Origin of the sequence: Pseudomonas graminis (assembly GCF_900111735.1) — a bacterium.
GTDB classification, from domain to species: domain Bacteria; phylum Pseudomonadota; class Gammaproteobacteria; order Pseudomonadales; family Pseudomonadaceae; genus Aquipseudomonas; species Aquipseudomonas graminis.
Window position 1 is genome coordinate 1 of sequence record NZ_FOHW01000026.1, and the last position, 57,671, is coordinate 57,671.

48 protein-coding genes and 1 pseudogene (1 of these 49 running past the window's edge) are annotated in these 57,671 nt (G+C 55.9%); 37 read left to right on the plus strand and 12 right to left on the minus strand.

Features of this window, described 5'->3' with window-relative positions; all coding sequences use genetic code 11:
* Positions 1-199 precede the first annotated feature (199 nt).
* Genes BMY98_RS18235 through BMY98_RS18285 form a run of 11 tightly spaced genes read left to right on the plus strand, consistent with a single transcriptional unit; the run spans position 200 to position 9,068 of the window.
* Positions 200-1,060 carry a ParA family protein gene (locus tag BMY98_RS18235; protein ID WP_074891471.1) on the plus strand — a complete coding sequence of 287 codons (861 nt, stop codon included), beginning with the start codon at positions 200-202 and terminating at the stop codon, positions 1,058-1,060.
* Position 1,061: 1 nt separating this feature from the next.
* Positions 1,062-1,805 carry a hypothetical protein gene (locus BMY98_RS18240; RefSeq protein WP_074891473.1) on the plus strand — a complete coding sequence of 248 codons (744 nt, stop codon included), beginning with the start codon at positions 1,062-1,064 and terminating at the stop codon, positions 1,803-1,805.
* Positions 1,805-2,503: a DUF2786 domain-containing protein gene (locus tag BMY98_RS18245; RefSeq protein WP_074891475.1), complete on the plus strand. Its 699-nt coding sequence runs from the start codon at positions 1,805-1,807 to the stop codon at positions 2,501-2,503. Before BMY98_RS18240 ends, BMY98_RS18245 begins: the two co-directional genes overlap by 1 nt.
* Complete coding sequence (dnaB, locus tag BMY98_RS18250) at positions 2,500-3,846, plus strand: replicative DNA helicase (protein ID WP_074891477.1); 1,347 nt, start codon at positions 2,500-2,502, stop codon at positions 3,844-3,846. The genes BMY98_RS18245 and dnaB overlap by 4 nt, the downstream gene beginning before the upstream one ends.
* Positions 3,843-4,175: a hypothetical protein gene (locus BMY98_RS18255; protein ID WP_074891479.1), complete on the plus strand. Its 333-nt coding sequence runs from the start codon at positions 3,843-3,845 to the stop codon at positions 4,173-4,175. Before dnaB ends, BMY98_RS18255 begins: the two co-directional genes overlap by 4 nt.
* Positions 4,172-4,420: a type II toxin-antitoxin system HicA family toxin gene (locus BMY98_RS27680; RefSeq protein ID WP_074891480.1), complete on the plus strand. Its 249-nt coding sequence runs from the start codon at positions 4,172-4,174 to the stop codon at positions 4,418-4,420. The genes BMY98_RS18255 and BMY98_RS27680 overlap by 4 nt, the downstream gene beginning before the upstream one ends.
* Entirely contained in the window at positions 4,407-5,039 is a 633-nt protein-coding gene (locus tag BMY98_RS18265; protein ID WP_074891482.1) for a nucleoid-associated protein, read from the plus strand. Before BMY98_RS27680 ends, BMY98_RS18265 begins: the two co-directional genes overlap by 14 nt.
* Positions 5,032-5,268, plus strand: coding sequence for an Arc family DNA-binding protein (locus BMY98_RS18270; protein ID WP_074891483.1), 237 nt, complete (start codon positions 5,032-5,034; stop codon positions 5,266-5,268). The genes BMY98_RS18265 and BMY98_RS18270 overlap by 8 nt, the downstream gene beginning before the upstream one ends.
* Positions 5,265-7,004, plus strand: coding sequence for a ParB family protein (locus tag BMY98_RS18275; RefSeq protein WP_074891484.1), 1,740 nt, complete (start codon positions 5,265-5,267; stop codon positions 7,002-7,004). Before BMY98_RS18270 ends, BMY98_RS18275 begins: the two co-directional genes overlap by 4 nt.
* Positions 7,005-7,032: 28 nt before the next feature.
* The gene (locus BMY98_RS18280) at positions 7,033-7,737 is read left to right on the plus strand and encodes a DUF2857 domain-containing protein (protein WP_074891486.1); all 705 of its coding nucleotides are present in this window, start codon (positions 7,033-7,035) and stop codon (positions 7,735-7,737) included.
* Positions 7,734-9,068, plus strand: coding sequence for an STY4528 family pathogenicity island replication protein (locus tag BMY98_RS18285; RefSeq protein ID WP_074891488.1), 1,335 nt, complete (start codon positions 7,734-7,736; stop codon positions 9,066-9,068). Before BMY98_RS18280 ends, BMY98_RS18285 begins: the two co-directional genes overlap by 4 nt.
* Before the next feature lie 371 nt (positions 9,069-9,439).
* Here the strand turns inward: BMY98_RS18285 and BMY98_RS18290 are convergent, their stop codons facing one another.
* Both BMY98_RS18290 and BMY98_RS18300 read right to left on the minus strand, forming a co-directional pair.
* Entirely contained in the window at positions 9,440-10,465 is a 1,026-nt protein-coding gene (locus tag BMY98_RS18290) for a hypothetical protein (RefSeq protein ID WP_074891490.1), read from the minus strand.
* A gap of 1,012 nt (positions 10,466-11,477) precedes the next feature.
* Positions 11,478-12,143: a hypothetical protein gene (locus BMY98_RS18300; RefSeq protein ID WP_074891493.1), complete on the minus strand. Its 666-nt coding sequence runs from the start codon at positions 12,141-12,143 to the stop codon at positions 11,478-11,480.
* 497 nt (positions 12,144-12,640) lie between these two features.
* Here BMY98_RS18300 and BMY98_RS18305 point away from each other — a divergent pair, with 497 nt between their 5' ends.
* The 8 genes and pseudogenes from BMY98_RS18305 (at position 12,641) to BMY98_RS18345 (ending at position 23,683) form a co-directional block, all read left to right on the plus strand.
* Complete coding sequence (locus BMY98_RS18305; protein ID WP_074891495.1) at positions 12,641-13,366, plus strand: PFL_4669 family integrating conjugative element protein; 726 nt, start codon at positions 12,641-12,643, stop codon at positions 13,364-13,366.
* A 5-nt stretch (positions 13,367-13,371) separates the two neighbouring features.
* On the plus strand, positions 13,372-13,932 hold the full coding sequence (locus tag BMY98_RS18310; RefSeq protein WP_074891596.1) for a DUF3158 family protein: 561 nt from the start codon (positions 13,372-13,374) through the stop codon (positions 13,930-13,932).
* Entirely contained in the window at positions 13,929-14,393 is a 465-nt protein-coding gene (locus BMY98_RS18315; RefSeq protein WP_074891496.1) for a single-stranded DNA-binding protein, read from the plus strand. The genes BMY98_RS18310 and BMY98_RS18315 overlap by 4 nt, the downstream gene beginning before the upstream one ends.
* A 429-nt stretch (positions 14,394-14,822) precedes the next feature.
* Complete coding sequence (topA, locus tag BMY98_RS18325; protein WP_074891500.1) at positions 14,823-16,742, plus strand: type I DNA topoisomerase; 1,920 nt, start codon at positions 14,823-14,825, stop codon at positions 16,740-16,742.
* A gap of 195 nt (positions 16,743-16,937) precedes the next feature.
* Positions 16,938-18,926: a DEAD/DEAH box helicase gene (locus BMY98_RS18330; RefSeq protein WP_074891501.1), complete on the plus strand. Its 1,989-nt coding sequence runs from the start codon at positions 16,938-16,940 to the stop codon at positions 18,924-18,926.
* Between the two features lie 130 nt (positions 18,927-19,056).
* Positions 19,057-19,557, plus strand: a pseudogene (gene pilL2 / locus BMY98_RS18335) (PFGI-1 class ICE element type IV pilus protein PilL2); the annotation flags it as partial.
* A gap of 1,389 nt (positions 19,558-20,946) precedes the next feature.
* The gene (locus BMY98_RS18340) at positions 20,947-22,653 is read left to right on the plus strand and encodes a hypothetical protein (protein ID WP_083398828.1); all 1,707 of its coding nucleotides are present in this window, start codon (positions 20,947-20,949) and stop codon (positions 22,651-22,653) included.
* Between the two features lie 55 nt (positions 22,654-22,708).
* A complete protein-coding gene (locus BMY98_RS18345; RefSeq protein ID WP_074891504.1) occupies positions 22,709-23,683 on the plus strand; it encodes a hypothetical protein in 975 nt (324 codons plus the stop codon).
* Between the two features lie 291 nt (positions 23,684-23,974).
* Here BMY98_RS18345 and BMY98_RS18350 read toward each other — a convergent pair whose 3' ends face one another.
* The 4 genes from BMY98_RS18350 to BMY98_RS18365 all read right to left on the minus strand — a co-directional run bounded on the left by BMY98_RS18350 (position 23,975) and on the right by BMY98_RS18365 (position 26,865).
* A complete protein-coding gene (locus BMY98_RS18350; RefSeq protein WP_139214532.1) occupies positions 23,975-25,240 on the minus strand; it encodes a phospholipase D-like domain-containing protein in 1,266 nt (421 codons plus the stop codon).
* A gap of 276 nt (positions 25,241-25,516) precedes the next feature.
* On the minus strand, positions 25,517-25,849 hold the full coding sequence (locus tag BMY98_RS18355; RefSeq protein WP_074891507.1) for a hypothetical protein: 333 nt from the start codon (positions 25,847-25,849) through the stop codon (positions 25,517-25,519).
* 142 nt (positions 25,850-25,991) lie between these two features.
* The gene (locus BMY98_RS18360) at positions 25,992-26,351 is read right to left on the minus strand and encodes a hypothetical protein (RefSeq protein WP_074891509.1); all 360 of its coding nucleotides are present in this window, start codon (positions 26,349-26,351) and stop codon (positions 25,992-25,994) included.
* 217 nt (positions 26,352-26,568) lie between these two features.
* Entirely contained in the window at positions 26,569-26,865 is a 297-nt protein-coding gene (locus BMY98_RS18365; protein WP_074891511.1) for a hypothetical protein, read from the minus strand.
* A gap of 368 nt (positions 26,866-27,233) precedes the next feature.
* On the opposite strand from BMY98_RS18365, the gene BMY98_RS18370 reads away from it, so the two are divergent.
* The 12 genes from BMY98_RS18370 (at position 27,234) to BMY98_RS18430 (ending at position 38,061) form a co-directional block, all read left to right on the plus strand.
* Positions 27,234-27,920 carry a hypothetical protein gene (locus BMY98_RS18370; protein ID WP_074891513.1) on the plus strand — a complete coding sequence of 229 codons (687 nt, stop codon included), beginning with the start codon at positions 27,234-27,236 and terminating at the stop codon, positions 27,918-27,920.
* A 51-nt stretch (positions 27,921-27,971) separates the two neighbouring features.
* Positions 27,972-28,754 (plus strand): hypothetical protein, encoded by a 783-nt coding sequence (locus BMY98_RS18375; RefSeq protein WP_074891515.1) that lies wholly within the window; start codon positions 27,972-27,974, stop codon positions 28,752-28,754.
* 1,019 nt (positions 28,755-29,773) lie between these two features.
* Positions 29,774-30,115, plus strand: coding sequence for a hypothetical protein (locus BMY98_RS18385; protein WP_074891520.1), 342 nt, complete (start codon positions 29,774-29,776; stop codon positions 30,113-30,115).
* Positions 30,116-30,405: 290 nt separating this feature from the next.
* Entirely contained in the window at positions 30,406-30,669 is a 264-nt protein-coding gene (locus BMY98_RS18390; RefSeq protein ID WP_074891521.1) for a hypothetical protein, read from the plus strand.
* 97 nt (positions 30,670-30,766) lie between these two features.
* Entirely contained in the window at positions 30,767-31,228 is a 462-nt protein-coding gene (locus tag BMY98_RS18395; RefSeq protein ID WP_074891523.1) for an STY4534 family ICE replication protein, read from the plus strand.
* A gap of 142 nt (positions 31,229-31,370) precedes the next feature.
* On the plus strand, positions 31,371-31,703 hold the full coding sequence (locus tag BMY98_RS18400; RefSeq protein WP_074891525.1) for a hypothetical protein: 333 nt from the start codon (positions 31,371-31,373) through the stop codon (positions 31,701-31,703).
* 104 nt (positions 31,704-31,807) lie between these two features.
* Positions 31,808-32,419, plus strand: a complete 612-nt coding sequence (locus tag BMY98_RS18405) for a DUF3275 family protein (RefSeq protein ID WP_074891527.1) — start codon at positions 31,808-31,810, stop codon at positions 32,417-32,419.
* Between the two features lie 80 nt (positions 32,420-32,499).
* Positions 32,500-33,018, plus strand: a complete 519-nt coding sequence (locus tag BMY98_RS18410) for a hypothetical protein (RefSeq protein ID WP_074891529.1) — start codon at positions 32,500-32,502, stop codon at positions 33,016-33,018.
* A gap of 69 nt (positions 33,019-33,087) precedes the next feature.
* Positions 33,088-33,678, plus strand: a complete 591-nt coding sequence (locus tag BMY98_RS18415) for a hypothetical protein (RefSeq protein ID WP_074891531.1) — start codon at positions 33,088-33,090, stop codon at positions 33,676-33,678.
* Between the two features lie 44 nt (positions 33,679-33,722).
* The gene (locus tag BMY98_RS18420; RefSeq protein ID WP_074891533.1) at positions 33,723-35,180 is read left to right on the plus strand and encodes a DUF6094 domain-containing protein; all 1,458 of its coding nucleotides are present in this window, start codon (positions 33,723-33,725) and stop codon (positions 35,178-35,180) included.
* Between the two features lie 104 nt (positions 35,181-35,284).
* Positions 35,285-37,531 carry a DEAD/DEAH box helicase gene (locus BMY98_RS18425; protein WP_074891535.1) on the plus strand — a complete coding sequence of 749 codons (2,247 nt, stop codon included), beginning with the start codon at positions 35,285-35,287 and terminating at the stop codon, positions 37,529-37,531.
* A gap of 173 nt (positions 37,532-37,704) precedes the next feature.
* Positions 37,705-38,061 carry a hypothetical protein gene (locus tag BMY98_RS18430; RefSeq protein ID WP_074891537.1) on the plus strand — a complete coding sequence of 119 codons (357 nt, stop codon included), beginning with the start codon at positions 37,705-37,707 and terminating at the stop codon, positions 38,059-38,061.
* Positions 38,062-38,446: 385 nt separating this feature from the next.
* Here the strand turns inward: BMY98_RS18430 and BMY98_RS18435 are convergent, their stop codons facing one another.
* Genes BMY98_RS18435 through BMY98_RS18455 form a run of 5 tightly spaced genes read right to left on the minus strand, consistent with a single transcriptional unit; the run spans position 38,447 to position 49,821 of the window.
* Entirely contained in the window at positions 38,447-43,966 is a 5,520-nt protein-coding gene (locus BMY98_RS18435) for a DEAD/DEAH box helicase (protein WP_245760091.1), read from the minus strand.
* 14 nt (positions 43,967-43,980) lie between these two features.
* On the minus strand, positions 43,981-45,015 hold the full coding sequence (locus tag BMY98_RS18440; RefSeq protein WP_074891541.1) for a hypothetical protein: 1,035 nt from the start codon (positions 45,013-45,015) through the stop codon (positions 43,981-43,983).
* Positions 45,016-46,908, minus strand: coding sequence for a hypothetical protein (locus tag BMY98_RS18445; RefSeq protein ID WP_074891543.1), 1,893 nt, complete (start codon positions 46,906-46,908; stop codon positions 45,016-45,018).
* Entirely contained in the window at positions 46,905-48,569 is a 1,665-nt protein-coding gene (locus BMY98_RS18450; RefSeq protein ID WP_074891546.1) for a competence protein CoiA family protein, read from the minus strand. Before BMY98_RS18450 ends, BMY98_RS18445 begins: the two co-directional genes overlap by 4 nt.
* A gap of 19 nt (positions 48,570-48,588) precedes the next feature.
* Entirely contained in the window at positions 48,589-49,821 is a 1,233-nt protein-coding gene (locus BMY98_RS18455) for a Druantia anti-phage system protein DruA (RefSeq protein ID WP_074891548.1), read from the minus strand.
* An 894-nt stretch (positions 49,822-50,715) separates the two neighbouring features.
* Between BMY98_RS18455 and BMY98_RS18460 the strand changes: the two genes are divergently transcribed.
* From BMY98_RS18460 to BMY98_RS18485, 6 genes are read left to right on the plus strand one after another with little or no spacing between them, the layout of a single operon-like run.
* On the plus strand, positions 50,716-51,417 hold the full coding sequence (locus BMY98_RS18460; RefSeq protein WP_074891550.1) for a hypothetical protein: 702 nt from the start codon (positions 50,716-50,718) through the stop codon (positions 51,415-51,417).
* A gap of 9 nt (positions 51,418-51,426) precedes the next feature.
* Positions 51,427-52,200 carry a TIGR03759 family integrating conjugative element protein gene (locus BMY98_RS18465; RefSeq protein WP_139214533.1) on the plus strand — a complete coding sequence of 258 codons (774 nt, stop codon included), beginning with the start codon at positions 51,427-51,429 and terminating at the stop codon, positions 52,198-52,200.
* Complete coding sequence (locus BMY98_RS18470) at positions 52,185-52,742, plus strand: lysozyme family protein (protein ID WP_074891552.1); 558 nt, start codon at positions 52,185-52,187, stop codon at positions 52,740-52,742. Before BMY98_RS18465 ends, BMY98_RS18470 begins: the two co-directional genes overlap by 16 nt.
* Positions 52,739-53,242 (plus strand): integrating conjugative element protein, encoded by a 504-nt coding sequence (locus tag BMY98_RS18475; RefSeq protein WP_074891554.1) that lies wholly within the window; start codon positions 52,739-52,741, stop codon positions 53,240-53,242. Before BMY98_RS18470 ends, BMY98_RS18475 begins: the two co-directional genes overlap by 4 nt.
* Positions 53,243-53,253: 11 nt before the next feature.
* The gene (gene traD / locus BMY98_RS18480; protein WP_074891556.1) at positions 53,254-55,464 is read left to right on the plus strand and encodes a type IV conjugative transfer system coupling protein TraD; all 2,211 of its coding nucleotides are present in this window, start codon (positions 53,254-53,256) and stop codon (positions 55,462-55,464) included.
* A gap of 26 nt (positions 55,465-55,490) precedes the next feature.
* Positions 55,491-56,243: a TIGR03747 family integrating conjugative element membrane protein gene (locus tag BMY98_RS18485; RefSeq protein WP_074891558.1), complete on the plus strand. Its 753-nt coding sequence runs from the start codon at positions 55,491-55,493 to the stop codon at positions 56,241-56,243.
* A 195-nt stretch (positions 56,244-56,438) separates the two neighbouring features.
* On the opposite strand, the gene BMY98_RS18490 is transcribed toward BMY98_RS18485, so the two are convergent.
* On the minus strand, positions 56,439-57,671 hold the 3' portion of the coding sequence (locus tag BMY98_RS18490; protein WP_083398830.1) for an RNA-directed DNA polymerase. Its footprint extends 315 nt past the window's final position; 1,233 of the gene's 1,548 nt are visible here — the last part of the coding sequence; its start codon lies beyond the right edge, outside the window; it ends in the stop codon at positions 56,439-56,441.

A 57,671-nucleotide genomic window follows, 5' to 3' on the forward strand; every position in this document is an offset into this window, starting at 1 on the left:
AAAAAAAATCTGGAAATCCGCATTTTCATGGGCCTTCCAGATTTTCGAAATGGTGGGTCGTGTGGGATTCGAACCTACGACCAATTGGTTAAAAGACAATTGGTGGTAAGAATCGCTCTAAGCCCCGTGGCATAAGGCTCTTAGCCCGACGTATTTGGCAACGCAGCCTCTAATGAATCCACATTAGAGGCTCCAAAAAATGAAAATTACCTCGGTCGTTTCGACCAAAGGCGGCGTTGGAAAAACCACCGTTGAAGCCAATCTCGGCGCACTGTGCGCGGACGCCGGGCTTCGCACTCTCCTCATCGATCTGGACCCCGCGCAGCCTTCGCTGTCTTCGTACTACCAACTGGTGGAAGAAGCGCAGGGCGGGATCTACGAGCTACTCGCTCTGAATGCGACTGACCCGCTACGGATCATTTCCAGCACTGCGATTCCGAACCTCTCGCTGGTCATCTCGAACGACGTCAACAACCAGCTGAACACCCTGCTCCTCCAGGCGCCCGATGGACGCCTACGGTTGGCAAACCTGATGCCGGCCTTCAAGGATCATTTCGACCTGGTGCTGATCGACACCCAAGGTGCTCGCTCAGCGATGCTTGAGATGGTTGTCCTGGCATCGGACCTGGTCGTTTCCCCTCTTCTACCAAACATGCTCGCGGCCCGGGAGTTCAGCCGGGGCACCATGCAAATGCTGGAAGGCCTTCGCGCCTATGAGCGTCTGGGCATGACCATCCCGCCGGTAAAGATCGTCATCAACAACCTGGATCTGACCGTCGACGCGCAGATGATCGAGCAGTCGGTGCGGGAGATTTTCCACGACAACTCGCAGATCAGCGTCCTGGACAACACCATCCCAGCGGCCGTGGTGTTTCGAAACGCAGCGTCCCTGGGAGTGCCGGCGCATCGTCTGGAGTATCGGCAACCCTCCAATCGCAAGTCCCCAGCAGCCTTGGCGATTGTTCGTCAGCTCGCCATCGAGCTCTTCCCCGAGTGGCGTGATCGCTTCGAAGCATTGACCGAGACCGTTATCGAGTCACGCGTGAAGGGAGGCCACTGACATGGCAAATCCTTCAATGACTCAGCCTGCAAATATCAGCGCGGACGTGGTGCTGGAGCTCGGCAAGCACCAAAGCGCTCAGCAACTGCGCAAGCTGCAGACGAAGCTCACGACAATGGCTCGGGAGATACAAGGCTTGACTGCCGGTGGGTACTTCCCGCTCGGACGCCTCGGGGAAACGCTGAGCGCCGAGCAGCTTCAGCTCCTGCGTGACGCCGCCAAACTGATCGAATCAGTGGGTCTCAACATTGAGCACGCAAAAGAAAAGCGGCAACGGACCGAGGTGTCGGCCAAGACGCTTCAGAAACAGCGCGAGCGCGAAGCCAAACAGCTTGTCGCTACGGCCTACCCTCTGCTCAGCGCAACAATCGACCAAAAGCTGGAGATCATCCGGCTTGTGCTGGTCCACAGCCGCGCGGGCTGCTTTCAGCCGTTTTACACGCCAGTGGAAATGTCACTGAGGCTTCGCAACTACGTCAGTTCCCCTCCCAGGTCCCACGTTTACAAAGGCCAAAACCATTACTGGGAAAACAAGGTCGAGGCCTTCGGGAGCGAATTACGGGAAGAGGTCGAGCTGTATTTGCTCACTGACGATGGAAAGAGCGTGCAGGAGCGATTCAACGCTTTGCAGCTGGCAGTGCAAGAGGTTCGCGCCAGCGTGTTGGGAGCTTCCTATGAAATGGAGACAGTACGTCTGTGGGCCGCAGTGCTTTCCGATGCGCAACTGCGGAGGACCGGCAAGTGATGGACAAGCAGAAGGTCCTCAGCAAAGTCGCCAAGCTCATGGCGTTGGCCAACTCCCAGGGCGCATCACCCAATGAGGTCGAAACGGCGCTCAGACAAGCCCGCAATCTGATGAAGCAATACAACCTCGAAGGCGCGGAGGTTAAAGCTCACTTGGTAGATGAAGCCAGCGTGGTGACCCACACGCGTCGGTCTCCCCAGAATTGGCTGCACTCGCTGGCATCAACGTGCGCAACTGCATTCGATTGCAGCCATCTGGCTTACTTCCACCTCACGAGCGGCTGGTCGTTCAAGTTCCTCGGTAAGGGCATTGCGCCCGAGCTGGCGGCCTACACCTACTCGGCCCTGCATCACCAGCTCGTTGCTGCGCGCCGCAGCCATGTCGCCCAGCAAAAACGCTGCAAGCTCAAGACTAAACGGCGCCGGGGTCAGCTCTTCACGGAGGGTTGGCTGAACGCGATTTCATACAAAGTCGCTCAATTCGCTGGAGGTCTGGACGAGTCCACTCGTGGTGAGATCGTCGCGTACCTGGGCGTGCATCACCCCAATCTGAAGGAGCTGACCATCGAACCGCTGGAGGCCAAAGGTCACGACGCGGGGTCGATGATTGCCGGCTGGGATCAGGGGGCCAAAGCGAATCTTCACCGCGCGGTGGAGCAGCGAGGTCAAGGCGCACTGGGTTTCGGGGGTGGTGAATGAGCCTTCTTGACCTTGCGCCACCCTACTCCGTCGAAGCTGAACAGGGCGTTCTCGGCGGCTTGCTGCTCGACAACAACACGTGGGACCTGATTGCGGACCAACTAACTGAGGAGGACTTCTTCAAGCAAGAGCACCGGCTGATTTTTCGCACCATTGCCGGGTTAGCGAGCCAGGCCATTCCGTTCGACGTCGTCACCGTCAACGATGCCTTGGCAGAGCCCGCTGCAACGGGAGGGTTGGCCTACTTGGGGGAACTCGCGAAGAACACGCCCTCAGTGGCCAACATCGAACATTACGCCCAGATCGTTCGCAACCGCGCCCACCTCCGGAGACTGATCTCGGTTGGCTTCCAGTGCTCCCGCGAAGCGGCTGATCAACAGGCCATCGCCAGCGAGGTTCAAGAGTCGATCGAGCAGCAGTTGTTTGCGCTGGGGCAGGACAAATCCACAGCGGATTTCATCGATCTCAACCAGCAGTTGACCAAGGTCATCGGGGAGATAGACCAGCGTTTCAACAGCAACGAAACCCTGACCGGACTTCCGTCCGGCCTGACTGATCTGGACGAGATGACCACGGGCTGGCAGCCGGCAGATCTGATCATCCTGGCCGCACGTCCCTCCATGGGGAAAACGGCACTGGCGCTCAACTTCGTCGACGCCGCGCTGCAGGGAGAAAAATCCAGATCGGTACAAGTGTTCAGCCTGGAGATGCCAGCCAAAGCGCTGATCTATCGGTTGCTCGCGGTTCTCGGCCAGCTGGATCTGCGCAAGCTGCTCAAGGGTGATCTCGAGGACGCGGACTGGCCGAAGCTAACCTCGGCCGTCGCCAGGATGAATGACTACGGGGACCGTTTGGTCATTGATGACGCATCCGGCCTGACGCCTGCCGCATTAAGGGCCAAGTCCCGGCGAGCTGCGCGTAAACACGGGCATCCCTCGCTGATCATGATCGATTATTTGCAACTGATGAATTGTCCCGGACAAGAAAACCGGGCCAATGAGATCAGCACCATTTCCCGGTCGTTGAAGGCGCTGGCCAAAGAGATGGACTGTCCTGTCATCGCGCTTTCGCAACTCAATCGAGCGCTGGAGCAGCGCCAGAATAAGCGCCCGATCAACGCGGATCTGCGTGACAGCGGCGCCATCGAGCAGGACGCCGACGTGATCATGTTCGTGTACCGCGACGAGGTATACAACGCGCAATCCGAAGCCGCGGGCATCGCCGAACTCATCATCGGCAAGCAGCGCAACGGCCCTACCGGGGCAGTCCGAACCGCCTTCATCCCAAGTCAAACCCGCTTCGCCAACCTCAGCCCAAATACATGGCAAGGAGCCTGCGCATGACCATCCCCTTTACCCATCCAATCACCCACTGGTGCAGCAACTGCGATGCCCACTTTCGGCTGGACCAGGTTCGCCTGTGTGTCCCGGCTCCTGAGTCAGCGCTTGGCGAAGCAGAAGTGTTGCAGTGCCCGACCTGCAGCAGCTACGAGATAGAGAAATTGCTTGAGGCAGATGCGCAGCACTGCACGGTGGTGTTTCGCCTCTCCGGCTCCCGCGAGGCGCTGGGCTACTTCCTGTCCGAGCTTGAAACCAAATTTCCCGAGTCCGAGCCGGAGATAGTCGCGGTGCAGTCAGGAAATGCACTTGAGCGCAGGGGAAACGCTGAATGAGCACGATCGTCAGGTCAGCCAGGCAAGGCATTCGTCTGCTAATGGACTTTGCCCTTTCACATGGGTGGAAGGTATCCCGCACTCAGGGTGGCCACATCAGGTTCACCAAGGCGGGCATGCCTCCGATCTTCACATCATCCACACCGAGCGATTATCGCGCTGAGCTGAACGCCAAAGCGCAGCTGCGTCGTGCAGATCGCTGTCACCGCCAGTTCCAGCAGGAGGCAACCGATGCTTGTTCATAACTGCATTATTCATTACGTCGATAAGACCGGGGAAAGCGCGAGTGGCCAGCTTTACTTGCGCGATTCCGTGCTGCCCGAATCGAAAGTCGTTAGCCAACTGATCGAATATCTACATGACAGGTTTGACGATGCTACTCCTACGGCACGGGGCTTCTTCAACTCAGACGAAGACACCTACCCGCTGAGTCGATGGCTCCAGGAATATGTCGAGGGCGATGTCGATTTCGCAGGATTCAGCCAAGCATCAACACTCCATTTGGGCACCTTGATACCGAAATCAGATGCCTACTCAGGGGGCCACGTGCTGTTTGCGCATTGCTCGCAAGGCATCACGGAGTATTTGTACATCGCCGTTTTGCAGCGCCGCAGCGGCTTCGCCGTAACGCAGGAGCTCAAGGTACTGCCCTCGCTGCAGCTCGACCTTGATCGCTTAGGGATGACTGCCCGCATCAACCTCTCACTGTGGGAAACGGGCGGCGAATCCGCGCCGTACATCTCTTTCATCGACGGACAGAGCCAAGTGCCATTTGCCGAATTCGTCGGTTTTAACGAAGCACCCTGCCCTTCAACCCGCTGCGGCCAGAGTCTGCCAACCCATCCTGGAGATCAAAATGAGTAATCAGCCCCTGCGCCGCAACGAAGAAAAGTTCGTCATCCGTCTCCCCGCCGGCATGAGAAGCCGAATCGCTGACGTGGCGCGCACCAACGCGCGTTCGATGAACTCGGAAATCCTCCATCGCCTGGAGCACATCGAGGAACTGGAGTGCGCTCTTGACCGAGCGACTCGAGTCATCGACCAACTGCTAGGGGATTCTCAACCCAAAGCCAGCTCGGGAGCCAAGACATGAAGCAGTCCGTAGCGAGCATGAAGGATCAGTTGCTGAAGCCGTCATTTGAACAGCGGGCCCCCGCTGCCGAACGCATGAGCGATCCGATCGTCGACACTTCGATGGTCCTGACGCTGGATGAGACGTTGCCCTGGGACACCAACCCTCGCACGACGCGTAATCCGAAGTACGACGAGCTCAAAGAATCGATACGCCATCGCGGTCTGGATACACCGCCCCCCGTCACGCGCCGGCCAGGCGAAGACAAATTCCGGATCAGGAATGGCGGCAACACCCGACTCGCGATCCTCAACGAGCTGTATCGAGAAACCGGAGATGACAAGTACTTCAGGTTTCACACGCTATTCCGTCCATGGGATGCCTTGCGTGGGGAGATCATCTCCCTGACGGGCCACTTGGCCGAAAACGACCTGCAGGGGCAGCTTCTCTTTATCGAGCGGGCCATCGGCGTGGACAAGGCGCGCCAGCTGTATGAGGCAGACGCTGGGGAGAAGGTTTCGCTGAGAGAGCTCTCTCGCCTGCTGAAGTCCGATGGCTACCCTGTGTCGGCCTCTCACTTGAGCCGGATGCAGGACACCATTCGCTACCTGTTGCCGGCTGTTCCAGGGATTTTGTATTCAGGTTTGGGGATAGATCGCATATCGAAGGTGCTGGCCCTGCGTAAAACCAGCCGGCAGTGCTGGGAGCAGCACTCCGAGGGACTGGAGCAGCCACTGGACTTCGACCAACTGTTCCAGGACGTGCTTGCCCAGTTCGAAGGCGAGGCTGACGAGTTTCTGCTGCAGCGATTTCAGGATGAGCTGATTCACCAAATAAAAGGACCATTGGGCCTGGGTTACGAAGCGGTCCTGCTGGAGATTACGCAAAATCAGGATCAGCTTCGTCGATCAACCTCCGTGGCGGATATGCCGCCGGGCGCGCCTGTACTGCCCCCCACGGCAGAGCCTGACCCAGGCATCGCTGATGTCGAGCGCGGGCCTACCGCCCCCCTGCCATTGGCGGACCAATCCCACCCCAATGCCCAACTACCCTCCAGAACCGCTGAGACATCCTCATCTGAGGGCCTTCAATCGACATCGCTCAGCCAGGGGGAAACCCAGGCCCGACTGGAGGGCCATATCGCAAGCCCGGTAACTACCTCCTCCCGGGTTCAGCAGGTGAAACAGCAGCTCGCTGCGATTGATGGAGAGCAGCTACCGGACTTCGCCGCCAATGCGCTGGTGTCGATCCCCGTTCAGGCGGGCGGCCTGCACCCGATCTCGGACCTTTGGTACATAGAGCGCGAAATCGATACCCCGAACGAACTGCGGCTTCACATAGCCCAGCTTGCCCGTGAAGTCGCCGCGTCGGTCAACGCGCCGGGAGAGATCTACGGAATCGAAGGAGGCATCGGTTTCAGCTACCGGCACCCTGTCGACCAGCTAGAGGTGAATGCGACAGCCCAACACACCCTGACCCTGCTCCAGTCTCTAAGCGGCTCGATCGCGATCGCGCTGAATATGATCCAGCAGCAGCCTGAGATCCCCAAAGATGCCCTCTCCGACTTTGAGTTCGCAGCAGGATTAGGCCAACTGCTGCTGGGACAGCCAGCGGCAAAGGACGACGTACCCGACAACGCCGGGAGGTTGAGCGACGGGGCCCTCGTCAAACTCTTCCGCATCATCCGCTTGGCCAGACGCTTGATTGATCTCGAAATCAACGCTCTTGGTGAACCAGTTGGGTCGGCTTCTAGCTGACTGCAGCCCATGCCAGGGAGGACCAGTGATGTCCAAGACACCTATCAATGAAGCCATTCTTTCTCAGGTACTGCACAACGTGCGCAACGGCCAGTTGCGGCGATGTTTCGAGATGGGCTTGGAGCCCGAGGTGCTGGCTCAGCTCCAGCAACCCTCAGCGTTGAGCCTTCTGCTCAACACGCCGGTTTCATGGTGCAACGTTACGATCGACGGCGAGATGGTAAAGAAGATTCTCAACAGCGCGCAACGCTCTGACGGGGAGGTGCGCATGATTGAGCGAGCACTCCGGCTCGGCGCCACAACCCATATGCTGCAACAGTTCTTCGGGCTCTCGCCTCAGGACGTGGCCCTGCAGCGGTTGATGATGGGGATCACCGCGCGCAGGGGCCGTTGGAGAGAGTTCAGCGAAGAAACCGACGCCGATCTCTGGTACCGATGGACGCACCTGATGAAAGAGCATCAGGTCAGCCTGGCAGACAGCGTCGCGATGCTGGACATCGCCATGCTGGTGGCAGAAGAAATGAAATCGCCCGATAGCCTAGTTGCCGAGGATGCGCCCGAGCCTCTTAGCCTTGCGGTCATCTGGCATCGAATCCAAAGCTGGCTCAGAGAGGGTTTGTACCCTCCTTCTCAGGGACACGGTCAACTGCCAAGAAAGCCTTCAGCCGGGACGAAGCTGGCTCAGCGCAAACCAGGTCAATCGTCGCCGGCAGAAGGTGACCCCGAACCATGAAGCTCTCACGATTCCCATTGGCTGCTCTTCTGGACTCGGCTTCAGGGCAACTTGAGGCGCATCTGCTTCACAAGAAAGAATCAGCGCCGCGCACGGTTGCCGGCACGCCTTCTTATGCCGGGATCATTTTCAGCGGAAATCCTCATGAGGCAGTGCCGCGACGCCTCCTGCTTGATGATCGATTAACCCCACTGGAGAGAAACACATGGCAGGTCTTCCGGATGCTGATCAATGGCGACGGTGTCACAGCATTCCCCACCTACGACCAGTTGCGTCCGTACCTCGGCATGCAGCCCGGCAAGCCGGCATCGAGGGAGACAATTTCCAAGTCACTGGTGACCTTGCGGCTAACGCGCTGGCTCAGCCTGGGACGGCGTGTTCGCAACGATCTGAGCGGACAGGTTCAAGGGAATGTCTACCTGCTTCACGACGAACCGGTATCACCCGCAGAAGCCATCGAGTTCGATAAGGATTACCTGCAGTTGCTCAACCAGTCGATGCAGCACCCGAACAAAGCGATTCGTGAAGTGGCGGAAATAGCCTGGAATGAGTTTGCCGCAGACCCTGACGTGGGCGAACGCTTGCCGACACGCCTGGATAAGCTCGTAGATCGGCTCAGCTCTCAACGGCTTGCACCGATCTCGAAAGAGCCGATAGATCACCAAGCCACAGAGTTCGGCATCCGAACTCAGCAAACGGCTACTCAGTCTCCACTGAGTTCGGACTCCGAACCCAGTCCGAACTCGCGTTTCATGAGGAGTGACTTGCAGAGTTCGGAATCCGAACTCAGTCTGAATCCGCAGAGTTCGGACTCAGTTCGGAATCCGAACTCATATAGTACGTATACAAATACATACCAAGATGTTTGTAAAAGCTCTGTACATGTACCGCCCGCAGAGAGCGATGTGAGCGCTGGAATGCTGCAAGCGGTGCACCGGCTGCCGCCCGATCAGAAGCAAAATGCGTTGGAGGCGCTGCAGAAAGTCCCGCCCGAGCTGAAGTCCGCACTGGTCAAGCAGTGGGTGCATCGAGTGGAAAGCGGATCGCTGAGGAATCCACTGGGGTACTTGCTGACCCTCGTGTCCAGCGCTGTGCGTGGGGAGTTCAACAGCACATGGACGCCGGACCAAAACTCAGCGTCTAGCGGGCGGGCCCGGCCACAACTCGGCGTCACAACGGACAAACGGCCAGAAGTGGTTCGCGGTTCAACCGGACCGGAACCGGTGCCTATGCCAACCAGCGCCAGGACTCCGGAGGCGATTGCGGCTGCACAACATGAGATCAGCGCGATGATCAGTCAGCTCAAGCTCGGCAGGTCTAGTGCATCGTGACGAGACTTCGAGCTATCCACTGCACTGCGCGTCAAAGCAGGTCGACACGTCGGTTACTTGAGTGTTGCGGGCCGCAACACTTGACCAACCAACTTCCTGCTCTGGCCTAAGCTAGCTGTTCCGGCCCGCAACAGCTCGCAGGCGGAGAAATTGCCCTCTAATTAACCACCCGTTTGCATTAGAGCTGACCGGCCAATCGCATTTCTCATCACCAGCCATTGCATGGGATTTGATCAACATGATTTGTGAGCATGACCGGTAGAGTAAGGCCAGAAGCATGCTCCCGACCAAGGTGAGAGTTCACCACTGAGCTTCCTCGGCGTAATCCGAGTGCTGTTTCTGATACTGAACACCCGAGATAGCCATCAGGGCTATGAGTCCTGATTTCGACGCTCTTTAGCGGGGGCGAATTCCACCGTAATGAAGTATTCGGTCTCTTCCTTCGCGCTTGCGTTGATCTGCCCGTTTGCGCCTGCTTGTAACATTTGAGCTTGAATTTGAAACTCTATGTTGCGGTCGTTCGAGAACGAAGTGGTCTCTTTGATTTCGAGCGACGCTACTTCACACGCTCCGATTTCACGAGCCATCACCACCGCTGCCCAAGATGGTTCAAAGGCCAGCCAGAAATAATCCGCTCTCGCCAAGCGGTCGCCGTCATGCCACTGCTTGCCCCTGAGCCGAAACTCCCTGGAATCCATCGCATTCCTTGACTGGTCGTTCTTGCTGGAGTAGGCAGCGCGGCCACCGCCGTATCCAGCAACGTCAGTGGATGTAGATCCGTTGATTGAGCTACGGGCGACTTCAGAGGATTTTTTTGAGATCTGGATTCTGGTCGCTCCCATGTCGACCAGCATTTTGATAAGTTCTGCTTCACGCTCAGCGAGCAAAATTTGGTCATACCGCTCGCTGGGGATGTACAGGTTATGTTTGTCATGGGTTGCCGCCCCTGCCAGCGGATGACGCTTGTAGACCTTTCCAACCAAGGGGTGCCCGGGCTCGAATCGGAACCCCGCCTTGTCGGCCTGGGCGGGGGTCACAGAGTGCTTGCGCATATATGCTGCAAACCGAGCAGCTTCCAGTGCCTGAGCTTCGTTCAACTGTTTTTGTTCTTCCGCATTCGCGACCGAATACCGCGATATCAACTGAACAAAAAATGGGCTAACTGCTGCTGCACCTACGGCAGAGGCTAAAAGCCCAATCGGGGTGGTCCGCATCGTAGCGAAAGCGGCAAGGCTCAATCCGCTCAACGCAAGCTTATCCCAGCTTTTTTCGTCTGATGGGCTTAGGTTGGGCGACCCCTCTACAGCTTGGACTGGCGCACCCTCTGCCACGTAGATGTGATCAAGCACTAAAGGCCCAAGGGTCTCGTCTTCACTAGGAAGATTGATTACATTCACTTGCGATCACCTCTGGGTATGGTTGGACATACCTGCTTCGGCTGATTTTCCGGTTACTTGACTGGTGATGAAGGCGATGTGAAGGTGCGGGCGTGGACCAAGGCTGATCACTGGTGTCTGGGGAACGCTTAGGGGTCGATAGCTGCCGGGCATAGCTGCACCGCGCCGAAGTCATTCAAGGCGTTTCGAATGCTGCCGTATCGGAACCGTATGTGGCATGGCGGGATGAGCATTGACACCTGGAAGTCCCCTGGCCACCTCACAGGCGAAGACTAGGGGTATCTTGGCTAATGCCCCAGATCAACGTGCCAACGAGGGCCACACACCCATCCTGAAAAGTCGACTGACCTCAGCCCGGGTGGCGATGGCGCGTGTCCACTATCCTGTGGGATAGTGGCTAGAGAGCAGCTGCGCGGAAGTAACCCAAGGGTGACTGGCAGCAGCTCTGCAAAGCCCTGAGGTTATCTAGAAGCGCAGCCCTAAGATCTCGCTGTTCTCGTCAGTCGCAGGCAGATCATACTTATCAATCAGTTCCCCAATTGGCGAAAACGAGCTTGGGCTTCCAAAAGGAATGCTTCGCAACCAGCGGCAACAACTGAGCCAAGGACAATGCGTCTGCGGGGCTGCATAGCCTGAAGAAATACCTGCTGCCCCCAATCCTCTTCAAAATACTCCGTGAGGTCAGCGCTCTCGAGGGTCTGCGATATAGGTCGCTGAGCAGGGTCTTCCTCATCAGGCTGAGCGCAATACTTCTCAGATAATTGGTTGCGTAGTAGCTTGAACGCGTACTCCTCCCATTGAATTGGGGATTCGTCATAGATGCTGACCGTTAGCTGCCTATGGGCCAGTTCCGCGTAGCGGGCTTCGTAGGGCCTAGACCGCCTTACTAATTTAGCTTGGGGCGAAGGCATGCTGCTTTAGCCTAGTCGGATCAACCGGCAGATTCCGGCGAATTTCTGCCGGGCGAGACGAGCTGTCTTGGGGCAGACCATGTGAAAACCAGCTTCATAACTCAAGCGTTTTTCAAAATGGTTGCAGCGTCGTTCACGCCACCTGTCTGAATCATGTGAAAGAACCCTCGCTCGATGTCAACGACCCGTGCGCTGGGCAGGTAGGCTTGGGCAATATGACCGAGATGATCACACCACAGCTCGTAGGCATTGGAATTTCTGAGATTGGTGGGAATGCTGGTCTTGTGCTCTTTGAACGCGGCCAAAATAGTGTCGTCATGGACTTGATGCATCTTCATTATCTGCCTGTCCAGTGTGGCGGATTTGACAGGGTCGAGGTACATCCGGATCTTGCTTACAAAGGAAATATTAGAAAACTGAGGCAGCCCCAGACGAGCGATTTCGTAGAGAGTCGGGCGTTGTTGATTAATGAACAACTCTGATGCTTGGCCGAGTTGCTCGCGGGTTACTTCAGACCTGAAGCGCTCTACGCGAACAGGGGCAAGCCCTCTCATTTGCGCAAACCCCCAGTAAAGAATATTCGATAGGCCGTCTTTGACTTCATCAGGAGATGAGCCGAGCAACTGATGACGCACACGGGTTTCCAACTGTGACATCGAAAGCCCAGAGACAGGTGTTTGGTCCGAGAAATCAAAGTGGGCTGTAGGGAATGAATACGCGCGTACTGCGTCGTTCAATTTTTTCACTTGAGAGCTGTCCAGCGACATCAACTACTCCTTGTGGTTCTTGAGACATTACACTGCTAAAGCTTTGAAGCAGCAACCAAACGACCACACCACTTCCCAACCCCAAAACGGCCTCGGCATCATACCCGCGCCAGAATCATGATGCGGCTAACCCATAGGCAGCTTTGAATCGTTTTCAGCCGGTCATGCCAGTGAATCGAGCTGCTGAAGTCCGATGAAAATGATTGGCAGGTCGAATGCAAGCGGACCGGCAATCCCCTGCAATTACTCAGCAAGCAGCATCCCGCTCCGACCAGGCTGGAGTGTTGCGGCCCGCAACACTTGGTAAGCGGCTGCCTGCTCCGCCCCGAACCGGAGTGTTGCGGCCCGCAACACCCAACTGATCTCAATCATGCCGCGTCATCCAGCACCAACCCGATGCAACAAATCCCCTCCCAATGGACCACGCATTAATTGCTGTCGGCACATCGCTCAGTTCGCAGCATGAGTGCATCTCCTTACCAAGGAATACCTGCACCATGGCTGATAACTACCGGCTCAACATCGGCTCGCTCCGAAGCGATGTAAACCTGACCCTTCATACTCATCACGCGGCGCGCATCTGGATGGGGCGAGCCAAGAGCGATGACAAGGCCGGCATCATCGGCTTGTCCGGCTTTTGCTCGATCGTCAACCGCATGTCTCGCGGCGCTCAACAAGATGATCCCTACTCCGACTGGTGGATGATCAATCTGGAGGAGAAGATCAACGAATCGAAGGACGCACTGAAGGCCGTGGAAGATCGGCTGGATACAGCGATGGCCTCACTGCCGCCCACCATCAGCATCGGCAACAATCTCTCTATCCAGCCCGTCAGCCTTCCCCTCTATATATCCAACCCGCTCGGTTTTCAGGCGGTATACCTGCTCACCAACTACGACGAGATCGTCCGGCGCATTTTGCTGGCTCAGCACGTTGGCCTCATTGGTCGCCGCAACATGGAGATGTGGATCGACGAATGCGCGGCGGTGTTGCGCAGGTTGTTTGGGCTGGCCCAGCTGTACAAGTACTCCGGAGCTGCACGGGATGACTTCGCCGCAAACAACGCGAAGGCTGAAGCAGCCCGCAAGATGTACGAGCGGTATGGCGAGATTCCACAGGACATCCTGGAGGGCACGCGTCGCTCCACGTTTGCTCCGCCGATTACCCGTGGCCAGCCTCAAGTCGAGGAGCAGGAACACTTCGAAGACGGCGTCGAGGATTGATGACCATGGGCCAGACCAACTCGACTGCGGAATCGCTGCAACAGGGTGCCTTCCGACCACTGCAACAGGATGCCTTCCAGAGCCTGCAACACGGCGCCTCACTAAAGGGCCTTTTAAAGCCTTTTAAAGGTAAGGGGGATCTGACCCAATTTGCGGATCAATGCCAGGCGCTGCGGGCAGGTTTGAAGGACCTCGCACACGGTGTAGTGGACCAAGCCAAGCGACACCCATTTTCTCTGCTGCCCGTTCGTTTGATCGAACAGAACACGGCCGTCGGCACAACCTTTCTGCGCTGGCAGCACATTTCGAATCGGCGGATGGGCGTCGCGATCTGGGCAGACATGATAGGTGCTTCCAAAACACCGGAGTCGATGCTGCAGGATCTCTACAAGATGGAGCTGCAGCGGATCCTCCTCAACATGCAAATGAGCTTGATGCACTCGATCGCCAAACAGGCCGCCGAGTGCGCCGAGAAGATGGGTCAGGCAGAGGCCACTTACCACGCTCGGCTGCAGCAGCACACCAACCCATCGCACAAGCAACAACCTCAAGGAGAACGCACATGAGCACAGCTATCCAAGGCTGGGAAGGCAACATCGGCTCCAACCCGGAATTCAAGGAATTCCCCAACGGCAACAAAGAGCCCCGGCGTCTGCTGCGGATCAATGTGTATTTCGATAACTCGATCCCGAAAGACGGTGGCGGCTACGAAGACCGTGGCGGCTTCTGGGCGAACGTTGAGTGGTGGCACAAAGACGCCGAACACTACTCAGCACTGTTCCAGAAAGGCATGCGCGTGTCGGTTGCGGGCCGAGCGGTGATGGATCACTGGGAAAACGCTGAGGGACAGTTTGACGCGCTGAAGATCCAAGCGAACCGCGTTGCCATCCTGCCCCACCGCGTCACCATGGTGAACCTGGCGCCATCTCAGTCCCAATCTGCGCAACAGACTGCGAACCAGCAGCAGGCACTGCCTAACCAGCATCCCGATCCAGACGGCTATCCGACGGACGATCAACCGTATTAAGCAAGGTGGGGGCAATTTTTCCGCGCCATGCGTGGAGCTGTTGGTGTGGGGGAAGCGGTCCATCGGCTTCCCCCACCGCGTTTATGGGCCTCCGTCAGACGCTGACTAATGGCCTGACTGGTCAACTCCTCTTCTGCTCGCACTGCGTCGTCGAACCGGGTGCTCAGCCAATTCATCCCAACCGAAAAAATCGCCCCAATCGGCTCACTGCATCCTGCGGTCGGACTTCAATTCGGGACGCGAGGCCCATGAATCCAATCCTCAGGCCATGCCAAAAAATGCCCAATACGTGGAGCGGCTGTCTGAGGATCTGCTTTGCGGGATGCTGCACCTTCTGAATAACCCCCTCCTCCACGCCGACCATTTCTCATTGATGCCCCGCCCTACTGCCGTGACAGTCCGCGACTGACACAATCAGAGGGGCACCCTATGAAGCTGATGATCATCGAGTCGCCGGGCAAGCTGAAGAAGCTCCGACCGATAATGAAGAAACTCCGGCCACACGAGGACTGGGAGGTCGTCGCCAGTGGCGGCCACATTCGAGACCTTCCCGTCAGTGGGCAGGACGATTCAATGATCACCACCGGCGTGCGCAAAAACTACAGCCTGGTCTACGAGATTCTCGACAAGAGCACTCGCAACGTTCGGGCTATCAAAGACGCGGTGAAAAAGGCCAGCGAGATCTACCTGGCGACTGACCCGGACCGGGAAGGTGAAAGCATCAGTTGGCACATCAAGGAAGCCGCGTCCATCAAGGACTATCAGCGGATCACCTTCAACGAGATCACCCTGAAGCGGGTTGGCGAAGCGCTCGCGTCGCCGCGAATGATCGACATGAACAGAGTCGCTGCACAGGAATGCCGTCGCGCGATGGACCGGCTCGTTGGCTATATGGTGACCAAAGAGCTGCGCCGCCTGATGGGTAAACCTACGACGGCCGGTCGAGTGCAGTCGCCTGCGGTGTACATGGTTGTCTTGCGCGAGAGGGAGATTCGCACATTCGTCGTGATTGCCCACTTCAGCGCACGCCTGCATTTTCTTGCTGCTGACGGCGGTTCAACCTGGTGCGCCGACTGGCAACCTGTTCCGGATTACGCATCCAAGGAAGATCCCTACGTCCGCGATGGCCAACTCGCCCAACTCGTGGCGGCAACGAGAAACGTGATCGTTGAGTCGTCTGACGATCGCAAAGCTGAGCGGGCTCCGCCAGCGCCGTTCATATCCTCAACGCTGCAACAGGCGGCCAGCAACTCACTCAAGTGGGACCCGGATAAAACCATGCAGGTGGCCCAGCGCCTGTTTGAACAAGGCGTCATCACCTATCACCGCACTGACAACCCCAACGTACCGGACGAGGCAATGGCGGATATCCGCGCCGTCGCAAACACGTTGGGGATGAAGTCAGTGACCGAGCGCAGAGTCTTCAGCGCGGCAGAAGGTGCGCAAGAAGGACATCCCGCAATCACTCCGACAAATTGGGCTGACACTGACGCAGGCGAAAATGCCGAAGAACAGGCGTTGTACAACCTCATCCGCATTCGCGCGCTCGCCAGTCAGATGGAGGCAGCCATCTATGACGTCCGCACGGTGAAACTGATCGCAGCCGGTCCAGACGGTAAGCCACTGCGCTTCACCGCCTCAGGAAAAACTATCGCCAACCCGGGCTGGCTGAAGCTGCTGAAGAACGATGACACGGAAGACAGCGAGGACTCTGGGGGAGCCGGAACAAGCAACCCGGTTCCCTTGCTCGCCCCGCGCCAGGTGCTGTCCGTCCACAAAGGCGAGTGCCTGAACAAGAAAACGCAGCCTCCTGCTCGATACACCAAGGCTTCATTGATCAAGGAGATGGAGCGCAGAGGCATTGGCCGCCCAAGTACATTCGCGTCGATCCTGAAGAACATCAGCAGCAAGGGCCTCATCACCGAGAAGAATCGCAAGCTCGTACCTGAAGCCCTCGGCGAAGAGACGATTGCGCGGCTTGAAGGGGTATTCAGTTTCCTGGAGCTCAACTTCACCCGAGAGCTGGAACGCGACCTCGACCGAATCGCTCAAGGTGAGGACACGTATCGCTCGGTGATTACCAAGCTGCATAAGCGGCTTGAGGATGAGCTGTCCAGGCAGCAGGACCAGCCCAGCGCGGCCGTGCAAGCTGCCAGCCGCAAATCTGCACCGGCTCCGAGCGAAGTGTTCACGTGTGGAAAATGCGGCATGGGTCTGGTCAGACGTATCAAAGCCGGGAAAGGCGGCTGGGACTTTTGGGGATGCTCCGGGTACAGGGCCAGTGGTTGTCAGGTGAGTTACCCGACCAAGAACGGCGAGCCAGACTTCAGCAAGGCCAAGGGGATCTGAACACTTAGGTCACTAGGGGCCCCCCAATCCAATACTGACGATGACCGAGCGCCGATTAACCGTGGATGCCCTGGGTCATCTGATCGACAGTGTTACACGCAAACATAAGGGATCAAGCGTGGCCACACTGATAAGACCCATTGGCCCAACTGGGGGCAAGCGAGCTCCGGATGTCCAATACTGGTTCATAGCTGCATGAGCCGGCCCCGGCTCATGAATCGCCCACCTGCCCTTCTTGGCCAAGTGGTCTTCGACGGGTACGACTTCGGCTTGCAACTCCCGTATCTGGAGGGTGCCAATCGCATACTGCTGGCGCGCGGCGGATTCTACATCCGCCGATCAGAGCATCCACTGCACCGGTACTGGCGGTTGCCAAAAGCGAAACTGCTGGATCAACTCGAGCTGACTTACCGCGATCTCATAGCGCTGGGCGGCGACAGGTTTGATGAGACATGGCGGTCCTTCTCCCAAAAGGTCGAAGCGGCTCAAGGCGCGCCCGATCGGCAAGCTTTCACATGGGGGCTGGTCTTCCGACTCGCCCCGCTTGCGCAAGGTGGATGCTTGTTGTCAGGGGATTACCACCCGGCGATGGTGGCGGTCGCGAAGCGGATGCACGGGACTTTCTTGGGCCCCTCACGCTCATGGCGCATTGAGGCGTCCACCGAAGTGGTCCGCAATAATCTCGTGCTGGAAATGGGGCTGTCTGAAGATCAGTTCGTGATCCTGGATACCGTCCAAGAGCTGCTGTCCGACGGAAGCGTCGTGCCCGCCGAGACAATGACTCGGATCAGCCTGGGCGGCCCTGCCCAGGATCGCGCCTCAAGCAGCGCGGATGATGTGTCCACTGACGTGTACCTGGCCGCCGTCCCTTCGATTCAGCGAACCGACCTCACAGCTGAAGCGATCGCTGAGGCGCTGAAGCCACATTCTCTGATGGATCACCAACCGGCCGGCATTGAGCATCTGCTGCAGCGAACGAGTGCGCTGCTCGCCGATGACATGGGTTTGGGCAAAACTCGCCAGGCGGTGATCGCTGCAGCAATACGCGCGAAGGACCGGCCCATCCTGGTCATCACATTGTCGACGCTGATCATCAACTGGCAGCGAGAAATCCAGATGGTGTTTCCCGACGCCAAGATCGCCAGGCAGGCATTAGAGCCCGACGCGCAGTGGGTCATCGTCAATTACGAGCGGCTGGGAGATTACGTTCTACAAGCAGGTCATTTTGAGGTGATGATCATCGACGAAGCTCATCGCCTGAAGGAGCCCACCGCTGCGTGGACTCGCCACGGTTTCGACATCGCGGCCAAGATCCCCAATCGCTACCTGCTAACCGGCACACCCGTCCTCAACCGTGAATCAGAACTGCATACCCTGCTGCGCCTTTCCGGCCACCCCGTGGGACAACTTCCCCTCAAAGCCTTCTGCGAACAATTCGCCGGCAGCCCGGACTTCCGGAAGAACCTGCGCGAAGCAATCGGCGACTGGATGCTCCGGCGGCGCAAGGATGTACTACCGAACCTCAAGGGCAAACAGCGGCAAACTCAGCCCATCGAGCTGTCGCCTGAAGAGCGTCGAGAGTACGACCGCATTCGCCTCGAAGACAGGCCAGGCCTCGCAAGACTTGGATCACTCCGACAGATGCTGGAGCAAGTAAAAGTCGGCGTGGTGATGGAGTTGCTCACCGAGTTGGACGTCGAGGACAAGGTCATCCTGTTCTGCGAATTCAAGGACACCGTGACGACGTTACGTGCGCGCTGCGAAGAGGCTGGATACGGATGCGTCACCTTGGTCGGAAGCGATTCCATCAGCAAACGGCAGAAGGCGATCGACGCGTTCCAAGCTGATCCCGATGCTCGGATATTCATCGGCACCACGTCAGCGGCCGGTACAGGCAACAACCTCACCGCCGCAAATTATGTGATGTTTCTCGGCCTGCCCTGGACGCCCGGGCTGCAGGATCAGGCGGAGGATCGAGCTTATCGAAATGGCCAATTGCGGATGGTGGTGGTGAAGATTCCATTGGTGGAAAACACCATCGATCAGGCGTTGTGGCAGATGCTGCAGGAGAAGCGGCAACTGGCGCAGGAGCTGATTGAGCCAGATGCTGCGGCGGGTAATCGGGAGGAGTTGGTTGCGGCTTTGGGGATGGCGCCTGCGATTGGAGCGCCCGTGGGGTCTTGAGCGTGGCTTGTGGTCGAAACGACTGGATTTGCGGGACGATAAATCGCCGTTGATGAGAATCTATTTCCTGCTGCCTCGGGATGGCGACCGTGCAAATGTGGCCCCAATCATCAAAGGGGCTCTTGAGCAAATGATCAGATACTTCACCGCACTGGCCTTGTTGGCCATGCTCTCTGGCTGCACCACGCAGAATGTACCGGACGCAGCTCCAGTGCTTGATAGCAGCCGTAAGCCAGACATTCTGACTCCGGATCTGTACCCGAACGGTGCTGCGTTGGAGAACGATTCCGTTGTTCACTACGGCCGCTACACACTGGTCAGCTCCGCTCCTACAGCGGATCAGCGCGACCTGATGGCGCAGATCGTCGATATCAGCATCCCGGCCAACATGACTCCGAATGTGCGTGAAGCGATGGTGTACGTCCTGGACCGGTCGGGGTATTCGCTTTGCTCCACTGATACCGGTCAGGTGACCGTCTTGTACAGCCGACCGCTGGCTGCGTCGCTTTACAAGATCGGGCCTATGACGCTGCGTAACGCACTGCAGGTGGTTGCAGGTCCAGCTTGGCAGGTTGAGGTTGATGAGGTGAGTCGAGAGGTTTGTTACGTTTTGCGCTCGGGGGTTAAGCTCGAAAGGGCCGACATAAAAGCTCGAAGCATCGTACAGGGCCACCTCAGTAGCAAAGTTGGAGATTTTGGGCTCTGACTTTTAACACCGCGACACCGCATGTGGTCCCTATCACCAGCATCGAACAGCGCAGTTTCTCCGTAACGTGGGGTTAGCAGCTCTGCCTGACTCATTCACAGCTTCGTTGAACCTCCGCAGTGGAAGCCCAAGACAGTCTACTAACTATTGTAAAAGCTTTCGGAGGGGCGACTCCAGCAACCGCAGTTGGCTGATTGGAGGTTTTTTGAACACGCCAGAAGATTCAATTGCTAGGCACGCCAACACCACAAAAGGTTCAAACCAATAGATCACCCATACCGTTCATCGTTTTTTTCCTAAAGGGTGAAGGTGTGAAGTGCAAATGTGCAGATTGCGAGAAAGTGCACTTAGAAGCATCCGGGAGACCTCTAGGCACCTCAGAGAGGCGATTCTGCGAAAACTGCCCTTGCGCAAAAGAGCCCGCACTAGGCGGGCTCCAGAGCAGGGCCATCGCTACAAAGCTAGAAATGCCCTTTTTCTACGGCTACTATCGCCGTAACACATAACGCATACAACAAGACCTTGACCCTCTTAGAGTATTGCGAGCTTTGGTAGTCGTCAACACAACGCGACGGCACGCCGTAGTTATGTGGAGATTCCAAGATGGCGAGTCCGCTTGGCCCTTCCACCTCCGAGGAAATTGCTATGAAGCGATTCATTCCAGAAGAGCTGATCAGAGTCCTGCAAACGGCCTACTGGTCGATCCGGCTGATACGGCTAATTCAGCAAATCTAAGCCGCAGAGCGGGGGCTTCGGCCCCTGCCTCTCCCAACGTCGATGTGCATGAATAGATCGCAAATCGACCTCTATACTCCAAGATGATAAGCGACTACTGGCTGACAGTTCGAATGCACTTGATCAACAGGACTCGTCCAGCTTGACGCCACGTTAAATCGCATGTGCATATCACGCTAAGCCGAAAGCGCGCGGGCGCATCATTGCATCAATGACTCGGCCTATCGGTTGGTTGCCCTTCGTAGGCGCTATGCCGCGATTCAAACAGCTCAAGGCACCACCAACTGTGGCGCGGATCGGTACGCTGTCCGATGAGTCAGCTCTCGACTTCTATAGGTTCAGCACACCTTGGCGGCGACCGTCCTGTCGATAGACTTCGACCTGAGGACGTCGGCTTAGACGACTCAGCACCATCGCTCTGGGTTCAGCCGCATCTTGGACAGAAAATCCTGACCAGACGTGATCAAGAAGTACCGTCGATTGCCGATAATTCCCGATGAGCGCTTTTACAGCTGAAGTTGGCCATAGAATGAGTGGTCTTGGACGTTGTATTTGATATGGAATCAGCTAGGGAGCGGGATGAGCATGGGGTGGCTAGACGGGAAGCTTTCGGCGGTCAAGAAGTCGGTGTCGCACACTATTTCAAGCGCCTCAGAGGCAGTTGCGGGTATTGACATCAAGGAGGCCGCCTCGGGATTAGCAGACGCTGCAGCGACAGCAGCAACGGCAGCAGCGACTAAAACAAAAGAAGCAAGCGTCGAGGCTTACGTCTCAGCTAAAGAAAAATTAGGCGTGATACATAATACAGCTAGCGAAGCTATTTACAGCTTTGACTACAGCGAACTGGCCAAGACAGAGTTCTACTCACGCAATTTCACAAACTACAGAGATCTTTCAACAGCCAAGGTAACAGAGCTTTACCGGTCAACTTTTGAAGTCGACAAAACGACTATGGAAATGGTTGACGACATAAGGCGGCGACTGCCTGTCCCGGCTCAGACCGTTGATGATATCTTTGAGCAGTGCAAGCATGAAGCTATGAGACGCGCTATCGCCGCCTTTGCTTTAGGCGGAGTTTTAAATGATATCGACAACCATAGTGCCAGCAAGTACGAAAACTTAACGGATCGCTACTCCACCTTCGTAGCGGAAAATTCGTATCAAATCAAAGCTTCCAAACCATTCGCGGACCTGGTGAATGAAAGAAATGACGCGAGTATTACCGCCGCGTTTCTTGACAACGGCTACAACTCATCAAGACCACTTGACCCGGCGGGAGCAGATATTGAACACGTTATTTCTAAAAAGGATCTGTACGTTGATCCGATCATTCGGGTCGGCACTACGAATGATCAATATTTTGATCTAATCAACGCTCGGGAAAATCTGGTTTTCGCTGATCATTCGTTGAATCGTTCAATGGGATCAAGGGATGTTCTCAAATATATCGAGGACAGGGGACGGCCAGTAGAAGGAAAGCCCGGCGTTCTCGAGATCGATATCAAACAGCGAGATGGAACCCTAAAAGTCGTCCAAGTCAGTGAAGCAGAGGTTGCGGAAGCTTATTCGCGCGCGGCTGATAAGCGGAGTGAGCATCGTTTGGCTGCTTTGCAGGAGGTTGGGCAAACTATAGCATTGACGGGCGCAGCAATGGCTGCGCAACAGATCGTTGGGCTAATTGTTTTGGAGACGATTGATATATTCGTTGACGAGCTGAAGTCACTGGCAACGAAAGGTAATGTTATTAATGAAGACGGATGGCTTCAAAACTCCACAGACGCTGTTGATCGAATTCGAGCTCGTTTAACCGAGCGTTTCGAGGAGCGTCAAATTTGGGTTAGAGCGAAAAAGACGGGGTTGGAGGCTGGCGTGGCTGGCTCGTTAAGCGTGATCCCCCAAATACTAATCTCGCTAATAATCAAGATTCCAGCATTCGTCCTGGGGCTTATTAGGGAATGCACTCTGAGCGTAGTTCGCTGCGTTCGCGTGATGCTTAGCAACGACTTAAACAAACTTGACAGCATGAAAATACTGTTAGCGGGAGCGGCTTCAGCGATTGTCGGTGTATACGTCGGCCGAGCTGTTTCGACAGCCATAAGCGGAATACCTCTTCTCAACCAATTCAATTCAGCTATCACTGGAGTGCTCACCGGAGTGGTGGTGACGGCTGTACCGTTGGCAGCGGTATATGCCTTTGAGCAAAATAAAAACAAACTAGCGTTCATGGCTACATCTTTGAGATCACAGAAACCTGTGATGGACGAGGACGACGGAATTACCGCCTAGACACCTGTGGTAGAGAAACAATTAAAACCTTTTTGAAAATTCAGTGGATGAAAAGATGAGCCTGCAAATTGAGCAACACCTCGAGAAAATACGGCATGAACTACAGGGCGGGGAGCAGGATCTCGCTCATGGGCGTCAGAGGTCGCTGAAATATTACGTACGGGACATTCACCAGCAGCTCGGGAAGTGGCTTTCAGTGCAGGGGGACAATGAGGACCGGCGTCGCTCTGAGATCAGCTGGGCGCTGGGACTTATCGGCATCCTGGGCGTCATGCTTGCCATTACCCGTTCTGCCACAAGTGATTTCGACTGGGTCCGAGAACACACCGTTGCGTTTCGTTTATGGGCCGTCGTTTTTTGTACTATCTTCATCGGCGTGTCATTAGAACGATCAGCCGTTATTCGATCGTTGTGGAGTTTTGCGAGTACCAAGTTTTTGGTCTCTATCATCCTTTCGGGAGTAGTGCTGTATTCTAAAGGAAGCGCAGCGGCCTACGTGAACGGTGTCTTTCATGTGGATGCCTCGGCATTACCTGTCACACTGGTGTTTACTACAGGCCTTATAATCATAAAGCTGGTGCTACCCTTCATCCTCACTGTTGCTCTATGTCTTTCTATAGTACACGGACTTATTGGAGCAGGCTGGATCAAGGGTAAGCTCGCGGGCATAGAAGCGCACGAGCCTCCTATGTATTCGGTACTTGCGTTTTTTGTATCCACTGTGATTCTGTACTTTGGTTGGGGCTGGTCCCACGACCAAATCGCAGACTCTCGGGTGCCTGGGAAAGTTTACCTCATTGCTCATGCGCTAGATTTCAACTACGCGCATGAGTGCAGCAATGTCGCTCCCAGTCTGCCAGTGATCTTCTTGGGTGCTGGTCAGGAGGCCGTTCTTGTCGCTCCTTACAGGCTTCAGAGCTTCGACTTTGCTGAATTTTTTGAAGGATCGGTAGATGTCCCGACCAATTTCTTACGTCTACGGTGTGAGTACAAGTCCGCGCATGCGTCCGCGCAGTCGAGCTTGAATTAAGGACTTTCAGAGTAACGTAAAGGGTTACTCGGTTGCGGGATCTATCATCCCTCAAGATAAGGAAGCCACGAAGCTAGCCTCAACTGCTGTCTGGCTTCATCAGATGGCTCTTTCATACGTCGCGCGGTTCGCTGGTAACTCGGTGAAGTTGCCGGGGCCGCGCATATCGCTTGATGAGTACTATTCGACTGAGCGGGAGGCCCTCCACATTACCCCTGTTGGTAGCTGCATGGTTATCAAAATGGAGCAGTCCATTAGGCCGCCACCATGATGTGTCAGGGCACACACCTTTTAAGTAGCCCGCACGTCGAAACCGAGGTAACGGAGTGCTTTGGCCATTCGGCCGTTGATGGGCGGGGTCTCATGAGGCCGCAGTGTCCCCACCAGCTCTAGAGCGCAAAAACGTCCAAACACCCTGATTCTGTACTTGGGGTCGTAAATGACGTCGCAGATTCGAGCCGCGAAATCATCACTCCCATGAATCAGGTGGACCAACGTGTTTTGAACGCGCTGCAGATTGTCGTCGTTGTTGTGCCAAAACTTTGCTGGCAGTGCCTCGACGCCACCTTTCGTAAACCGGAGCTGCTCGAGGAAAGCGTGGATACACATCAAGGCCTCTACCAACTCCTCGCGGCTGCAGGCCCGGATCGCCTCAGGGGATCCTAATCCTCGCTGGAGAGTACCGATCAACTGGAGGTAGTTGTCGGGTATGCGCGGTGAGTCAGTGGAAGTCCACTTCCCCCCTAGGTCCATGATCAGGCGCTTCCGATCCTCAGGCGTTCGAACCGCCGCCTTCTGCCAAGCCTCGTCACCTATGGCGTGCTCCAGGCGAACCCAATTGAGGAAACGGTTGGTTTCGATTCTCACAGGCACGCCGATGAATTCGGGTCGGCGGTATCGTTGATCCACCAATATCGCCGAGACCTCCTCGAACGCAGGCAGATACTGCTCGTAGATCGTCTTTTGCAGTTCACCAAGGTAGAGCTGCTGGCCTGTTTTGTGGGCGCTCCCCACCATAACGGTGGCCGGAACCACCGCTTTCAGATTGTTGAAAGGGTCGTGGCGGATCGCTCGACTGGAATGATTCCACACATCCTTGAATTGCTGGTAGACCTGCTGCGTTAAAACCTCGGCGCTATCCCAGACCTCAATGAAGAACTGCTCGACGTCATGGACGCGCTCTTCATCGCCAGGTTGGTCGAGCAAAATCACTGCTTCGCGATTGTTGATCAGACCGCCCCCAGTTAGGTTTGAAGATCCGAGCATGGCCACGCCATCGAAAAGAAAAATTTTCGCGTGAAAATCGTCCGTGAAATACCGAATCGAGCACTTGCCGGCAGTAAGCAGCTGCTTCAGCGCGTCGGGCTGAGTTGAAGCGTTGAGACCCACCAATAGCTCAACCTTGGCGCCACGGCGAACTGCTTCGACAATCTCATTGGCACGAGTGAAATAAGGTGCGGCAAGGCGAATGTGCGACGCGCTGGCCATCAACCTTGTGTACGGGCGCAGCACCTGATCTTGGCCAGGGCTGTTGGTGTAGATGCTCGAGTGGTTCACTTGAGACGTCCTGTCCATTTGGGAGGACTACAGGCTGGCATTAGTGCTATTGAAGATCAACGAGCTCGGCTCACCCTCATACGAATTTACCAAGACGGGCTCAAGCCCAAGTGAAGAATCATTCCTAACCATCCTATCGAGAAGCCCCCGCCAACGCTTTCCGCGCGTGCATCCTGATAATCCATGTTTTGCTGACAAGCTAGCCGGCGCCACTGATGGCTGAGATCAGGATCCGCGGTGAACAGGTGGGAGTTTGGATTAGGAGCTGGATGAGACTTATCCAGCAGGTTTTACAGAGACCACCTCCACGTATTTGAATTTTTTTCGCGCAGCCTTCGTGGCGTCAAGTTCCGCCTGCAGGGTGCTCAACGTTTCAGCGTCGTGAGTGAGCATCTGTGTCTCTCCCTCGAACACATTGCCAACCCGCAGGGTGACTCTCATTCTGGGAGTGAACGACTTAGCAGGTTTATTTTTTTTAAGATCTACGGGAGGCCCGACCACAATGGCAGATGCCTGTTCTGGTGGAGGCGATTCAGGTATCGGAGCAGGCGCTTCTGGCGAGCCAAAGAGCGCCCTCCGCATTTCATCTTCAGTCAAATCTGTGTTCATGATTAATCATCCAGGGAGTGCTTAAGTCTCGCGCGGTCAAATGCGCACGCGGCTATGCAGCGCGACACTTTCCCCGCTCATATTTCTAATTCGCCTAATGCGCTGATTTAGATTTCAGGTGCGTCTTTTACCGCAATTTAGCTCAGCGTACGTCACGCATGGTCTCAATCCAGTCGAAAAAACCTTCGGGCGCCTCGTAATACGCTGCCATTTGCCCCACATGAGATAACGAGACGGTGGGCTCACGATCCTCAGCGGCGATGATCGAATTTCGTAAGCACGTCACCACCGCTTCCAATGCACGGACGTGCTGCGCTCTTGACTCATTGATGTCCGGCACTGGAGCGTGGGAGGCCACGGGGTGCGCAACGTTGTTCGCGATTGGGGGGAGCTCAGCACTACGATCCGTCCAGCGGTTACCGGGATAGCGCTCAGCCTTAGGCGCTTGATCAATTTGATCAACCATTCCTTTCAGCTCTGCAGCATTAATCATCAGAGGCATTGCAGGTTTCCTTCTTTGGCGGGGATAGTATCGCGGCCTACATAACGGCTTTGCCGCACGCGACATATACCAAGACGTTCAAGAAATCGGCCGCTCAGTGCCAGCTCGTTCGAGATCACGCGATCCGACTCCAACGCAACGGCAGGTAGAAGCCGTACACCCGAGGGCGACACATTGAAAAGCAAAGCATCACCCAAAACTTGACCTCAAACCCGTCTTATCCAGAGCGAACGAGAAACACAATTTTTTTGGGCGGCATTCTCCTTATCTCATCGAGCACCTCAGCCAACTCGTCGTCCAACTTCTCAAGCGCATCAGCGGCGGCGTCGCTCATACCGCATTCATACCTTGCAAGCTTGATGTAAGCGCTCGCCTCCGCCTCGAGGCTTATCGCTTCGCAGCGCTGCCGATGGCTCAACGGCTTTGCCGCCAGGCAACGAAGATGGTTCACAGAAGCCCGAGCTTCACTGAGCATGACCTTCTCAAGCTCCCTCATATGGAATAGTGCGTTCATCGTAAGACTCCCGTTGGACGCTCCAATTTAGCCACGCCTCGTCCCAAATACGCTGTAGGGCAAAGGCTTCAATGAGGTCAGACGGGTCGCCTTTTTATGAGGCCGGTACTCCACGAATTCCGCCAGGCACCTGGGCCCTGTTGTGATGCATCAGGTGCTAACCCCGCGTGACGAGTCCGGCCTGAGCTTGTTGCTCCATACGAAATTGCTGATCAGCCCGCTTCTCAACAACGTACTTTCGTCCTCAGACCGGCAACGAGATCTGGCGAAACCCAGAATAATCACACTAATAATCATAAAATAATCATTGCCAATGTAATATTTTGAGATTAGTCTTCGCCCATACCCGCTGATTGAGTACAAAAACGATGAGCAGCTACTGGCGTAAGCAGTTTGAAAAGAACTTCATTCCCACCGAGACGAAGCTAGGCCTGGACGAAATTCTCCAAGAGGCACAGGACGCCTATATGGGATGGCTTGGAGCTTCTCTGACAATGTTTCACGGTCAGGTTGACGATTCAAAACTAACCAACCTAGATCAGATATTCCAAGGCGAAGCACGCATCCAGACTGTCGCAAATGACTGCTACGACTACGCAATCAATGGCCGGCTGCGACTGATCAAAGACGGAGAAACGGAAGACCAGATCAACGATGCATGGGGATGCCTGGCGATTCTGGTGCTCTCTGCGCGACCAGGTATCGAGGTGTTTTCACCAACAGTGAGGGGCCGCCAGCGATATGAGCCTAAGAAGATCGAACATCTTCTGTTTCATGCGCTGGTGAGGGCCCGACTCGATCTGGACACCCACGCAAAATTTGACGAGGACTCAGTGCCCGCTCTGCTGCGTCAAGACACAACGGGCTACCTGACGCTTAGGGAGATCGCGGTGTTGGGTCAGATGTCCGAGCGTGCGGTGCGCAACGCTGCCCAGCCCACAGCAGCGGACCAACTGAAAACTCGGAAAGAAAAGAATCAGACCGTAGTCGACTCATCTGAGGCGCTGCGCTGGCTGAAGGGTCGGAGGGGGTTCGTCGTCACCCGTGCTGACTGATCCTTACACCACCCTAACCATCAACTTCCAGCCATCGCTAAAGAGAACATCATGAGCCTCGAACAATTCAGCACCGTGCTTTCCTCCTCCACCCACAACTTTGCCAACGCGTTGCCGGCCGAGCTGCTGCTCTCGTCGGAGGGTAGCCTACAAACCTTCTATGCCCCGTTTGACTACGTAAACACCGGAGCCAGAATCGTGCTGTGCGGCATCACCCCGGGGCTGCAGCAGGCAAGCCGCGCACTTGACGAAGCCCGCAAGCAGCTGCGCCACGGAGCCTCGGTTGACCAAGCCAGGCAGGCGGCCAAGGAGACAGCCAGTTTCGCAGGCGCGATGCGCGCTAATCTGATCAACATGCTCGACCACGTCGGTGTCCATAGGCTGCTGGGTGTCGACAGCTGTGCTCGCCTTTTCGATACACACCGACACTTGGTGCACTACACCTCCGCATTGCGCTACCCGGTATTTCTGGACGGCCAAAATTACAGCGGCAGTCCTGCAATGCTTAGTCGCTCAAGCCTTCGCCACCAGGTGGAAACTCACTTGGCAGAGGAAATCAAGACACTGGGCCCGCTGTGTCTCTACGTCCCGCTGGGTCCAAAGGTGACTGAGGTCTTCCAGCACCTGCAAGTCAAAGGCCTCCTAAAGCCAGAACAACTGCTGGATGGACTACCACATCCATCAGGAGCGAATGCCGAGCGCATCAGTTACTTCCTCGGCGGCAAGCCTCGCGAGAAGCTGTCGAGCAAGACCAATCCTGCGGTGCTGGACGCCGCCAAGGCGAAGATACTGGCCAAGCTGGCCACTTTGCAGAAGGAAAGCGTCATGAACTGAGTTGGAGGTCGCGTACTTCCTTACGGAAGAAAACGTGCTCTCCCTGGCAAAGGTAGTTGTTGTAGTCACCGCCTGGGGTGGGGCGGCAATTCCCCCCTCTCGTAGCTGGCTTGCCCAGCTTACTGCTCAGCAGTGCAGCGGCTCTGGTCTTCAGTGCCGCTTTTTTTCGTGTACTATCGGCACCAAGCTTTTCACCCCGCTGGCTACTGACGGTCATCAGTAGCACCCGGTAATGGGATTCATCCCAATGCCAACCCAAACACGCATAGCTCCGGGAAGGGCGTGTGGATCTGGTTGAGAATGCTCCCTGTGTCTCCCTGTTCAAAGCAAGACACGCAGCCGTCAACTCGTGAATCGCGAGTCCAAAGGCACACAGGATTCTCTTGAGGTTCGAAGCACTGTCATCGAAGGGCCGCACTGGTGTTGTGGCCCACACTTTTTAAAGCTCACCCAATGGATAGCCTGATGGTCTTGCGAAGGATCATGAGGCTACCCATTGGTAGCCGCTTTTCTCTGCCGGTGGCCCGCCGGCGAAACGCAGGGCTCCTTTTGTGCGCGGATGCGTGCCTTATGTTTGCTGGCCTCAGCCACGATAATCGGCCAGGTGAATCAGTGGGGTGTTTCGATCAATGCCCAAGGATCGATGACATACCTTCTGCCACAGGTGGCATTTTTTTTCCCTTCTGATTCGACGTTAGCTGAGGGCCACCACCGACCAAGTGGCCCTCGGCAAATCCTCCCAATTCCCCGCCTTCCCCTCCTGCCGCTTGACACGTTTCCCCTCCCGCATTAATGATTAGGCCGTGTTTTGCTGACGTCGTCAGCATCATGCCCAGGCAGTCTGGATCATCGCGACTGCAGCACGGTCACCGTGTTCGATCCACCCAAGGCCGATAAGCTTCTGGTAGCGCGGCCGGTCGACGATGTCGATAGAAGCATCTCAAACTACTCACCTCGCGGGGATTCACTTCCCCGACAGGGCAGGTGCTTTTCCGCATTTCAAACTGCAGGAGAAGCCTATGTCCGCACTCACTCACCAAATCGGTTTCGCCCTCGGCACTGTCACCCGGGAAATCATCCGCGCCGTGACTCAGCCGCCAGCCCCGAACCAAACCTACCCTCTGACGTATGCGGAAACTTCGTTGCCGGGCCCATGCCTGCCGCCAAAGAAGGTCACTGACCTCAGCCAGACACCGGCGATCGTTCGCGCTAAGGGCGTCGATCTCTATGATTGGTACGAGGGAAACACTCGGGAAATCACAAAAGCGGCTCGCAAGCGCCGTCAGTGCAAACGCCAGGTCAACTCACCGGAGCCTCAACCATCCGCGTTGCGTATGGGGCCACTGGCTGATCTGATCTAAACCTCGCACCGCGCTCAAGCAACGCGCTGCAGCGCACTTTTCAAAAACGAAGAAGTTGACATTTTTCGAGACCTTTTCCATTCTTGACCCATGTATCGCTGACGTCGTCAGCAACATGCCCAGGCAGTCAAGATCTTCAAGACTGCGATGCGATTGATCGCATTGATCCCCCTAGATCGCCAAGCTTCCGGAAGCGCGATCAGTCGACACAGTCGGCGGAAGCATTTAATCCCAACCCTCGACGGGCCTCCCCCGTCAAGGCAGGCCTCTCGAGTTTTTTTGGAGGTCTGATGAAAACCGAACTGGCTCTGTATCAAGCGCTGATCTCGATCAACGTTCCTGAACAGAAAGCAAATGCAGTGATTGACGCTCTGGAGAACGACATGCACTCGCTACTCGCAACCAAAGCTGATGTAACTGCTCTGCGCACCGACCTCACTGCGGAACTGAAGACTGAAATTTCTCAGCTCGAGGTCAAGCTCACCCTTCGCATGGGCGTCATGCTGTCAGCTGCCGTAGGCATCCTGATCGCAGCCATGAAATTCATGCACTAACAACCCACCTCAAGCTCTACCACCCTCGCGGGGAAATCCTTTCCCCGAAGGGCGAAGTGTTTCTCCGCGTCCGCTTACCAGCACCTGGAGAATCACAATGAGCACAACAGACGCAAAGTTCTTCGACCTGCACACCACCGGTATCGGTTACCTGAACCGAATCCGGGAAGTGAAACCGCGCGGCAAAGGCAGCCCTTTCATGGCTGTCGCTATTGCTGCGTTACACGGATCCGCCGATGCGGTCGAATATTCGTACATCGATTGCAACGTGGTAGGTGCAGAAGCTGAAAAGCTGATCCGCCGTTGCCAGGAAGCGGTCTCTGCCGAAAAGAAGGTTCTTGTCAGCTTTCGGATCGGCGACATCTGGGCAGACGCGTTCACTTACGAGAAAGGCGATAAGAAGGGTCAACCCGGCGCGAGCCTCAAGGGACGGCTGCTATTTATCGGCTGGATCAAGGTGGATGGCGAAACCGTCTATGAAGCCAAACCTCGTGAGGCGGACACTCCCGCCGAACACGTACTGAACAGCGAAGAAGCCTCATGCGCACCCGCTGCCTGAGGCTGCCCAGTGCGTGATTAAACGGCGCCTGCGGGGGCCAATGATGTCCTGACTGCTTTCACCGTTACCTCAACCGATCAACCGATTCCGGGAAAACATCTCCCGATCGGGCCAGGTGTTTTCTCATGCCTGGAGTACGAAAATGACCACCATCGATCAGGTGTCAGCCGAGCCGCGCAACCTCCCTGTGGTTTTAACACCGGGGGCCTGGCAGGAGGCTGTTCACATCCAAGATCCTGTACACACATCAGAGATCAGTAGCCGATTGGGAAATGTTGTCCTGACCGCTTACAGGGAACTGAGCTTTCAACCCGATAAAACCCACGTTGATTTCGGCCTGTACCGTTTCCCTCCAGCAGGAGATCGATCCGCGTATGTCTGGCTGGACCTGACGCTTCACACGATTAAATCCGAAACGGGCCTTCCGTATCTGTGCATTTCCCTCAGAGACGAAGAACCCGTGCTTCGCTGCTAACCCTGCGATAACAAGACCACCTAAAGCCCGACGATCTCGTCGGGCTTTTTTATATCCGTGAGCAGTCGCCTCACGGCGGGTGCTCGATATGCTCGGAGCTGCCAATGATCACTCTCCCCGGCCACCTGGCCATCCGCACCATCAGTGGCCGAAACGGCGATTTCAACGTCGGGCGGCTATCAACCTCCATCGGCGAGTTCGTCATCAAGGACGCCCTCCTCGATCAATACAACGAAGGCAAATACCGAGGTGATTTCGCGATCACCGAGATCCGTCCTTCCTATTACACCAACGGCGGCAGGCTCGTCGTCGAGATACGCGCCAAGCTGGACAGCATGACACTCGATGCCGTCGACAATCTCACCACCGAGGAGGCCGACAGGTTATCGAACACTGAAACGGACCCTATCGACGAAGAGGCAACTGTTGCTGCATCACCGTCACCACGAAGACCTGCTAAGACAAGGTCCTCACAAGCAACCACAGATGACGAAGCACCGTTCGGCATGGTGAAAACCAACCCAGCGGCATCAACCTCTTCCGAAGACGGTGACGCAGAGCTCTTCGGCACGATCTGGCCCTTGACCTCATCTGTTCGACTGGACACCACGGTGGATCGTCAGCAGTTACGTCTGCAATGCGCTCGCCTGGGTGAGCTCGGTTACGTGCACGACTTCAAACAACAGATCTGGAACCTGACCACCCGCCAGCCCTGATTATCACTGACCACTTTCCGTTCCAAACCACCCTCGAGGGGCTCCCCTCCAGGGCGCTCCTTGTCACACCAGGAGCTCACATGAACCCAGTTTTAAAAACACTCACCCTCCCCGTTCTGGCGGAGATCGAAACGTTGCTCGCCGGATGTTCGTCTGTCGACGAGGACCTGTGGGATTTGCTGGTGGACGACCTCGGCCTTACCGCTGAGCAGGCAGACGCTGCAGTGGAAATGCGGCCTCGCTACACGACAGGAATTCCAACCAACGGGCGTTGCCTGCTGCTTCAAAAACTCACTCTTGCGAGCAACGCTCCCGAGACAAAACTCCCCCATCACAAACATCTGAACTACGACCAACTGCTCGATGCATACCGCACGCTGCTACAGGATCGCCCCGGCCAGCTTCTCAAGCTGGGGACGCACTGGGCAGCGGGATTGAATACCCAAGGTCGGTTGTATTGCACGCCCGTTGATCCAGATGGCGCCCGGACAATGTTCGAAGTTTTCGACTTTGATCGTGAAGCGTTTGTGGAGAATCACTGGCAATGCGAGACGCCAGCGCAGACACAATCTGCCGTTCTAAACCCTGTTTTCATCTAACCCTTACATCACACCCGCGAGGGGCATTCCTGCCCTTTCGGGGGAGTGCCCTCCGTCATGGAGGCTCACATGATCTGCTCAACGCAACTCTTCCAGATCCAGGAGTGCCCGGACCTTTACGTAGACGCATGCGTTTGTGACCAGGGACGGTATCTGGTGTTCATGTCTCTCTGGGGGCGCGACACCGCGCTGCAAGAGTTCCTGGCGAGACTGACCCTAGGCTCAGCAGAAAATGGACTGACGCAATTTCACATCCTGCAGGATGGCCGGAGTCTTCCGGTCTTCCCGAACGCAGATCAGCTTGAGAAACGTACGACCCGCCAGTACCGCAGCACGCTCTTCGGGAGCCTGGTGCACCTTTGGCTGTTCGATAAGCGCTGCGCCCAACCTGACCACGCCAATCACTTCGCCTACGCACTTCTGGAGAGGGACACCGAAGTGGGCGCCAGTCTCTGGCCGCTCATCGTCGAAACCTGTCCCTTACCACTTCTGCCGCACTGGCAAACGCCGGTGCTGGAAGTGCTGACAGAGCTCCAGATGCTCACGGCCCTTCCCGGAGCCATCGGCTCCATCAGCGGCTGGCAACTCAACCTGCAGCTCGCTCCTCTGGAGCAGGCACTTGGCGATCTGATTCGCCAAGGGCAACTCACCACCAACTGACCCACTTTCGCGATGCGTTTACGCACAGAAACCCAGGAGGCCCTATGGCTCTCATGTTCCCTCGCCTTGCTCGCAATTTCGCGCGCAATGGTTATTACCCAACCGACGAAATCACTCTAGAGCGTACGCTCCAGGCGTTAGCCCCAAGCTCGACGGGAAGAATGCGAATATTTGACCCATGCGCTGGCGAAGGCGCAGCGCTCGCAGAGGCCGCCCACTTGCTTGGGCGAGAGCAGGTCGAAGCGTTCGCCGTCGAGTACGACAGCCAGCGCGCAGACCATGCTCGAAAGCTGCTTGATCGTGTGCTGCACAGCGATCTCATGGACACAATGATCAGTCGACAGTCCTTCGGGCTGCTCTGGCTCAACCCACCTTACGGCGATCTGGTCTCCGATCAGGCCGGCACTTCGCAGTACCAAGGCACCGGCCGGCGACGCCTGGAAAAGCTGTTCTACCAAAGAACGCTGCCCCTCCTGCAGTACGGCGGAGTGCTGGTTTTTATCGTTCCACACTACGTCCTGGACGATGAGCTGTGTGGGTGGCTGTGCAGTCACTTCGCCGAGCTGCGTATCCATGCGGCTGCGGACCCGACCTTCAAGCAAGTTGTGATTTTCGGGATCCGTGTACGCAGACAGGACATCTGCAGAACCAGTAACGTTACTGAGATGCGCGACCTAATGCGGGCGATCGGTGCTGGGGAAAAAGCTGCCGAAGCGCTTCCCGCGATTTGGCCATGGGAGCGGTACGCGGTATTGCCTGTGGTCAACGAGCTGGAGCACTTTTACCGCATGACCTTGGAGCCGGAGCAGTTCGGCGCTGAAATCCACCGCTTGAAGGGCCTTTGGCCTGACTTCGTCCTCCACTTCCGTCAAACCGGCGCTCGACCTCGGCCTCCGGTCAAGGCGTTATCGCGCTGGCATCTCGCACTTGCACTCGCGGCAGGGGCGATTACAGGCGTGGTCACCTCTCGCTCTGGACGAGTCCTGGCGCTCAAAGGGGATACTCACAAAGACAAGGTCGCAAAGACCGAATTCACGGAGGACGAAGACGGTAACGTCTCTGAAACGCGGATCCTGACTGATCGTTTCGTGCCCATCATCCGGGCGTGGGACATGACGCCGGGCTCCGAACATCTCGGGCGTGTCGTCACCATAAGCTCATCAGCAGACGCATCGCCTGAACCGGATCTCCCGGTTGCGGCGGCTCCTCCAACCCCGTCACCGACCGAGCTATTTGAATCCGGCCGGCTGTTGTTCACGCAGTCGGTACAGCACCTCGTTGAAAACCGGCTTCTCGACGCGATTTTCTACCTCGACCGGCATTTCGCGGGTGATTGGGGTGAGCTGAGCGAAGACGACTGGAACAGCAACCAACGCGCGCTGAAGACAGGCGATCGCCTGATCTCCTGCTACGAAATCAGTGCCGGCGACGAGACCCGACTCTGGATCATCACTGATAGGGACAGAGGTGCAACCACCGTGTTGCTGCCCTCCGACTACTGAAACTCACTACGCCTCTCACCACCCATCCAGCCAGACCCGCAGGGTATTCACCATACCCATCGGGTGTCGTGCATGCCCTGTTTCATCCTCAAAGGAGAAACACCATGAACGACCTCACCCACATACCCGCACCGTCCGACAGCCTGACTATCGGCCTCACCGCTTTCATCGAAGAGTTCGGTGACGATCTGCTTGAATCTCTCAATCATTCAAACCCTCCGGTTTACGCCTGCAACGCTAACGCAGCTCGTCAGCGAGTAATGGACCAACTGCAACGCAAGCCCTTCCAAGCCCAGGCTGAAGTGGTCCAGGCAATCGCCGCGCTTCTACTCGATCGCAACGAGCAGGCCGGCATCATCAACGCGGAAATGGGCACTGGCAAAACCATGATGGCCATCGCCGTGGCAGCAGTGATGCACGCCGCCGGCTATCGTCGAACCATGGTTATCTCTCCACCGCACCTGGTCTACAAGTGGCGCCGGGAAATCCTTGAAACCATCCCCGATGCTCGCGTCTGGGTGCTGAATGGACCCGATACCCTGATGAAGTTGCTCAAGCTGCGGGAGCAGCTGGAGCTGCCTCACGACGGGCGACAAGAGTTTTTCATTCTCGGCCGAGTCCGGATGCGGATGGGTTTTCACTGGCGTCTGGCGTGTTGGCAACGACGTGCCGGCGGAGGTCGAATACTCGCCGGATGTCCGGACTGCGGCCGAGTGCTGGAGGAGCAAGAGGGCAATCTGGTCACGATCGAAGAGTTTCAGCGAGAGGAACGCCGCCGGCGCTGTTCTCGCTGTGACGCAGCGCTCTGGACCTTGATGCGCCCGGGCAAAACAGATGGCGGTACTCGCCGCTCAACCATACTCAAATCGATGTGCCGCATCCCAACGATCGGCCCCGTGCGGGCTGAACGGCTGCTCACCGATTTCGGAGAGGATTTTCTCGCCTCAATGCTGGTGGACAACGTATCGGAGTTCATCAACTTGATGGGCTCCGATGGCAATTTCATCTTCAACGACCGCCAGGCCAAGCGCATGGAACGTGCGATGGCGAACATCGAGTTCGGCTTCGGCGAAGGCGGTTATCAACCCACTGAGTTCATCAAGCGATACCTGCCCGATGGATGCTTCGACCTGCTCGTGATTGACGAGGGACATGAGTACAAAAACAGTGGCTCGGCTCAAGGCCAGGCTATGGGAGTGCTGGCAGCCAAGGCCCGAAAAACCTTGCTGCTGACCGGCACACTCATGGGCGGCTATGCGGACGATCTGTTCTACCTCCTGTTCCGCGTTCTCACACGACGCATGATCGAAGACGGCTACCAACCCAGCGCGCGCGGCAGCATGGCACCTGCAGCCATGTCCTTCATGCGCGATCACGGAGTCCTGAAAGACATTTACACCGAGCGCGATGGCGACTCACACAAGACGGCGAAAGGTAAAAAACTGTCGGTACGTACGGTAAAAGCGCCTGGATTTGGACCGAAAGGCATCCACCGCTTCGTGCTCCCCTTCACCGTGTTCCTAAAACTCAAAGACATCGGCGGCAGCGTTCTGCCTGACTACCACGAGGAGTTTATCGACATCCCAATGGCGCCTGATCAGGCCTTGGCCTACCAGAAACTCGCCACATCACTCACAGCTGAACTGCGCCAGGCGCTCGCTCGCCGCGACACCACGCTCTTGGGAGTGGTGCTCAACGTGCTGCTGGCATGGCCCGACTGCTGCTTCCGTCCGGAGGTGGTTAAACACCCTCGATCCAAAGACACGCTGGCCTACGTGTCGTCGATCTTCGGGGATGAGGACTTAATGCCCAAGGAACAAGCACTGCTGGACCTGTGCCTGTCGGAGAAAGCCAACAACCGCAAGGTGCTGGTCTATTCCGTATATACCGGCACACGAGACACCACCGCCAGACTCAAACGAGTGTTGGAAACTGCAGGTTTGAAGGTCGCTGTCCTTCGAGCCAGCGTCGACACCGCCAGGCGAGAAGACTGGATTCTCGATCAGGTTGATCGCGGTATCGACGTGCTGATCACAAACCCGGAGCTGGTGAAAACGGGGCTTGATCTGCTCGACTTTCCGACCATCGCTTTTCTGCAAACGGGATACAACGTGTACACCCTGCAGCAAGCGTCGCGGCGGTCATGGAGAATCGGTCAGAAGCAGCCGGTGCGAGTAGTGTTCTTCGGCTATGCCGGAACATCGCAAATCACTTGTCTGCAATTGATGGCCAGGAAGATTGCCGTAGCTCAGAGCACCTCGGGAGACGTGCCTGAGTCGGGTCTCGACTCTTTGAACCAGGATGGGGACTCGGTTGAGATGGCGCTGGCTAGGCAGCTGATTGCTTTGTGAAATTCGTGCCACCTTCGGGTGGCTTTTTTTTGGCCCAAAAAATGTGAGGCCGTTGCGGCGCTGCGCCAACGAGGTGAGCAAGCTGGTGGGTCGACCTGCTGCTCGTCACCTCGGCTGGCATTTGGGAGTCGCGACCAAGTACTGTATATGCAAACAGTATTAGGGTTTAACCGATGGACGCCGAAGTGGAAACGGAGTGGCCCGATGGATTCACGCGGGAAGAAATGCTCGAGCAGCAGTCGCGCCTGCTTGTGGAGGAATGTCACATGCTCCAGAAGGAGCTGAGCCGGTATCGGAAGAACATGGCGAAGCTGATCGGCATGCATGCGGACGTCGCGATTGAGCGGGACACACTCCGAGCTCGGTTAAGGAAGATCGAGGTTCAGCTGTCGGATTGTCAACGGGAGAAGTCGGCCTTGGGGAATCGAGTTGCTGGTCTGGAAAGCTGTCGGGAGCAGTTGGAAGCGATACACAAGGCTCGACGTGATTTGACGCGCCCTGACGCGCCGGTTTTGCGTGGAGATTTATGAACATCGACTCTCGGGTGGTGCCATTACGATGACTACTAAACGCCATAAGCGGCGAGGACGTGAGGAATGCTTGCGGAGCGAAATTGCCGATTTAGGACAACCAAAGCCGTTCAGAGTCACGTCGATGACCAGGGAGGGTTGCGGAAGGGCGCTATGGAAGTCCGCTTAATCTTTGGTTAGGAGACGACCAAAAGGTTGCGGGCTGCTGCTGTAAAAGCGTTGTAGGTCATTTTCTACGATGCGGTGTAATGCAAGGTTTACGAACTGAAGGGCCGATCCTCGTGCAAGATCATGTTGCATCTCGGGACAGAATGATTCTAGAACCCACCGCCGACAGCACTTGGTTTGTAAGCTGCCGGCGCTGACCGGCAGCTTTATTGGGTGGCTACAGTCCCTCGTTGAAACACCGCTTAACTCTCAGATGCGCACCTGGCAAATCTGATCGAAGCAGATATTCATTCAGTACGACATGACCTTGAACCCCAAATGCATCTGCAACGGAATGACGAAATTCGGGAGTGTTGATGAGGCCTGGAAAACAGCCCACTGCGACACGCTTACCATCCCGCTCCACGAGCAGTGGCATTGATTCGTCCTTAACTGCGGTGCATCGATATCCGTCCAACTCTAGGCTCGCCCGCAGTTGAGACAAAGTATCAGCCTGCTCCTCAGGGGATGAACAGACGGGCTCCTCACCCCAAACCGCATAACGCAGAAGCGTTGCGCCAAGATTTCTATCGAGTCGGTGCTGCAGGTGTTGGTTGTGGAAATGATTCAGGCACTCCGTGCAAGAAGTTTCGCAGGTGCAGGTCTCCAGAAGTTGAATGGTGTCTTCTAGAATTTCAGGCATGTGCCTTGCCGCTATTTCGGCATAGCCAGCACCACCCGCGAGGGTGTCGTATAAGAAAACCTCCAAAGTCCGAACGCTATCTTGCAGGGCAGGTTCAATCCTGAAGCCTGAACCAAACTCGGACGGATCCAAGTCAAGCTGCCTGTGGCGACTCGCGGCGAGCCTAAGAGCCTCAGCAACTGAGTGCAGGGCATCCTCAAGCATCTGCAACACCACGACGTCCACCGTATTGGTGGCAAGCGGTTCGGCAATTTTGAGCCTTAAAAGTAACAGGTCGGTCTTGAAATCATGCCCAAGGATCACCTTCGCGAACTTTCCGGAGCACGTGAGGGGAGTGCCTTTTGGCCCGAGCAACTTATAAGGCCGGTCATGAGCGCCGACTTGGGATTGCTGGTCGTAAACCGAGGCATGTCCGCATTCAACACATACCGAAAAACCGCCCTGCTCGGCGCCTTGCCTGCCTCGGTTAACCGTCACCAATGTCTGGTCGGTCGCATGCGTGTAGCTGGCATTAGGTCCGCAATCCCGGAACGAAAAGTTTTCCGGGTCCACCGCTTGGGGGAATTGGGCCATTGTGGCGAAGGTTATCTCCTGCTCACGATCATCCTCTGGCAAATCATCAGCTCGCTCAGGGCCAAAAACCTGCGGCAGAATCATCTGTTCCTCTGTTAGCTCGCCATTGCATACCGGGCATACGCCGCCATTGCCTCCGAGCTTGTTTGGATTTCGGACAAAAGAGCAGGACTTGCAGTGGACATGGAGCTTGGCATCGTCGAACAGTGGTATTGCGCGATTGACTGCACTCGTCGGCATATCGGCGAACACCCCGCCTGATCGATAGGTTTTTCGATCGATCACGATAAGTCGTCCCGGCGCGTATTCGCTCAACGCTTTGGCGATCGATTGTTGCGGCCGCTGCAGTGTTTGAACCTCCGGCATTCCAGTGCCTCTCACAATCTTTTCGACCAAGAAACTGCACAGGCTGGTGGGGAAGGCATAGCTTGGCAATAAGCCGTGAAAAAACAAAAACTCCAACAGCTCTTTCTGCTCGATCACCGGATCGAGAGTTTCTCCAACCGGATTCTCCTCATCGGCGTCTAAATCAGTTATCGCAACCGTTTCCCGTGGGAGCTCTGCAGCTAAATCGCGCAAGCTCTCTATGAGCGATTCGGCGGTATTTTGCAGCCATTCAACCAAGCTGAGGCCACGGGTGTCCAGGCTCGGCGGAAGCCACGCAATGACGGATGTTTTGAGAGGCGCATTAGCGTCGAGAACATTCTTTGACACCCATGATTCAAAGCTGTGTAGATTCAGTTCCGTATTTGCGCTCCCAAAAAAGAAGTCCTGCGTGGAGCCAAGCGACTTTTGCAGCAGGGATGTCTTTTCGACGGAAAGGTTGGGCGTTTGAGCCATAACCTCATGAAAAAACGTCTGAAACAGATAAGCGTGCACATGCCTGCGAGCAATCTTCGCGTTATCCACTTTGATTTCTGGAGTACGAGGCGGTCCAGCGACAATGTGTCTTGGATTTAAAAAGTAGTGACTATCGTGTGGCCCATTCTGCGAGTAAGTCACAACTGTGGATACGGAAGAACCGCGACGTCCTGCACGGCCAGCGCGCTGCTGATAGTTCTCGCGCTGTGGCGGCACGTTTCTCAGAGCGACAGCTACTAACGAACCGATGTCCACACCCACCTCCATAGTGGTGGTACAACTGAGGACATCAATTGGGCGGTCCTTAGGATCGATGAGAACATCCTGAAATCTTAATTCGTACAGTTCCGTGGTTGCATGGACCTTGCTCCGGTCACGGTTTGATAATTGCGCGGTATGCTCCTCCACACTAAGGTTAGACAGCCGCGCTCCTGGCTGAAGCGCCTCCCACACCGGCCGCCGCCAGAACCCCTTCCGCGCATTCACGTAATCACTCGTTGCTGGATCGACCAGCACAGCAGTATCACTGCCGCACGCTAGGCATATCTTCCCGGCCAATGCGAAGGACGTTAGAGCGGTGCATTGAGAGCATTGCGCCCACACGTGATCCAGATCCACGACCAGAGCTAGAGAGTTTGGAGATAGGAACCAGACGCCGCTCTCATCTTCTGCCAGGTGTCTGCAAAACGTCGCCTCGATGGAATCAAGGGTTGTGCTCGTGACGCCAAAATGGGCCATGAGGGAAGCCCTGAGTGGTTTGTCAAACTTGCCGTTACTGCCCCAAGGTTGCTTCGGATACCCGGCCGCCTTGTAGCGATAAATCGGGTCGATTGCCTTATCAAACGCAAAATCCTGTAGTAATGACTCGATCCAGCCTACGGCCAGCGCGCGAAGGTCTCCATCCGATAGCAAAATCCCTGCGGAGGTGAGGTCTTGTCCTATTTTTTTAAGTTTCTGGGCCGCGGGTTCTACGAAGCCCACCGTTGTTCCGGAGAGCGAGTAGTAACTGCTACAGAGCAGCTTTAACAAAGCGATCTTGTATCTTGAGGGTGTTTCCTGCGGCACGGAGTTTTGTTCAAAGGCCTCCGCTAAATCCCCATCGCAATCTCGCTTGAAAAGAGCGATCGCACTTTCAACTTTCTTCGCATCGTTACCATCGAATATTGGCAGATCAAACTCGGTCAGGACCGCCAAAAAGGCCATGTACAGCACGGAAGAAGGTCGCGGCTCTTTAGGAAGGCTGCGTAACTTATTACAAGCGAATGCTATCGCTTGACGAAACACGTCTAATTCGATGTCACGTGGAATATCTCGGGCAAGCCTCGCGGCTTTCTGTCGCCCGTCAGAAAAAATCAGGACTTTACGGCCAGCGTTTGGGTATCGGGCGTCTGCCATCCGGCTCGCTGGCTGTCTTGCCATCTGGGTGCGAACCAAAGTAATAAAGGGAGCTTCACCCTTGGTAACGTGGTCCATGATTTTGGAAGGTTCGCCTCTGGCGTTTCTGATCCTACGGGTGCAGACAGGACAGTTGTCAAAGGTAATGTTATCGCCAACAGGCGTTTTATCTGGTACGCGGACCTTACGAAATCCCAAGCTATTTTCCGGACAGACATCTGTAAGGACGCCAGTCGCCATATGCAGCCACTTTTCGATATGTCGGCTTCTCGGGTGAGTAGTTTCCTCGACGAATATATCGATCGGCATAAGCGTAGTTACTCCACCGTCCGACAGAGGGCCACTTGGCTGGTGCCATACAAACTTCATGTCCTCGCTAACGTAGCCACGAACGAATGCTGCGCCGCAATCTCGATGGGTGAGGAACTCAAAGACACGCGCTCTGGAATCACAGTTGCATTGCGTCGAAGATTTCGTTTGGAAGCGACCAAGAGTTGTTGGGCCGTTATGATCGGCAAGCCGGCTTGAGCAGTTAGGGTCAACACATGCATAAAGCCCAGGCAAGCCTCGATGAAACAGATGAAGGCGAGTCGGCAAAAGCACCCGGCCATCTGAGCGTCTCTGCGCATGACTCCCCAAAGCAAGAAGCGCATCAGTTGCTTTATCCGCCTGTTGAACGGGGCAATCACCGAAAAGCTTACGGCTCAGGGCGTCCAACTGCTCCGCTTTACCTGACACTAATTCAATCAGCTTCTCTAACGGCCCGAAGCCGGTAAGATTTTCGAACAACCAGTCCCTTAGAGCCGCATGATCATTACCGGCAAATGACTTCCATCCAACCCGATTGCCTAGATCAAGGGCTGCGGCCGTCGCAGCCGGAAAATTATTGGCGATACCTTGAAATGCATCCAGATCGAAATCCGCCAGCGCTTCGATCTGATCAACAGTAACGGAACGCTCATTCGACCGGGGCTCATGCGTACCTAAGATTACCCGGAAGCGCCGCGATGACTCCTCGAGCAACCCTGTAAGATCGCGGGCAAAACGCTCACCGTCCATTGCCGCAGTTTCACCGTTGCCAAGGCTCGCACTTGTCAAAATGCACCGCATCCGCTCCCGAGGAATATCGAGACGGGCGCATAGACGACGGATCAGAAGTGCGACTTCGGCACCGCCAGCACCTCGGTACATGTGAGCTTCGTCAAGGACCAGGATGAATTCATTCCGTTCATCGCTCTTCAACCAGTCTTTTGTTTGCTCGAAGATGTCACGCTCGATGGGCCGCATGAGCATGTATTCGAGCATGGAATAGTTAGTGACAAGCAGCTCAGGGCATCGGGTCTGCATCTCATCACGAGTCATCAGTTCGCGATCGCCCGGTTGAGTCTTGAGGCGCCCCTTCCAATTTTTTGAAATGAATTCTTTGCCCATCCGCTTTCCGGACGCATAGGTTTTGGTCTGAACGGAGTCATCTCCGTAGAAGCCAACCAAATCCTTGCTCGGCCATCGTCCGATACGAGCTAAATCATGCTGAACTGCTGGAACAGTCGCGACTTTTTTGTAGAACTGTTCGAACAGAGGTTTGATGAAGCGCTCATCACGATCGGCTGAGCGCCGACCGGGGTATGGCGTTCGACCCGTGTAGCTACCGAAACGGATAGGGGTGCTCCTGCCCTGAGCCAGGATACCAGCTGCATCCGGATTACCCAGGATTCGACGGATACGCGCCATCTGGTCGTTGACCAGCGCGTTCATGGGATACAGCAGCATTGCTCTGCAGCCAGGCATCGCGGCAGAGTCCGGACGCTCCTCTCCCTCGACCGCAAGCGATCCAATAACGGGCATCAGAAAACTTTCAGTTTTACCTGAACCAGTACCCGTCGCGATCACAAGGTCCGCGGCTTCCTCCCCCAGAAATGCAGCCAATGCCTGAGACTGGTGTTCATAAGGACGGGGGTACAAACCGAGGCCCATTACCGAAAGTTTGCTCAGCGCCGATGCTGCGGCTTGCGGGATCGGAAGAGCATCGTAGGACTCCCCTATTTTATAGACCTGCGTCGCCTCAACATAAGGGGTTTGAGCAATGGTTTCGTTCGCCAGCAAGAGCGCGTGGCGTTCTCTGACCAAGCCTTCGTCCCGAATATGGTACTGAGCCTCGATATATTGCCTCAAACTGTCGGCTAGTCCTTTTGCTGTTTCATGTACACCAGTCGACTCAGCCGTCATGGACGTCCCACTCATCAGATCCCTCCTTCCGCGCCTTGGCGCTCCACCAAAACAATGCCCAGTCCATCGAGCGCGCTTCGCACGATAGGTAGTGCTTCAATAGGTATTACATGTTGTCTCAAGCCCGGATGCGCACCTGCAGGCGCGGCCATTTCCCAACCAATCAGCAGAGCCTTGGCTTCAGCAGATGGCAGCCGGCGGTACAGGCGTAACCGGACAAATCCTTGGTATGTCTCGGCCTCCACTTTTGTGGGGCGGCCAGCCTGTTGGTCCAAATAAAAGCGAAGCCGTCTGGCATCCTGCGATTTAATGGACGCAAAACGTTGCAGCCGCCCGCGATAGAAGGCCCCCACAAAATATGAAGTCATCGTCCCGGTTGGATATTTGGCCAAAAAAGTCCCTTGGGCGTTGAGAGCGCCCGGAAGCGCAACCCATCCCCCATTGAGGTAAACCATGATCTCTGCCAACTCGTCGATAGGGGGACCAAACCGCTCGCTCGCCTCATGAATTAATCTGGCTGACCAAACCTCAAGCCCTTCCATCGGGGCACCTATCCAGTCACTGGCGTCGCAGATATCCAGCCACCCCTCGCACATGGCCTTGGCGACCAGCCGCGCTCGGCCACACGCGCGGGTCTGAACACCGCGAGGGAAAGCCTGAGAGGGACCTCCTCCGACTATGACTACGTCGCTGGCTGCGGCCCTGATTGCCAGGGGTTTAGGGGTTAACCATCCATTTGCCACCCTTACCAAATCCCCCAACTCACCTAGACTGTTCAAGACGCTCAACACCCCGGGCCGAGCCTCAGCGTCTTCCGAAAGGTTCGGCCAGATTGGCGAGAGGCGTTTGCGCACGAGGCTAGTCAAACTCAGCGATGCGGCAGGCTCCCAAGGATCGTTATCTGCCAAGGGCAGCGAGCACATATAGGATGCAGCCCTCAGACATTCTGAGATCGCCGAGATGCGCAGCCCCTCCCCATTCACTTTGCAGCCGATTCCGGCGGCGATGACCCTCTTGGCGTCATTGTCGGAGAGCGCCTGCCACTTCATCTATGCGTCCTCAAGGTGAGAAGACTCAGCTTGCTGCTGAGCGAGAATGCGCTCCGCAACGGCGGCGATATTCTCGAACGGACCACCAGAGGTTTTTGCCCAGGGGCAGGCCCAGAACATGAGCATCGAGTGCAAATCACCTCCCTCACTACCGCCGGGCGTAGACCTCAGTTGTAGATAAGCTCGATAAGCACTTCGAGTCCAAAGATTGCCGGGGTTAAAACTCGACTCGTCGAGCAACTCTTGTAAGTCAGGAATCAGACTACTCGGCGTTTCATTGCTGAACCCCTCAAGCTGATCCCACGATTTGCTCCTCAAACAGCCATATTTCAGGCTCGGCAGCCTCGAAGACACTCCTCTCATTTGCAGGCTATCTGTATTGATAACAGGCCCCAACTCGGCAAGAGTGCCGCCGTCCGGGAATGCCGCAGGTCCCTGCGCCCAAGAACTGATGAGGGCCAGGCTGTGATTGGTAGCGATGGATAACTGGCGGCGAGTGACAACGTCTCGGATCGCAGTGCCATATATCTCGAAAGCGGATCGGTTAGCGCCCTTCAACAGCAGACAACCCGAGGTGCCGGCAGCTTCGTCAAAACAGTCACTCGCCGCCTCCTCCGAAATAAGTCCGACCGGCACTCGCCACTCGTGAAATGTCGGCCCCCCCACTGCTGCCGCTACGGCATCTGCTACGAAATCGGCCAGTGATCCTGAAAACTGAATCATCTGTCCAGACGCTAGCCCAGCCACAACAACCCGAGCAACGGATATCGCTGCCCCTTTTACTATTCCACTTGCCTGGAGATTGCATGCGATAAGTTCACACGCGTTTTCGACAGTACGGATCTCGACAATTGGCCCCTGGGCTTCGACCTCTAACAAACGAACTTGCTGCTGCCCGTGGCCCGACCCAGAACCCAACTTGTTCAGGTTGGTCTGCAGGCTCTCCATCCGTTCAGATAGCACTGCCACCGCTTCGGCGGATTGAGCCCAGTCAGGGGCTTGCAGATTAATCTGGTCCACCAGACCTTTGAGCTCCAAGACCTGAGTTGAGGCCTCATCCCAAATTGTGGCTTGGTCAGAAAGCGCGTTTAGTTTCTGCGTGGCGAGCTCGACCCTGTCATCCGTAGACGCTAACGCCTCCGTATTTTTTCGTCCCACGTAATCAAGTGCCTGAACAGCTTCGGCTAGTTGCTCAGTGAGCTCAGCGGACGTATTAAACTCAGCGCGTAGATCGGCAGCCTCGCTAACCGCCCCCTGAATGCGTACGGAAACGTCTTCGACATTTTTGAGGAGCGATGACATTGCCGATTCAAGCAACTCAATGTGCTCAGCAACCTCCTCCGCTGCCGTTTCGGCAATCTCGAAGTAGCCTTCAATCTTGTCCAAACGCCCTGGCAAGCCATCGATCATTCTGTCGCGGGCAAGGGTGGACTCCGGACGAAATCTTCCCAATGCTGCTTGCGTATCAGCATGATCGGCAAAGCCACTGAACGCGATTAAGCGCTCCAGGATCTCCCGAGGGGCGTCCGGAAACTTGTTCGCCATCGTCTCAATGAAGATTGGAGCTGCGTCGGCTTGCGGAGCAGATCGGTCACCTGCGGGAAAATCTTCACCTAACCGATTTATCGCCCAAGCCACCCAGAAGTTAGCAAACGTTTTCCAGTCTGCATCTCCCTTCTGACCGCTTTGGGGATGGAGAATGTGCCCTATAAGACGTCTCTGCTTCTCTTTGAACTCAGGAGGCGAGCTTCTTCGGAATCCGGAGATAGGAGGCTGGCGGTCGTAGTAATTCTTTCGGTAAGTGTGCGGGACCTCCTCAATAAACTCAGCGATTTTTGCGAGTCCAAATGCAGAGATACGCTCCCTTGCTTCTTGGCCATATTGGTAACTCATGACGAGACACCTTCCCCTGAATGTGTGACTTCAAATCCACTGGCGAGGATTTCCCTCGCGAGGACCCGGTAGTTCGGCAATAGCGCTGACTGAGGTTTAGCGGCGTAAAAGGCCAAGACCAGCATGGCGTCGTCCGCATTCCCTCCCATGGGCCCACTACCTAGCAGTTGAGATAGAAAGCTGCGCACTCTTGACCGCACAGAGTGATTCAGCATTAACGGCGCCTTGCTGATTAGCGGGGACTGGACTCCCATACAACGCAGCCGCCCAAACCCTCCAAACTCAAGATCGACATGGGATGAGGAGTCGCGGAGGCGTTCAAGAACGGTGCAATGCGCATCATTCGGTAACAACCGCTGGTGCGAACTATGGGGAGCCAGATCGTCGCCTGACGACAGCTCGACGCTAATTGGCGTTGCTCCAATTTCTGAGTGAAGTCGACCAGTCGCACCGGGCGGCATCGCAAGATAATCGAGCGTCATCTGCTGCAGTCGCACCAACTCTACGAGCGCTTTGCACTTGCGGGTACCAAAGGGCACGATCAAGTGCACGCCCTCAGGTGAAGTGAATGCCATTTCTAGTCCAGGGAGGTCCAAAGTCGTTCTTGTCTTCAGTGTTCGGAAGAAGAATTTCTCAGCCTCGGAAGTCTCTGATTTGGCGACCCGAAAATGCTCTTGACTGCCCGGCGTCAAAGTAAATAACGCGGGCGATCGTTCGACTCCTATCGCGGCAATCCTGTTTGCGCCGCCAAAAACGAGCATACTTGGCCCTGCGTCTTGCGGGCCTACGGGCATCATATTGGCAGCGAGTATTAACGAACTTGAATCGATACATTCGATAGCGTTGACGCTGGCGTTTCTCGCTAGGAAAGGCCAGACAGTGGTGATGCTCGGTACCGGTGGATTGACTATAAGCCCGGTAAAAGCCTGGAGCCAATCTGTGCATTCCTCGGACGGATCTTCAGGAACGGTAATTAGAGCGAGGCTCCAGCCTCTTCTACTTTGAAACCTGTCTGGAACAAGCTCACTCGGAAAATCGGGGAACACAGGCTCTTTCCACAAGAGAGCATACGTCTCTGCCCCTCTGAGCTCATGTGCCCTGGGAAATCCCATCGCGTCGCCACGCCCCGAGGCCGTGAATACCGCAGCTCCCAAGGATGGAAGTCCACGGCACTCACGCTCTACGCTCTCGACATAATATCGATCCGGTTGGCCGTCGAATGAAACGATCCGAAAATTGTCCGTTGAGAGCTCGGCCGTGATCCGGGAACCACTGGCCATCCCCAGCATGTTGATGTTCTGTAACCTGCCGCCCACATCGACTGTGATGGTGCCATTGCACGCGCGGCACGACGGCAGGGTCAACTCCAGATACCAAGCCGCCCGATTCCTTCCTTTGTCAATTCTTAGCCGAAGCTCCATCCGCCGCTTGGTCAGGACGGCAAAGGCACCACCCGGCAAGTTCTGTCCGTATAGACCTGGCGCAAAGTTTTCACATTGGGCAGTTCCTGTGCCGGGCCAGTGAGCAAAGTATTTTTTGCGTTTGAGCCCAGCGCGATGGCTCACCCTAGCTTGGCAAATTGGGCAGCTATAGAATCCACCACCAACCACGCTTTCAGCCGACTCGACCTTATTTGTTATCTTGTTAACGGCATAGTCCAACGCAGTTCCCCTTGCGTCTCTAATTTCGGTAGGTCGAGCCGAATGCCTTCCCCAACTCCATCTGTGTTCGGAGTAGGTGAGCTTGATTGCCAAATAAGTCAATCAGATCGCTAGACTTCCAGTACTTGAAATCCGGCACGTTTTTGCTCCGCGGAATGACCCATCGATCTAACGCCATATCAGCGATCTGTTCAACGGATTGAAGAGAACTTACGTCTGGCTGACCTTTTCCGGTGTGCAAAATGCTGACCGCATTAGAGGCGAGTTGGCATATAAAAACTTCGCGTTGAATGCCATGGCGCATCAGATCGTCTTTAAAGCCCAGAGCTGCCAAGGCTGCACGGGTGGTCCGCAACCGCCAATTCGGCCCTTGTCCGTACGCGTGCTGGTCTGCGTAGGTATGATCGATATAACGCAGATAGTCTCGCAACTCGGTGAACAGCCAGTCGGGGATATGAAAATGCCCCCACCCCCCGGTGTATCCTATCGACTTAAGGTATTCCGTTCCGTTGAGCTTCAGCCTGTTGTACACCGAGGACCGCCCCATCGACGAAGTCGTGACGATCGCCATCAAGCGAGCTTTTTTTTCTTGCTGCGAGATGATGCCCGTGGAGGCACCATACGTCTGCGCGAAATCATCATAGAGATCACGACTGCGGAGCAGACAGGCAACCAGCTTACCGCCCAGAAGCGAGTTGTACGGAGGAATAGCTCCGAGCACATACGCGTCCATGATGTTCACCAATCTGGCGCCACGATCGTGCGTGTTCCAACCGATGAACTTGTCCCGCACGCCTAGGTTGAAAACTGGGTCACCGATGGCAATGATGCCCATCAGCTTTCCATTGCTCTGGTCCCAGACGAGATAACGAAGGCGGCGCCCGAATCCGTTAGAGACAGGCACTGACCATGACAGTGCAGCTAGCCTAAACAAGTCGCTTTGCCAGGTGCTAGATGACACGCGCTCCAAAACCGGCGAGATTTTCTCTGGATTGACGTCTAAGCCCGATGCGAAATAGTGCATCAGTTTGCCGCTTTTCTTGGTGACAAAATTTTCGCTGGCGATGAGACGCTCTTCGCGTTGAGCACTGTGCAGAGTGCGGATAGCGTCCTTGCCATTCCCTGGTGGACGCAAAGCGCCCTCATCGGTCTTGGTGAACCCTAGGAAATGCAAGTGCTCACGAAGCTTTCGCTTAAGGTTCGCTTCGCGGAGGTTAACGCCGATAATGATCGCGTCGCCTTTTTTAGGCATGTGTCGCTTCCTGCTAACGGTTAATCCAATTGAGCCTAAGAAGCCGAATACATCGGCGGTCGAGGTAACGGATATTCACTAAAACTCGGGGCGGTTAACCCGATAAATACAACCATTGGAGCTGCCTGGCACCCTCGCCGTTATTTCCCGCCAAAATACACGTGATGGGCGTGCGGCATGAACTACCTAACCACACTCCTAGACCAATTTGACTCACAGATGCTCCAGCCGAAGACGGTCCTGTGCAGCGCGCGCGGATGGTACATGCCGCACGGTGCCTTATAAAGTCAAAGCGCCGCGCCTGCTGTCGAGACAGGAGATTGGCATCCCAGTGGCCTTCTAGGCAGCCCATACCTGACCAGCTTTTGTGCGGCACCGGTAGCCGTCGATAAAGAGCATGTGCTGAACAGGAAAAGATGGATCCAAACACAATTGAGCGATTTGAGCGAGAAACATTTCAGCTCGTTCTGAGTGATGCGATCTCTGGATCCCGCCCCGAGGTAATCTCGCCCCGAAACGAGCCTCGCATTAATTAGTGAATAGCGGATCTACTGTCACGCCGATAAGGGTTCAACGACGGCAAGCGCTGCGTCAACCCATCCTGACCGGCGAGCAGAAACCGCAAACCGTCCGCCTGGCCGATCGGCTGGGCCGGAACAGGAGCGGAAGCTCAGCAGAGAGGCATGGGCTGGGATTGCAGTGAGTGTGCGGCTAGAGGAGCCATCCGTGACTGGAACTGGAGGACTGAGTTCGCACTTTGGCGACCGCGCCGGCTCTAGCTGACTGACGGACGGGAAAGCTCTCTCAAATTCCCCGCCCGCGCAAAACCTATTTCCCACTGCGCCCAAAAGCCCCTCTTGAGACTGTGTGCCCCGCTATCGCGCGAGGACGCTCATGAAACTACCACGCCCCACCCGAACCAATCTGACCCTAAGCCTGTGCCTGCTGACATTGGTCGGCACGCTGAGCTACCAGCAATACCGTCTGGCGAATCTGACTACAGCCATCGCCGGGACGGCAGGCAAGGAATCCCTAGACGCCATCCAAACAAAGCTTGAGCAGTTCGACGAGCGATTCGCTGCCGTCGACCAAAAATACCTGACGAGCAACGAAGACTTCCGCTCAGGACAGCAAGCCCTGTCGAACCGACTGGATACGCTTGAAGGCTTAGCCAACCAGGTGGGACAGCGAGTCGAGCAGTTGGATCTCACCTCTGCTTCAGCAGAAGACATCGTCATTATTAAAGCCAGCGTCGACAGCGTAGCTGCACAACTCAAAGACCTGCAGCTCCGCCAATCAAACTCCGCAAATGCAAAGCCACCCTCGCCGGCGTCTTCAACCCAGAAAGCCGCGTCCCGGGCGAAAACCAAGAAGTCGGCCCCTCACCCACCCTTTGACGTGATCGGTCTCGAACACCGGGGCGGGCAAGAGTTTCTCGCCATTGCCCCAATCGGCAGCAATCAACTAAGCCAGATCCAGTTGGTCCGGCCGGGTGACGGGGTCAGCGGTACCAGCTGGAAGCTCCAATCTGTCGACAGTGCTTCGGCCAGCTTCGACGTTGCCGGTGTTTCGCAAACCATCGCACTCGCGCGTTAGGACTCCCGTATGAATTCTGCCAAGAACTTCAGCCGCCCATTGCGACCACTGAGCGCCCTCATTGCCGCAGGATGTTTAGCCTGGTCGCTGCTCTCCCCGCCCGTTTTCGCCAAGAACGATAAGATAATCAAGCCCACCATCAGCAATACCGTTGAATGGCAAACCGCGAAAATCATCGGTACTCCGAACGGTGGTGACGACTGGGGGTTGAGCCCGCAAGAGTGGCTCCGCTACCAGCAGCTAATGCAAGGGCCGCGCGGGATCTACTCCCCAGGCCTCGATCCGCTCACAGCCCTTGGAATTGAAGCCAGGTCAGCAGAAGAGCGCTTGCGATATGCGGAGCTGCAAGTCCAGGCCGAACGGCAACGTGTTGATAAGGAGCTGGCGTATCAGCGCGCTTACGACCAGGCCTTCGCGCGTCTGTATCCCGAAGAGAAAGTCATCCAGATCTCCTCCGCTCAATCATCGCCGGCAACGACGCAAACGATCCTGAGAAGCGACGGACGCTTGGCCGTATTCGTAGAAGAAAACTGCTCCGCTTGTGTGGCCCGGGTTCAAGACCTTCAAACCAGGAAGCAGTCTTTCGATCTCTACTTTGTCGGCGGCCAAGGCGACGACGAACGTATCCGCCGCTGGGCGATTCTCGCCGGCATTGATCCCGGTGGAGTGCGGTCCAGAAGGATCACACTGAACCACGACGATGGCAGATGGCTTGGTCTTCGGCTGGGTGGAGAGTTGCCAGCGATCGTGCGTGAGGTGAATGGCAAGTGGCAGCGTCAGTAGTTCGGGCTGTGCTAGTCAGCACCTTGATTTGCAGCGCCGCCCCGGCCCAATCCGGTGAGGTGCCACCACCGGCGTATCAGTCAATAGCGATCCCGGAGGGTGTTCCGTCGGAGGTCCTGTACGCCATCGCACTGCAGGAAAGCGGGACGAGAGTTCGCGGCCGCACCATCCCATGGCCTTGGACGTTGAATGTAGCCGGCACGGGTTACCGGTTTGCCACCCGCAACGATGCCTGCCGCGCCCTGCAGATCGCGATTGTCAGCGTGGGGCCAGCTCGTGTCGACGTCGGGCTCGGCCAAACCAACATGCGCGCCAACGGGCACCGTTACACCGAGCCTTGCGAAGGTCTGGACCCACACAAAAACCTCCGCGTGACCGCCCAGATTTTGGCTGAACAAAAAGCAATAGCCGGAAGCTGGATTGCGGCAGCCGGCCGTTATCACCGTCCCGCAGGTGGTGCGCCCGCAGCCCGGTACCGGCGTGCATTCACCAAGCATCTCAGCCGCGTTACCGGCATCAATTTGAAGACGGAGACCCCATGAAACAGCTACCCAGCTTCTGCATCTTAATAGGCCTAGCTTTCACAGAAATCTGTACCGGCGGTTCACTAATCGTGGTCGAGGACCGGGGTGGTTCCTCCGCGCTGCCTTACTACCAGGATCTGGTACCGGCCCCGTCTGAACAGCAAGCACAGGATCCGAATTTAGGCGTCCGAGGAACCGGCGCGTTTCCCGTACGCTCCGCCCAACTCACACCTGGCACAGTTCAAGGCAGGGTGATCAATGCTCCAGGGCTTCAACCCATGTTTGTGGTCGGTGACGACGATCTGTCAAGGTCCTGGCTCATTCAACGCCAAGAACATCTGCAGCAGATGCAGGCGGTCGGTGTGGTGGTCAACGTGGCAAATACTGATCGCTTCGCCGAAGTAAAGAGCTGGGCGAAGGGTTTGGAGATGGTCCCAGCGCCTGGCGATGATCTGGCTTCAAGACTCGGGATAAACCATTACCCGCTGCTGATTACTGCCACCGCTATCCAGCAATAGGGGGCAACGACGTGGCCAGCACCTACACCATCGAGTCTCTGCTCCGGCCCGCTGTCGAGCTCAACACCGCTTTTGTCTGCCTCGCCGCAGCGCTGCTATGCATCTTGGCACCTTGGGTGTTCGCGCTGTCGCCACTCTTTGGGGCTGCGACAGCGTGTGCCTATCTTGCCCTCGGGTATATCCGCCTGAGGCAAGCACTGGTCGTTCTGCGCTATCGACGCAACATCCGGCGCCTGCCTCATTACACGATGACCAGCAAAGACATGCCTGTCAGTAACGAGCGCTTGTTCATCGGCAAAGGGTTTCGCTGGACGCAGAAGCACACTCAAAGGCTGACGGACACTTATCTGCCCAAATACGCCTCATACGTCGAGCCCACCCCGCTTTATGTGCGCGCGCGACGTATCGAGGAGCAGCTGGAATACGCGCCCTTCCCTCTCAAGCTGATTACCCGCGCCACAAAGTGGGACATCCCGCTCAACCCGGTACGTCCACTCCCGCCCGTGGGTGGGCTACCTCGTCTCCACGGTATCGAACCCCATGAAGGAGATGTCAGCCTGCCTCTTGGCGAGCGTGTTGGTCACTCTCTGGTGCTGGGGACCACCCGCGTCGGTAAGACTCGCCTGGCAGAGCTTTTCATCACGCAGGACATCCGACGCACCCGGCGTCGGGCTGGGCGTCGTCCTCGATTCGCGCATCGGATCAAGAAGGAAACGCCCCAAACCGCAGAGATGAACCTTGATCGTGAAGTGGTCATTGTCTTCGACCCGAAGGGTGATGCGGACCTGCTTAAACGCATGTACATCGAGTGCAAGCGTGCCGGCCGGCTGGACGAGTTTTACGTCTTCCACTTGGGTTGGCCTGACTTTTCCGCACGCTACAACGCTGTTGGCCGCTTTGGGCGTATCTCGGAAGTGGCGACCCGAATCGCCGGGCAACTTTCCGGCGAAGGCAACTCGGCGGCCTTTCGTGAGTTTGCGTGGCGCTTCGTCAACATCATCGCGCGCGCCTTGGTCGCTTTGGGCCGGCGACCTGACTACGAGCAGATTCTGCAGCACGTCATCAACATCGACGCGCTGTTCATCGAATACACCCAAAAGTACTTCGCCGAACATGAGCCCAAAGCGTGGGAAGTCATTGTCGGACTTGAAGCCAAGATCGACCGCAAGAACCTTAGCTTCGCCATGAAGGATCGGCCGCTTCGCGTGGTAGCGATCGATCAGTACCTGACTCAAGCTCGCATCGCTGATCCGGTGCTCGACGGGCTACGTTCGGCGGTGCGCTACGACAAAACCTACTTCGACAAGATCGTGGCGAGCCTTCTGCCGCTTTTGGAGAAGCTGACCACAGGGCGCATCGCCGAGCTCCTGTCTCCGGATTACCTGGACCTTGAAGATCCGCGACCGATCTTTGACTGGATGCAGGTGATACGAAAACGAGGTGTGGTTTACGTGGGACTGGATGCACTTTCCGATACGGAAGTGGCTGGAGCAGTCGGGAATTCGATGTTCAGCGACCTGGTATCGGTCGCCGGTCACATCTACAAGTTCGGGATCGATGACGGCCTGCCCGGCGCCGACAGCGGCAAGGTCGCCATCAACGTTCACGCTGATGAATTCAACGAGCTGATGGGTGATGAGTTCATCCCGATGATCAACAAGGGCGGCGGCGCCGGCATGCAAGTGACGGCCTACACGCAGACCATGAGCGACATCGAGGCGAAGATTGGTAGCCGCGCGAAGGCGGGCCAGGTCATCGGTAACTTCAACAATCTCTTCATGCTCAGGGTACGAGAGACTGCAACTGCAGAGCTGCTCACCAACCAGTTGCCCAAGGTCCAAGTCTTCAACAGCACGTCGGCCAGCAGCGCCAATGACTCCGTCACTGGCAACACCGCTTTCACTTCCAACACTCACGACCAGATCCAAAGCGTCAGCGTGCCCATGATCGAGCCCGCGCATGTCGTAGGCCTGCCGAAGGGTCAGTGCTTCGCACTCGTTGAAGGTGGCAACCTGTGGAAAATCCGCATGCCATTGCCGGCCAGTGACCCGGACGAGGTGATGCCCAAGGATCTGCAGGCAATCGCCGAAGGCATGCGCAAAGGGGCCGGAAGTAAAAGTGAGTGGTGGGACGCACCCGGTTATCAAGCCATGAGTGAGTCGCTGCCCGATGACTTGCTGGACGGTTTCAAACACTTGGCTGACAGCCGGGACGCTCAGTAACCATGCACCCGTGAAGGAAACACGCAGTGGCAGACATCGCTGAAAAAGCCGAGCAACAGCAGGAAGGTCAGAAGACGTTCATCGGCATGCTGTTTTCAGTGCCGCTTCACTTCATTGGAGTGATGTTCGGATCGCTGCTGTGCGCCATTATCCTCGAATGGATATGCCTGTACTTCATTTGGCCAGAGGCCGGCTGGGCGCATGCACAACAGATGTTCGAATATGAGTTGGGCTGGCTGTCGAAGGACCTGCTGCAGAGCGTCATCATCAGAGAGCCTGGCCGAACTGCCGTGTGGCTGACGCAATGGGCATATGACTGGATCATGGTCAAAACGGGCCTGCAGGAGAGTATCAACTCCCTCACTCAGTACGCGCGGACGAGGCAACTGCGAGCGGGGAACTTTGACCTCCGCTATCAGCTCGGCTGGACAATGATTCAGTTCCAGGACTACGGACTGGCGGCGCTCTACACGGTGCTGACTTTCTGTGTCCGGATGGTGATCCTGACACTCACCATTCCGCTGTTTTTGCTGGCCGCATTCACCGGGGCAGTGGATGGACTGGTCAGGCGAGATCTGCGGAAATTTGGATCGGGCCGGGAGTCGAGCTACCTGTATCACAAGGCACGCGGCACCATCCTGCCGCTGGCGATCTTCCCCTGGACTGCGTACTTGGCGATTCCTTTCAGCGTGAGCCCATTGCTGATATTGCTGCCATGCGCGTTGATGCTGGGAATAGCGGTTTGCGTAACGGTGGCGAGCTTTAAGAAGTATTTGTAGGAATGATTAACCGCGCGGAAAGGAAACCGGTTCTTGCTCTCAAGAATGAAGACAGGTGCTAAAACAGCCTCTATGCAGCCTCCAAAAGACTAAAAAATTCCTTACTTTGCAACCCGCTCATGCTGTGATCCTCTCAAGCGTCAGAGGGCGCCATCCTGACACTTGACGGGGATAGCTCATTGGAGAATCGCTTGATTAATAACCAGTAAAGGTAGTCCCATCGTCGATTTCGAATGCAGGTACATAGTCGGAAGCTGCAGTCGGGTCGAGAAAGGTCACGCCATAACTTTTGAGATACATCGCCGCGGCGTTAGTACCGATGTCTGTTGAACCTATTTTTACCGCATACCAGCCACGATTGTAACATTCATATGCAAACATCCAATGTTCCTGTTTGAAGCATTCATCGACAAGCCAGCTCTCCCAGAGGGCAGAACTAAATCCTGCATCAAAGACCCCGCCGGCGTGTGCAGCAAGTGTAGCCAAGGTGGCCACGCAACCATCCTCCATACCAGCAATCAGAGTCTGTGAATGTCCATGTAGCGGAATTTCAAGAACCATAGCTGCCCAGATGCTCCAAAGCACTTCACTACCGTGTCCAACCGGAGCACTGGCTTCCACTAGTGAATTTATTGCTAAGGATGCCATGTCGTTGTCAATAGTAAGATTGCTTCGATGACTATTTAACACCACAATGTCTAACACCAATCTGAGACATCCGGGATCAAGAGCTATGCATTGCCATAACAGGCTTTGAACCATCGGCCAAGCGACTACTGTAACTTCTACCCTTTGCAGGGATGCTACCGTGTATCTAAGAACGCCTTCAGAAGAATTGGATTTTGCGAGCATGAAGGCGCGATTGAAATAATCAATCCAGCTGGCAGGCGATCCCTCTTGCGTTGCTGGAATGAATGCTCGCAATTGAGTGACGAAAATTGACTCGATTTCGCTTGGAAGCTCCTCGATTGCGGTCTTGTTACTATTAAGCTGCAGCTCGTACTCATAAAGTCTTGCCTCTAACGCTATTAGGGCTGACTCAGCATTCGACAAGGATGTAAAGGAAAGCTCCATATCATCGATAAAGCGTACGCCTCCTAAAATATTGCATTGTTGACTCAGCGAGATATCAACAGAAGTTAGCAGCAACTCAGCTATGGCAAGCGATGTATCAGGCCCGATTGCGATTCCCTTCGTTTGACCATGTTGGCATGCCTGCAGTTCTTTATCTAGCAGGTTTCCATAGAGGTTCAAGTCTTTCATACGCTGCTTAGCAACCGTTTTTGTATGTGCGGCCCAAGGTACTGCATGCGTGTAAATCGAAGGATAAAATTGCGCAATGTCCGCCTTGAGCACATACCGCGCTCCCACGCGAGAGTGAGCTCGTACAACAGCCCTGTCAACGCTCTGTGTCGCGATAGCTCTGGA

Coding starts and splice junctions, on each gene's coding strand:
- BMY98_RS18385 (WP_074891520.1), top strand. CDS start 29,774: ATGTCCGCACTCACTCACCAAATCGGTTTCGCCCTCGGCACTGTCACC.
- BMY98_RS18420 (WP_074891533.1), top strand. CDS start 33,723: ATGGCTCTCATGTTCCCTCGCCTTGCTCGCAATTTCGCGCGCAATGGT.
- BMY98_RS18280 (WP_074891486.1), top strand. CDS start 7,033: ATGTCCAAGACACCTATCAATGAAGCCATTCTTTCTCAGGTACTGCAC.
- BMY98_RS18475 (WP_074891554.1), top strand. CDS start 52,739: ATGAAACAGCTACCCAGCTTCTGCATCTTAATAGGCCTAGCTTTCACA.
- BMY98_RS18330 (WP_074891501.1), top strand. CDS start 16,938: ATGAGCCGGCCCCGGCTCATGAATCGCCCACCTGCCCTTCTTGGCCAA.
- dnaB (WP_074891477.1), top strand. CDS start 2,500: ATGAGCCTTCTTGACCTTGCGCCACCCTACTCCGTCGAAGCTGAACAG.
- BMY98_RS18305 (WP_074891495.1), top strand. CDS start 12,641: ATGGCTGATAACTACCGGCTCAACATCGGCTCGCTCCGAAGCGATGTA.
- BMY98_RS27680 (WP_074891480.1), top strand. CDS start 4,172: ATGAGCACGATCGTCAGGTCAGCCAGGCAAGGCATTCGTCTGCTAATG.
- BMY98_RS18240 (WP_074891473.1), top strand. CDS start 1,062: ATGGCAAATCCTTCAATGACTCAGCCTGCAAATATCAGCGCGGACGTG.
- BMY98_RS18370 (WP_074891513.1), top strand. CDS start 27,234: ATGAGCAGCTACTGGCGTAAGCAGTTTGAAAAGAACTTCATTCCCACC.
- BMY98_RS18395 (WP_074891523.1), top strand. CDS start 30,767: ATGAGCACAACAGACGCAAAGTTCTTCGACCTGCACACCACCGGTATC.
- BMY98_RS18405 (WP_074891527.1), top strand. CDS start 31,808: ATGATCACTCTCCCCGGCCACCTGGCCATCCGCACCATCAGTGGCCGA.
- BMY98_RS18440 (WP_074891541.1), bottom strand. CDS start 45,015: ATGAAGTGGCAGGCGCTCTCCGACAATGACGCCAAGAGGGTCATCGCC.
- BMY98_RS18375 (WP_074891515.1), top strand. CDS start 27,972: ATGAGCCTCGAACAATTCAGCACCGTGCTTTCCTCCTCCACCCACAAC.
- BMY98_RS18270 (WP_074891483.1), top strand. CDS start 5,032: ATGAGTAATCAGCCCCTGCGCCGCAACGAAGAAAAGTTCGTCATCCGT.
- BMY98_RS18340 (WP_083398828.1), top strand. CDS start 20,947: ATGAGCATGGGGTGGCTAGACGGGAAGCTTTCGGCGGTCAAGAAGTCG.
- BMY98_RS18455 (WP_074891548.1), bottom strand. CDS start 49,821: ATGCCTAAAAAAGGCGACGCGATCATTATCGGCGTTAACCTCCGCGAA.
- BMY98_RS18255 (WP_074891479.1), top strand. CDS start 3,843: ATGACCATCCCCTTTACCCATCCAATCACCCACTGGTGCAGCAACTGC.
- topA (WP_074891500.1), top strand. CDS start 14,823: ATGAAGCTGATGATCATCGAGTCGCCGGGCAAGCTGAAGAAGCTCCGA.
- BMY98_RS18300 (WP_074891493.1), bottom strand. CDS start 12,143: ATGTCGCTGGACAGCTCTCAAGTGAAAAAATTGAACGACGCAGTACGC.
- BMY98_RS18265 (WP_074891482.1), top strand. CDS start 4,407: ATGCTTGTTCATAACTGCATTATTCATTACGTCGATAAGACCGGGGAA.
- BMY98_RS18285 (WP_074891488.1), top strand. CDS start 7,734: ATGAAGCTCTCACGATTCCCATTGGCTGCTCTTCTGGACTCGGCTTCA.
- BMY98_RS18465 (WP_139214533.1), top strand. CDS start 51,427: ATGAATTCTGCCAAGAACTTCAGCCGCCCATTGCGACCACTGAGCGCC.
- BMY98_RS18410 (WP_074891529.1), top strand. CDS start 32,500: ATGAACCCAGTTTTAAAAACACTCACCCTCCCCGTTCTGGCGGAGATC.
- BMY98_RS18445 (WP_074891543.1), bottom strand. CDS start 46,908: ATGAGTTACCAATATGGCCAAGAAGCAAGGGAGCGTATCTCTGCATTT.
- BMY98_RS18365 (WP_074891511.1), bottom strand. CDS start 26,865: ATGAACGCACTATTCCATATGAGGGAGCTTGAGAAGGTCATGCTCAGT.
- BMY98_RS18390 (WP_074891521.1), top strand. CDS start 30,406: ATGAAAACCGAACTGGCTCTGTATCAAGCGCTGATCTCGATCAACGTT.
- BMY98_RS18345 (WP_074891504.1), top strand. CDS start 22,709: ATGAGCCTGCAAATTGAGCAACACCTCGAGAAAATACGGCATGAACTA.
- BMY98_RS18355 (WP_074891507.1), bottom strand. CDS start 25,849: ATGAACACAGATTTGACTGAAGATGAAATGCGGAGGGCGCTCTTTGGC.
- BMY98_RS18415 (WP_074891531.1), top strand. CDS start 33,088: ATGATCTGCTCAACGCAACTCTTCCAGATCCAGGAGTGCCCGGACCTT.
- BMY98_RS18425 (WP_074891535.1), top strand. CDS start 35,285: ATGAACGACCTCACCCACATACCCGCACCGTCCGACAGCCTGACTATC.
- BMY98_RS18275 (WP_074891484.1), top strand. CDS start 5,265: ATGAAGCAGTCCGTAGCGAGCATGAAGGATCAGTTGCTGAAGCCGTCA.
- BMY98_RS18460 (WP_074891550.1), top strand. CDS start 50,716: ATGAAACTACCACGCCCCACCCGAACCAATCTGACCCTAAGCCTGTGC.
- BMY98_RS18360 (WP_074891509.1), bottom strand. CDS start 26,351: ATGCCTCTGATGATTAATGCTGCAGAGCTGAAAGGAATGGTTGATCAA.
- BMY98_RS18245 (WP_074891475.1), top strand. CDS start 1,805: ATGGACAAGCAGAAGGTCCTCAGCAAAGTCGCCAAGCTCATGGCGTTG.
- BMY98_RS18235 (WP_074891471.1), top strand. CDS start 200: ATGAAAATTACCTCGGTCGTTTCGACCAAAGGCGGCGTTGGAAAAACC.
- BMY98_RS18430 (WP_074891537.1), top strand. CDS start 37,705: ATGGACGCCGAAGTGGAAACGGAGTGGCCCGATGGATTCACGCGGGAA.
- BMY98_RS18435 (WP_245760091.1), bottom strand. CDS start 43,966: ATGACGGCTGAGTCGACTGGTGTACATGAAACAGCAAAAGGACTAGCC.
- BMY98_RS18310 (WP_074891596.1), top strand. CDS start 13,372: ATGGGCCAGACCAACTCGACTGCGGAATCGCTGCAACAGGGTGCCTTC.
- BMY98_RS18400 (WP_074891525.1), top strand. CDS start 31,371: ATGACCACCATCGATCAGGTGTCAGCCGAGCCGCGCAACCTCCCTGTG.
- BMY98_RS18315 (WP_074891496.1), top strand. CDS start 13,929: ATGAGCACAGCTATCCAAGGCTGGGAAGGCAACATCGGCTCCAACCCG.